The following is a 56,284-nucleotide window of genomic DNA, read 5'->3' on the forward strand; positions in this document are numbered from 1 at the left end:
TCGACCTGCGAGACGATTGGCCGGCGGCGCTCGCGGATGCCGGATTCGACGCCGCACAACCGACCGCCTGGAGCGCCGAGGGCCTGCTCGTCTACTTGCCGCCCGAGGCGCAAGACCGCCTGTTCGACAACATCGCCGCCGCGTCGGCGACCGGCAGCCGGATCGCCACAGAACACTTGGACCTGCGCAAGATTCCGTCGGATTGGGCACAGAAGCTGACCGAGCGGTCACGGCGCATCGGGTCCAGCATCAATCTGGCCGAGCTTTTCTACACCGGCGAGCGCAACACCGCGGCCGAATACCTCGCCGCGCGCGGGTGGCAGACCGACATCTGGACCACCGAGCAGGCCTTCGCCGCCCAGGGGTTCGGCGTGCCCAACGATGAGCTGGCCTCGTTCGGCGACGCGTCGGGCTACCTGACCGCGACACTTCGGTAGCGGCCACCACGGGCATCGCCGGGCCGATCCCCGCTATATCAACTTTGTTGACACATATCAGGTTGGTTGATATCAATGGTGGTATGACTCAGCCAACGCAAGAGATGTTCGAAGCTGCTTACCGGGGCGAGGCCCCCGAGATGGGCGAGGGCAACCGGCCGCCATGGAGCATCGGTGAGCCGCAGCCCGAGATCGCGGCCCTCATCGAGGCCGGCAAGTTCCACGGCGACGTGCTCGACGCCGGTTGCGGTGAGGCGGCGGTGTCGCTGTACCTCGCCGAACGCGGTTTCACCACGGTGGGCCTGGACCAGTCGCCCACCGCCATCGAGTTGGCGCGCGAGAAGGCCGCCCGGCGCGGCCTGACCAGCGCCAGCTTCGACGTCGCGGACATCAGTGCCTTCACCGGGTACGACGGCCGCTTCGGAACCATCGTCGACAGCACCCTGTTCCACTCGATGCCCGTCGAGCTGCGCGACGGCTATCAGCAGTCGATCGTGCGGGCCGCCGCGCCCGGAGCGTCGTACTTCGTGCTGGTCTTTGACCGCGCCGCCATGCCGGCCGATGGCCCGGTCAACGCGGTCACCGAAGACGAACTGCGCGACGCGGTCTCCAAGTACTGGGTGATCGACGAGATCCGCCCGGCACGTATCCACGCCAACGTGCCGGAGAGCTTTCTGGAAGGCTTCCAGGCCTTCGCCGGTGCCGACATCCGTGACGAGGGCAACGGCCGCAAGTCCGTAGGGGCCTGGTTACTGTCCGCGCATCTCGGTTAGCGGCGCGACCTACGGGCCGTCCCAGCTCTCCGGCAGCATCGGCAGACGGGCGCCGTCGCCGGGCTGATCGCCGGCCAACGTGATCAGGCCTCCCGCCCGCACGCCGGGCTTGGGCAGCGTCCCGGTGAAACCCTCGATCGCACCAGGGGAGTCCGACGCCAGGGCGCGGACGGGCTGGGACGGGCTCACCGCGCCGGAATCGTCGTCGGCCTCGATGAATTCGTACCGGTAGCCGGGGTCGATGACCGAACGCGGGCGGCGCCGCGACCGTGCCTGCTCCCGTTCCGGTGCGCTCACGCGCGCCGGCGCCGCGGCGCCCTGCGCGGCCGGTAGCTCGGTTCTGGTGCGGCTCTGCGCTTTCGAACCCATGCCGAGGCCGAGGCCGCCCACCATGTAGCCGAAGCCCTCGGCGCCGGTCACCGGAGCGGGGGGCGTGGGGGGCGCCGCGGGCGGCGCGACGGTGGAGACCGTGGTCGCCGGGGCCGACGCCACCGACGTGACCGGCGCCGCCGGTGAGGCCGGGGCCATCGGAGCCATCGCCGGCGCAACCGACACCAGCGGCGGCTGCATCCCCACCACGGCGGGTTGCGGGGCGGCGACGGGCGCCGGGGCCGGCGCAGCCACCCCGGCCAGCCCCGCCAGACCCGCCAGTCCGGCGAGTCCTCCCAGGCTGGTGATGGACAGGCTCAAGCCGACCTGCAACAGCAGCGGCAGCTCCTGGAGGATGAACCGCAGCGTCCTGATCGTCCAGTTGATGATCCGGAAGGTCTGCCAGGCGATGAAATAATTCATCAGCGCCGGGAATGTGGACGGGTTGAGCAGACCTGACGCGTTCTGCTGAAGCCACGCCAGCGCCTGGGCGTTTCCGTTGAAGAAGTTCCCCAGATTCTGCAGATACTCCGACGGGCTCCAGTTCGGCTGTCCCTGGCCGGGGATCTTTTCGCCGTCGGGCCCGAAGAGCATCTCCCAGATCTCTTCGGGTGTGGGCAATTGGAACGACCCCTGCCCGCCGCCGCCGCCTGACCCAGTTCCGGTCCCGCCGCCCGCCCCAGTTCCGGTCCCGGTGCCGGTCCCCGCGCCGGCCCCGGTTCCAGTGCCGGTCCCCTTGCCACCGCCCGACCCGGCGCCGCTGGTCAATTGCACGGCTTCGGTCGTGACCTGATAGGTGCTCATCGTGGTGGCCGCCTGGGTCCACATCCGCGCGTAGTCGGCCTCGTTGAGCGCAATCGGAATCGTATTGACCCCAAAGAAATTCGTTGCCACCAAGGCGGCGTGCATGGCATGGTTGGCGGCCAACTCGGGCAGCGTCGGCATCGCGGCCAGGGCGGCCGTGTAAGCGGTGGCCACCCCCTGATGTTGGGCGGCCGCCTCGGCGCTCAGCGTGCCGGCCAGCTCCAGCCAGGCCAGGTACGGCATGTGCGCGGCGACATACGTTTCCGCGGTCGGGCCATCCCACACCCCGGCCGATCCGGTCAGTACCGCCGTCAATTCCGTTGCCGCCGACTGGTATTGGGAGCTCAGGGCGGCCCAGGTGCCCGCCGCGGCGAGCAGCGGGCCCGGCCCGGGACCACTGCTCAGCAACGTCGAATGCACCTCGGGGGGCAGCGCCATCCATACCGGAGCGGTCATCGTCAGCCGCCTGCCCCCAGGTACGTCGCCGCGTCCGCCGCGTCCTGGGCGGCGTAACCGACGCCCGCGAGGCTCACACCCAGCCCGGCCCGGCCCAACACCTCGACGCCCTTGGCCGCCGCGGCCGTATGCTGGCTGCCCCTGCCGCTGAAAACCGCGGCGGCTCCGAGCGATACCGGATCGGCCGCCGGTGGAACCACCGCCGAGACCACCGGGGCGGCGGCCGCGTGTGCGGCCGCGAGCTGGGCGGTGATGGCCTCCACCGCCGCGCTCGTCGCGGCCAGGCCCTCGGGAAGGACTCGTAGCGTCATAGCGGCCACTCCTCACATCGGTTTCTGCCCATGAACATCGCCGCCACCCAGGCGAGCAGACCGGCTGACAATCCGAAAACCAGATGCCAGCCGGCCTTTTCGAGCAGCCCGCTCGACACCCAGGTCGACACATGACCGCCGGCGCGCAGGCCGAACACCGAACTGGCCAGTGCGACAAGATGAATCGGGGCGGCGGCTGGCGCCAACAACCATCGCCGCACCCGCACCGCCGGCAGCGCGGCGGCGGTGTACAGCAACGCCGCCGCGGCCACATAGCGACTACTCCACAACGGGTCGCCCCACCCGTGCATCGGCAACGTCGCCACCGTGGAGGCCGCCCCGACCACGAGTACCGTCTCGCGCCGGACGGTTACCAGCGCCACCGCCACCAAGAGGGTCAGCCAGACCAATCCACGGTGCCCGGGCAGGCCCAGCGGGATCCGGACATCGGTGGAGGCGACGATCGTGGCGGCGGCAAGCAGGGGGAACACCGCCTCGCGGGCGGCCATGAAGCCGGCCGCGGGGCGTTGCATCACGGTCATCCGGAAAGCATAAATTGCGAGCAGCTACCCTGACCCTCATTTGCGGCGTATTCACAGGATAGGATCCGAAAATGCGCAGCTATACGCCGTCGCTTCGGGCAGTCGCGGTCCTGGCCGTCAGCGCTGGGATCGCGGCGTGCGGCCCCTCCGGGACCGACAACCGGCTCGTCGTCCAGGACAACCACCGCGTCCTCGACCAGTTCACCATCGCGCAGCTGCAGCAGCTCCCCCAGGTGGAGATCACCACGCCGCAATCGCACGGAGCACAGGCCCAGAAGGGGCCCAGCGTGCGCTCGATTCTCAACGCGGCGGGCGCGGCCGACGCCACCCGGGTCCGGGTCGAGGGGCGTGACCCGGCCCAGACGCTGATCGCCGCCGCGCTCGACGATCAGACCATCCTCAGCTTCACCAAACGCAACACGCTCAAGCTGACGGGCGCGCGGCTCAGCCGCGATCAATGGGTTCGCGATGTCACCGCCCTGGTGGTCAACCCATGACCGAAGCTGTCGCGCTCGCCGGTGTGGACCTGCTCGTCGGCATCGACGACACCGACAACGCCTACACACCCGGCACCGGTCGGCGCGCCCGCGCGCTGCTTCGCGAGTTGGCGGCGGCGGGCCTCGGCGCCCCCGCCGGCGCCACCCGTCACCAGCTGCTCGTCGACGACCGGATCCCCTATACGTCCCACAATTCGAGCGCCTGCCTGGCCTGGCGCAGCGCCGACGGCGACCCCCACGGGGCACGAGGCGAAATCATCGAACTCGCCGGGCGATTCCTGGAACGGGTCTGCCCACCCGACGCCGACCCCGGCCTCGCCGTCGTCATTCCGGGGGATCTCGACGACGCAGCGCCACTCATCGAGTTCGGTCGCCGCGCCAAACGAGAGGTGTTGCATCCCAGCGAAGCCCGCGAACTCGGCCCGGCGCTCGGGGTGCATCTGTCGGGACACGGCGGCACCCATGAGGGCATGACCGGCGCGCTGGCGGCGATCGGACTGCACCTGTCCGGCAACGACGGCCTGTTCATCACCCTGCCCGGCATCCGCAAGCTGCCCCATCACGCCACGCTCGACACCGTCCGCACCCTGACACCGATCGATCTCGCCCGCGACGACCTGCACCGCCAGCCGACACCCGGCGAGGTGATCGAACTGGGCGACTGGGTGCGCCCGGTGCTGCTCGACGGACTGGCCGTCCTGCTTCTCGAGCCGCCGCGCGGTCGGGACGGGGGCGGCAGAACCTGGCGAACCGCCCCGCGCGCCGTGGTCAAACGGTATTGAGTGTTTCGACGCGTGCGATTCGGGCGACCCTGACAGGAGCCATCGCAGACGTTCGGAGGAGATCCCGGTGGATCAGGAAGTCAACGCCGACTCGCCCGCTGCGCCCCAGGACGCGCGGAAGACAACCGAGGAACAACGCAAACTGCAGGAACAGCTCGAGCACCAGCACGAAGACCCCAACGCGCCGGGTTTGCACCAGTCGCGGCATGACACCCCCGACGAGAGCACGCGATAGGCTCACCGACAACTGTTGATTACCAAGCGTTTTCGGATCCCGATTATTGTCGATCAGCCTTCGCTGTGCTCGATGCGGGCTCGACGATCGTGGGCGAGCGCCGCGGCCGCCACCCAGGTCAGGGTCAGGCCCCCGAGGGCGGCCGCGGGGATCGCCCACGCGCGCCGGGCCATCAGCGCGTTATTGCACTGGCGCACGTAGTTGTTGCCCGCCGCGTGCGGCGCACCGGCGCTTGCCTTTTGGCCGGGCGGCTTCTTCTCCGCATTGGAGGCCTGGGTCAGATCGGTGGTAAAACCGCTGCCGCATTTGACTTGCCAACCGAACTGGTCGTAGGCCTCGATGAAAACCGGGAACCGGAGCGCGAAAAGTCCGCCGGCCAAGAACACCACCGCCGCGAAGACAATGAGCGGTCCGCGGGTGACCATCCCCCTGAGCCCCTAGGTCATGCACACGTTGGCGAAAAGCAGCACCGGCCAGGACACGATCGAGCCGAGGAACGACACCACCAAATCGACGCCGTGCATGTCGTGCAGATGCGCCGTGTGGGTGCTCGACCAGATCACGCCGACGATCAGGTACGGCGTACCCAGCAGGATGCCCAGTCCCAGCAGTTCGGCGATGCTCAACTGATACTCGAGGAGCTTGCGGAGTCTGGCGAGCATGAGCGTCCCTTTCGCGCGGGCGCCGCCGGAATTGCCGCCGGCCCACACCAAGCGATGAGGACCACCACATTCCGGCGCGCGGACTAGACGCTGAATATGTTAATCCCTATTCGCACGTTTTGGTAGTGCAGGGGAACGGCCGGCGGTGATCGGCATGGCGACTTTACGCGGAGATATGCTGCTGCAACAGCACGTTCAGTACCACCGACTCGTCGGTCGCTGCGCACGCATCACAGCAAGTGCAGCGCGGTTCTTCGGAGTGAATTGTCTTTCAGCGACGTTGTCGGATCTCGCCGACCGCGTCGGGCGACGCGGCCGGCCGCCCCAGCACCGTCACTTCCATCAGGCGACGAACCGTGAGTGTGGCGGACTGACTGGTGTCGGGGTACACGAGTCGCCCGATGTCCACCGCGAGCGCGAACGCGGCGTGCACGGCGTACCGCGCGCGTCCCAGGGTGAGTTCCGGTCTTGCCGCGACGGCCAACCGGGCCCAGGATTCGACGGTCGAGCGCTGAATGTTGTAGAGCAGCACCGCATCTGACTCGGGCAGGTTGTGACGCTCGGTGTAATAGACGCACGCGAGCTCGGGGTTGGCGAAGGACCGGGTCACATAGGCGTCGATGAGCCGGGCGAGTGCCTGCTCCGGATCGTCGCTGGTGGCCAGGATGCTGGACAGGTCGCCGGAGAGTTGGTCGGCGGCGCGCCGGTAGTAGACCGCCAAGATGGCGGCCTTCCCCGGAAAGTATTGGTAGATGCTGGCAACCGGTATGCCCACCGCGGCGGCGATGTCCTCCATCCCGGTCTCGCGGTAACCGCGCTCGTTGAACAGGCGCATCGACTCATGGAGCAGCAGCTCGTAGCTGCCCGCGGCGCTGGTCAGCGTCGACGTCCGCAGCGGTTCGGAGCCGCGTGGGTGCTGCGCCGGCAACTCGGCGTGCAACACCGCGGTCGCGATATCGGTGAGCGCTGCCCGGATCTCCGCGTTGCCGAGGCGGGACCGATGGTCGGTGATACTGCCGATGACGCTCAACGTGGCCGCCGACAGCAACCAGCGTTGCCGCGATGTGAGTTTGGGGCGCAGCCTGACCAACGGCCGCTGCAGGCGCCGGTTGATCCGCTTGATCTGCTCCGCCGAAGCGCGTTGGTCGTCCCCGCGCAGATAGCGGCCTTCCCACCGATACAGCCCGCCGGTGGTGCGGTTGACGATGGTGGTGTCGATCAGCGCACGGGTGAGCGCGCTGAGGACCTTTTCGGGATCGGCGTCGGCGGGCACGTCGTCGGCGAACGCCGTCGCGTCGACCAGTTGCTGGCCCAGCGCCAAGACGACATCGCGGAACAGGTCGTATTTGCCTTGCGAATGCCGGTACAGCGCGGCCGCGGAAATCCCGACCCTCGCCGCGATGTTCTCCATGCTGACGGCGTGGTAGCCGAGCTCGCTGAAGGCATCGGTGGCGGCGCGGGCGATCTGGATCTTGCGGTCCTTCGGGCGCCGCTTGACGTGATCCGCAGACGAGCGGCTAGCCGATGGCATACAGATCACCGTAGCCGCAGCGGCGGCTGATCGGGCGATCGGTGGACCGGGGGTTTTGTGGGGACGGCAAGGTGGGGCCGCCCGGCCGGGCGCAGCGTCGTACGCGAGGTCATTGGACGTCTAACCCCGTTACGCCCCGCCGAATTCCGGCCGCAGCACCGGGCTGAGCGCGCTGAGCGGGATGTGTGGCTCAACGGTGCCTCCGTCCATAAACCATTGCTGGGACTGCCCGTACTGGATCGGGGAGTCGTGCCCGACCGGGTAGTCCGGCATGTAGAGAATCAGCTCGTCGGGCGTGAGCGCCCACGCCTTGTAGCCCCCGGAGAACACGTTGTCCGGTGTCCAGCGGTCGACGGTGAACGGATATGTCCCCGGGGTGTGTTGCCACGCGGCGCGGTCGAGCGCCTCCTGAATGAAGGGTTCGGCCAACGGAGGGATAGCGGTCAGCGGGGCGACACCGGGTTTGGTGATGTCAGCCAGCTGCAGCGGCCGTCCGGACGCCATGTCGAAGGTGAACGTGCGATAGGCGTTGTTGAACGACGGCCCGTCGGCGTGGTAGTCCTCGTGGAAGGCCACGCTGAGCGCGCGCCCATGCGAGAAGACTTGGAAGTTCTCCTCGCCCCAGCTGTCTTGGACCATCGAGGCGCCCTTCGCGCGCCAGTTGTTCATCAGGGTGTGCAGGTACTCGCGGATCGCGGGGCCGCTGGTCGGGTTTTCGACCAGATCGCCCGGCAGGGCCATCTTGATGTCGCGCACGGCTTTTCGCTCGGATGTCACCGAGGCGTGGCAGTACTGTCCGTCCCAGTCGCCGCCGAGGTCGCCGCAAAACGACTGCGCCGACGCCGACGCCGGCGGCGCGGTCAACACCGCCGTGGCCACCGCCGCGGCCACCGCCGCGACACTGGCCGAGAGCCGGATAATCCGCATGACCGAAACGCCCTAGGGGAGTTCGACTTTGCTGGCCAGCCAATGGCCGCCGACATTGTCCATCGTGATCTTCATCCGACTCCGGTCGACGCGGCCGTCGGGACGCACGGCATTGCTGACCGTCTGGTCGACCATCAACAACACCACCACCCTGGTTTTGCTCAGGGATTCGATCGCGGAGTCGACGACCGTGCCGTGCGCGGTGGCCTTGTTGTCGACCAGCAGCTGCCGAAGCTGCACGCTGGCCTTGGTGTAGGTGTCCTTGAATTCCCCTGTGGCGCCGTCGAGTACGGCGGAGAAGTTCTGGTCGACCTGGTTGGAGTCGATGCTGGTCAGCACCTGGGCATAATCGATCGCGGTTCGCTGGGCCGCCTGCCCGGCCTGAGTCACCGTGTGCTCATCCCACAGCTTCCAGCCCAGCCCGCCCGCAAGGCCGAATGCGCCCAGGTAGACGGCGGCCACCACGGCGACGCCGGCGTACCTTTTCCACTGGCGCGCCGCGGTTTTCGGGCCCTTCTCCCCGGCATCCGACGCGTCTTCGCCGTCGTCGGGCGGCTTCTCGATGTCCTCGGTGGTGTCGCATTCTTGGTCGGCGGTCACGGTCACGGTTTCTCCTCGAGGTCTGGGCGTCGGTAGGTCAGTGGGGTGGTTCGATCGGCAGCACCGGTCCGCCGTACGGCGTGGGAATGGTGAACCGGCCCTTGGGCGTTGGATCCGCGGTTTGGCCGAGGTCGGCGCCGGCCGGGGGGCCCGCGGTGTCGTCGCCGCCCGGCCGGGGGGCGTTCTTGGCGCCGCGGATCAACACCTGGGGATCGTCGTCGCGGCAATAGGTGTACAGGAACGGTTCGGGGTAGTCCGCCGACGACGACGGCCGGCGCGGGGTGCCGTAGTCACAGGTGTAGCGCGGGTAGATGTCGGCGGTCGCCCACAGCCCGTGCTCGTGCATGGTCGTCATCAGGGCCTCGAGCGTGGACCCCCGGTAGTTCGGGAAGACCGCGTTCAAGGCAGGAACCCGGACATAGATGATCCGCGCGGTGGTCACCAGGTTGGCCAGCAGCCCGACCATGGTGTCGGAGTTGTCGTCGAACAGGTTGTCCACCGACGACATCGCGTGCGGTGTCTGGTCGACGAATTTGCGATAGCCGCGGTCCATTTTGTTCACACCGGTCATGAGGTCGCCGACATTGCGTGCGGCGACCGCGAGCCCGGCATTCTTGTCGGAGAGGGTGGTCAGGACGACGCGACTGGTCTTGAGCATGCTGACGGTCTGCGGCAGCACCGGGTCCATCGTGGAGAGCAGGAACGTCGAACCGTCGATGATGTCGGTGAGCTTTTGCGGGCCCTCCTTGCTCAAACTCAGTTCGCGCTTCACGATTTCGAGCTTCTTCGGGTCGGCTTGGGCGAGCATCCCATCGGCGTCGGCCAGCACCTGGGACAGCGGGATGGGAGTCGTGGTCCGCTGTGGGCCGATCACGCTGCCGTTCGACAGGAACGGTCCGCTGTTGGAGGCGGGCTCGAAATCGATGTACTGTTCGCCGGCGGGCGAGAGTCCGGACACCCGCACCGGGCTGACAGCGGGAATCTTGGTGTTCGCGTTGATGTTTGCGATCACCTCGACACCGGTGGGTGTGGGTCGCAGCGACTGAATCCGCCCGACCCGGATCCCGCGGACGGAGACGTCCTGGTTGGCCAGCAACCCGCCGGATTCGGGCAGCCGGATCGTGACCTGGAAGGTGGAGTCCAGCGGATTGATGCGCAGTGCGCCGATCGCCAGGTAGGCCAGGCCGACCACGAGGGTGAGCACCAAGGCGAGGCCGGACAGCCAGGCGCGCTGGCGGTGGCCGGCTCGGACCGCGGCGACGATGATTCGAGCGAGGGTGTCGATCATCGCGGTGGCTCCGGGTTGATGGGATCGGGCGGCGCTTCTCCCCCGGGCGCCGGGGGGAGGGGCGGACCGCTCGGCGTCCACGGGGTCTGGCCCATCGGCGTTTGCGGCCCGCGACCCACGACGCGTTCCTGCAGGCGCCACAGCACGTACTTGATGGAGCCGATCATGTAGTTCCAGTCGCGGCGCATGGGTCCGTGAAATGCCGGGTCGCCCTTGAACCCCCCGGTCTCCGCCCCGGTACCGGGTCGCGATCCCATGACCAGCCGGTCGAAGCTTCCGCGTACCGAAATGGCGTCGCTGGACGTGGTTTTCACGAACGGCGGGATCAGCCGGTTCAGCGCGGCGAGGCTGGTATCGGGGCTCAGCACCACGTCGTTCCAGGCGGCGGCGATGGTGTTGGCGTCCTTGATGACGCTGCGGCCTGTCTTGTCGGTGCCGGCGATGGAGGGGAATTTGGAGAGCTGCCGGGTCGTGGCGCCGAGTTCGTCGACCACGTCGGCGATTTCATCGGCGTTGCTGGACAACACGTTCGTGGCCGGGCCGACGGCCTGCAAGACCTCGGTGATCGCCTGGTTCTTCTCATCCAGGCGATCGGCCAGGCCCGCCGTCTCGGTCACCGCCGCGTCGATCTGCTCCGATCGGGCGTTGAGCTTGCCCAGCAATAGATTGGTCCGGTTGATCAGGTCGCCGAACGCGCGTCCCTGGTCGCCTGTCGCCTTCCCGGCGCCGTTGACGATGTTGGTGAAGTTGCGGACCGCACCGCCGTTGACGAGCAGCGCGGCCGAGCTGAGCACGCTCTCGACGGTGGCGGCGGCGCGGGTGGCCGGCAGCCCGATGGTTTCGCCGCCCTTGAGCAGCGGCGCATTCGGGTCCACCGGGGTCGGTGGCTTGATGGCGACGAACACGTCGCCGAGCGGTGTCGCGGATCGCAGCTCCGCGGTGCTGCCGACGGGGATGCGCACGCCGTCCATGATGCGCAGGGTGGTCACCGCGGTGTAGTTGCGCGCGACCATCTTCTCGAGTTGCCCGACGTCGGCTCCGGCGAGTTTGACCTTGGCATGGGCGGGCAGATTCAGGGCGTTGGAGAACACGGCGTTGAGCAAATATCCACCGCCGCCGATTCCCGGTGCCGGCAGCGGCAAACTGGCCAGGCCGTTGGTGGCACAGCCCGCACTGACCATCACCGCGCTCAGCGCCGCCGCCGCTGCCTTGTGCTTGCCCCAGGTCATCGCTACTGCCCCATCGCCGAGAGGCCGTCGAGGATGTAGGTCAGCCCGAAGTCCGGGCCGTAATCCTGGAGCGTCCCTGTGCTGCAGCCCAATTGGCGCAGGTGCATCAGATTGCACAGCTCCTTGGCCGACTGGCTGTCGGTGAGCGCCTTGTCGAGCAGGCCGTGCACACGGATCGCGCCATTGGTGCGGTCGACGGTGTTGTACAGGTTTTCCAGTGTCAGCGGGAGCACGTCCAGCATCTCGGCCACGACGCGCTGATCCGCGACAACCGTCTTGGCGACCGTGTCCCCGTTGCGGACGGCCTGCTTGAGGTTGTCGCGATTGTTCTCGATCAGCGTGGTGACTTCTTCGAGTATCCGGTTGATGGTCCGCCCGGTGGCGCCGGTGCCGAACTTCTCGTCCGCCAGGATCTGGCTGAGCTGCCGTGTGGTGGAACCGAACTCGCGTACCTTGGCGTCGTTGCGCGCGGCCGCCTCGGTGATCGAGCTGAGGTCGGTGATGATGGTGGTCAGTTGCTCGCGGGTGGTGACGCCACGCTCGGAGCTGAGGCGCAGCGCTTTGGAAAGCTCGTCGAGGGCGGCCAGGATCTTCTTGCCGTTCCCATCGGTGATGGCGACCGCCGCGTCGCTCAGGTCGGCGACCGGGCCGCCGCCTTTCCCGTCGCCCTTGAGCGATTTGGAGACTTTGTCGAGCATGTCGAGCACGCGGTCGAACGCCACGGGCGTCTTCGTCCTGGTCAGTCCGATGGTGTCGTGGTTCTTGAGCACCGGTCCGCTCCGGTATGGCGGGGTCAATTCAACCTGGCGGTCGGTGAGTATCGAGGTGGTGATCGTGACGGCACGGACCGCGGCGGGGATCTTGACCTTCTTGTCCAGCGTCAGCTCGGCCTCGACGTAACTGCCTTTGGACGTGACCTTGCTGACCTTCCCCACCGGCATGCCGAGCACCGCTACCACGTTTCCCTCGTAAAGGCCGGCGGCGCTGTCGAATTGAGCGATCACGGTCATCGTGTCTAGTCGGGATTTGACATAGTGCCCTACCAAGCCGATGGCGACGGCCGCCGCCGCGGCTGCCACGGCCGCGACGGCGATGAGCCTGCGCCGACCTGAAATCATTTGCAGTCCTTGAAGTACTGGATCATCTTGAATTCCTTCGCGCGCCCACTGATGGCGCACATCCACGAGTCGATGGCGAGCCCGTTGGGCAGGTTGAATTCGACGACCGGACCGTAGCCGGTGGCGTTCGTCAAGCCCCGCAGCGCCACCGGGGCGACCTGCAGCGTGTTGCGCACCAAGTCGTCGTGCTGGCCGATCATGTTCGTCAGGTCATGCAGGTTGACGAACAATTCGTCGAGCATGGGGCGGTTGGTGACGACGACCTTGTCGAGCTGATCGACCAGCTCGGTCAGCGCCGCGAACATGGCGTGGAAGGTGGCCTGGCGGGCCACCAGGTGGCCGAGCAGGTCCTGCCCTTGATCCATCAGATGCCCGATGTTGGTCTGCTGGCGCCGCAGCGTATTGACCACTCGCTGAGTGCTTTTCAGCAGCGTGCCGAGCTGTCCCCGGCGGTCGGCGGTGATCGTCGACAACGTCTGCAGGTTCGCGACCGCCTGCGGAACCAGCGGGGGCACCCCGCCCAGTTGCTTGCCCAGCACGGCGAGCGACTGCGCGAACTGGTCGGAATCGACCTGCTCGAATGTGGTGGTGGCGTCTTCGAGCAGAGACTGCAGGTCGTAGGGCACCGCCGTGTGGGACAGGGTGATCGTCTTGCCCGGAATCGATCCCGGGCCGTCGGGCACCAGCTCCAGATAGCGCGATCCAAGGATGGTCATCACCTTGATGACCGCCCGGGTGTCCTTGCCCAGCGCGACGTTGTCCCGCACGCTCAAGCCCGCTTCGACGTGATCGCCGTCGAGTTTCATGCTGGTGACGTGCCCGACCTCGATCCCGGCGATGGTGATGGGGTTTCCGGGCCGCAGCGTGGCGGCTTGCAGGAATTCGGCGGTGTAATGGGTGTAACCGACGCCGAGAAGCTTGATCCCCAGCGACACCGCGACGAGGACCGCGACCACCGCCAGCCCGCCCAGCCCGAGCCAGGTCCTGTTGTAGGACTCGAGCGGTCGCCAGCGCAGCCATCGGGTTCTCAGTGCGTCAGCCATTGGCCATGTTCCTGCATCGCGGGGTGTGCCACCCCATGTTCTTCGTGGTGATCGGATACGCGTTTCCGGGCGTGGCCGCGTTGACGATGAACGTGGTGATGTCGTTGAGCCCGGGGAAGAAGCCCGTCGCGTTCAGGTCACACGCGTAGGCGTTGCCGTAGGAACCCTCGCTGAGCGCCCGCGCGAAACCCTTGAGCAATAGGGGGAGGTTGTCACCGGTGAACGCCAGCTGGGGCTCGATTCCGGCCAGGTGCTTGCTGAATCCCGGCTCCCGGGTGATCAGCTGGTTCAATGACGGGTCGACGTCATCGGCGATCGCCGCGAGGCGGCGGGTCACGCGGGCGATCGAACCCACCGAGTCCTGCAGCGCCGGGCGGCGGGCATCGAAATTGGCTACCGCGGAGCGGGTTTGATCGAGGGCGTGGTCGAGGTCGTCGTTTTGCCGCGCGACGGTGTCGGTGACCTTGGTGAGATTGCTGATGAGGTCGCCCAACGACTGGTCGCGCGCCGACAGCGTCCGCGTGATCGTCGAGGTCTGCTGCACCAGCAGCGGAATGGACGCCTGGTCGCCTTGCAGCGACTGCAGGACCCCCTTGGTCAGGTCGTCGGCGTCTTTGGGGTTGAGCAGGGTGAACAGCGGCTCGAAACCGTTGAGCAGCTTGCCGACGTCAAAGGAGGGGTCGGTCTGCTGCACCGGTATCACGCTGCCCGCCGAAAGCATTCCCCTGCTGCCGGTTTCGCCGAGCGACAATCCCAGATAGCGCTGCCCGATGATGTTCTGGTAGGTCACCGATGCGACCGTGTTGCCGTACAGGTGCTGGTCGTTCTCGACGATGAACGAGACCTTCGCCAATTTGCCGGCCAATTCGATGTTTTCGACGCGGCCCACCCGCACGCCGGCCATACGGACGTCGTCGCCGATGCGTAGTCCATACACGTCGGTGAACATCGCCGCGTACGGCGTGGTCGGCCCGGCCACGTCGCGCCGCAGGGTGGCGTACACCATCCACGTCACGGCGATGGCGATCGCCATGAACAGCGACAGCCCGATCAGCGGTCCGCGTACCTTCATTTCGGCTCACCACCCGGCGCGGGCTGCGGTTGCTGTGGTTTCAGGGAGACCGTGGCGCCGCGCGCCACCGGGCCCAGCAGCAGTTGCGTCGCTACCGACGCCGGACGGCCCTGGCCGGTGATCGCGCCGAGTTGGTCACGTTCGTGTTGGCTGCCCACCGGGCCGACGTTGCCGCCGTAGGTCGCCGGCGCGGCCGCGTCGGGCGGGCCCGGACTCGGGGGAGGCGGTCCCGGCGCCGGTGCCGGCGGCGCGTCGTCGGGGACGGCGGTCCCCGGGACGCGGGGTGTCGGGCCGATCTGCCACGGCCACCACGGCAACGGCGGGTTGGGGTCTTCCAGGCTGGGATTCGGGTTGAACAGGGGCGGGCCCACCGCGGTGAGGTTGCCATCGGGTCCGATCTGCGTGCCCGGGGGCGGCGCCAAATCCGCTGGCGCGTGGTAGTTCTGCGGCAACAACACCTCGGGCAGGTCCGGGCGCACCGCGATGGTCGGGGCGGTGTAGCAGCTCGGCCCGAGCAACTGACCATACCGCGGGCAATCGGCGCGGGTGTAGGTGTAGGTCGGGGTGAGCGCCAGATTGACTCGCATGTTCCCGGTGTCCATTTCCGGGTCCCACACCTCTTCGAAGAACTTGTCGGACAGCCGGTTCAGCCGAGTGAAGATGGGGACGAATTTGTCGCTGTTCAGGGCGAACACGCCGAGGGCGGGCGTGAGGTTCTGGCTCATCTCGATCAGCTGGTCGGTGTGGTTGTCGAACGCTTGCCGGTTCACGCCGAAGGTGTGGCGCGAGCCGCTGACCAGAGACCGGAATTGCTCGCGCTTTTCGGCCAGGGTTTGCATCGGTTTGACCGCGTCGTGCAAGACGTCGACGAGGTCGGGCGCGGTGGCCTGCAGGCCGCGGGTGGCGTCCAGCAGCGCGGAGACCGTGGACGGGCCGGGGTCGGTGGTCACGATGGCATTGAGCTCGTCGAGCACCCGGGTCAGCTGCGCGCCGGCGTTGAGCAAGGTGCCGCGCCGGTTGTTGGTGGCGGCCGCGACGGCGGCCAGGATGCCGACACTGTGGTCTTCGCGGCCCCGGCCGGTCGCGGCCAGGATGTCGCGTAGCTTGCTGATCGTGGTCTGGAAGATCACCGTCGACAGCTGCAGGTCCTCGGGGATGCGCGTCCCGTTGCGGATGCTCGGGCTCGGGGCGCCGTCGACGAGTTGCACCGACGAGACCGCGAACACGTTGCTGGGCACCACGCGCGCGGTCACCGCGCTCGGGATGTCCTTGGCGTATTCGGGTTTGAGGTTGATGTGCACGTAGTTCGGCTTGCCGTAGGCCGCCGGGACGACGTTGTCGACGGCGCCGACGAGCAGCCCGTGGTATTTGACATCGGACCGCGCCGGCAGCCCATCGCCCACGTTCGTCAGCTCGGCGACCACGCGGATGTAGTCGTTGAGCCGGCCGGTGGACTTCAGCAGCAGGCTTCCCGTGATCAGTCCCGCGATCAGCAGCACCGCCGCGCCCAGGGCCACCAGCTGTTGGTCGGTGGGGCCCCGCCCGTCGAAATCTAGCGAATTGGCCATTCAGCCACCGAATCTCGCGCCGGCGTCGATGCTCCACAGCGCCATCGTGAGCAACATGTTGACCATGATCACGACGGTGATGCTCGCCCGCATGGCATGGCCGGCCGCGACGCCCACGCCCTCGGGTCCGCCCGCGGCGTAGAACCCGTAGTAACACTGCACAGTGGAGGAAAGCCACACGAAGACAACGCATTTGAGTACCGAGTAGGCTATGTCCTTGGCGCTGAGCATCATGGTGAAGTAGTGCAGGTACGGGCCGATCGATCCGCCGCTGATGATGTTGGCGACCACCTGGCACGTGAGGTAGGTGACGGCGAGGCAGGCGATGTAGAGCGGGATGACGGCGATGACGGAGGCCATCAGCCTCGTCGTGACCAGGAACGGGATGGGGCGTATCGCCAGGGATTCCAGGGCGTCGATCTCTTCGGCGATGCGCATGGCGCCGAGTTGGGCGGTGAACCGGCAGCCGGCCTGCATCGCGAACGCCAGGGAGGCCATGATGGGCGCCAGTTCGCGGGTGTTGACCAGTGACGAGATGATCCCGGTGGCGGGGCCGAGGCCGAGCAGGTTGAGAAAGTTGTATCCCTCCACGGCCACCAGTGCGCCGGCGGTGAAGCCGAGGACCACCGCGACGCCGGCGGTGCCGCCGCCGACCACGATCGAGCCGTTGCCCCATGCGATGTTCGACAGCAATCGTAGGAATTCCGTGCGGTATTGCCGAAGGACGATCGGCACCGCGAGCACGGCACGGACGAAGAAGACCAGCATGTGTCCCAGCCGCATGGTAGGTGCGGCCGCGACCCGGTACGCGCCGATGAACGGTCGTGCGAGTCCGGGAACGTATGCGGAGGCCGTCATTTCACAGTCCCGTCCTGGGGAACAGTGTGTTGTACAACTGGCTGATCCCGACGTTGACGATCATCAGCACCAAAATCGACTCCACCACGGCCGCGTTCACCGAGTTGGCCACGCCCGCCGGCCCGCCCTTGGTGAAAAGCCCTTTTTGGCAGGCGATTACCGCCACGATGGCTCCGTAGATCACGGCCTTGAGCAGCGCGACGATCATGTCCTCCGTGGTGGCGAACGACGAAAACGTCGCCACGAAACTTCCCGGTGCGCCGCGTTGGAAGTAGACGTTGAACAGATAACTGGCCAAAAAGCCGACGAAGCAGGTGATTCCGGTCAGCGCCACGCCGACCATGATGGCGGCGGCGAAGCGAGGGACGACCAGGCGGCGGATTACCGAGACCCCCATGACCTCCATGGCGTCGGTTTCTTCGCGCATGGTCCGAGACCCGAGGTCCGCGGTGATGGCGGACCCGACGGCCGATGCCATCAGCACCGCGGCCACCAGCGAGGCGGCCTGACGGATCACGGCGAGCCCACTGGCGGCGCCCGCCAGCGAGGTCGCGCCGACCTGGTTGGCCAACAGGGCGAACTGGATGGACAGCGTCACCCCGATGGGCAGCGCCACCAGGACCGTGGGCAGCACGGCGGTCGCCGCCATGAAGGCCCCCTGCCGCACGAACTCCGCCCACTGGAAGCGGCCGGTGAACAGGTCGACCATGCAGTACTCGACCGTGCGGACCGCGAGGATGTACTGCTCGCCCAGTGTGTTCAGCGAGGCGAGGGGGTGCCGCACCACATAGCCCGCGGACCACTCCTGGATGGTGGCCACACTGTCGGGCGCCCGGTCCTCGGTGAGCGGGCGATCGTCCTGGGCGGTCATCGCCGGATGCGCCTCAGCGCGGCCACTCGCCGGTACGGCTGTTCATCGGTGAACCTTTGCTGTGCCCCCACGGGCGGCTATGTTAACCGCTATTCAGGCTATGCGAAAGATCTCACTTTGCACTTTGTGCAGATTTGGCGCTCAATTGCCCCGCCTGGTGCCGCTATGACCCGTGGTCACTTTGCATCTTCGCCTGCCAGCGGGCCCTTGACGCGACGCCGACTTCGCGAGAAGATCCCGTTCCGGGCCACAGATGTTACTGGACATTTGTCGACTAAATGGTTGGTTAGAGCGGTCGCGAGTTATCGTGTTCTCGGGGAAGGCGCGGATGATTCTGGCGAGGTTGCGACAGGCGGGCGGAGGCATCGTGTGTGCCGGCCCGGCGCTGCTCGCGACCGCCGTCGTGCTTTCCGGCACCGCCTACGCCGATCCGGGTGAACCTCCCCCACCACAGCCGGCGTTCACGCCCGCGCCCAGCGATTGGTCACCGAACTTCGACGTCTGGCCCTACAACACGTTCACCTCTCGGGTGACCCCCGAGATGATCGGCGGAATGTCCGACTCCTGCCAATGGTTCAAGTCCCAATTCGATCCGTTGATGGGCCAGATCAACGACTTCAATCGCTACCTCGGTGACCACCATGACGACTACACGGCCGGCGGCGTGCAGCGGAACGCCGATGCCGTTGTCGCCAACATCGATCGGTCGACGGCCTTTCTGGGCCCGCGGGTGAAGCCGCTGATCATCACCAACGAACCCGACAACTTCGGCCCCTATTCGCCGTTATACGGCGGGGAATCCATGGTCCACTTGGCATTTCAGTTGTCCCGGATCAGCGACAGCATCAAGAGAAAGGATCCGTCGGGCGTCACCCACGCGAATATCGTCTCGGCCATCGGCTGGGCGAACGCGCTGCGTGACTCCGGCGCATGTAACTGATGAACCATCGCCCATCGCTACGAACAGTCGGCAACCCACGGACGTGGTTGGTGAGTCGCTTCCGAATCGCCGCAGAAGGCACAGAAGTTGCCGAAGACACGGAAGCGGCGGAGGCCGAGGACGACGACGTCAGCCGTCCACCGGCCGACGCCTCCCCGGACACGGACCCCGGTGAGGGCTCTGCCGACGGGGAAGACGATCAGCGTCCGAGCAAGCGAAAGGGCCGGCGGGTCAACGTCGCTCGTTGGGCGGCCGCTCTGATTCTGGCGGTCGTACTCGCCGGCGCCGGATACGAGGGCTGGTTGCTGTTCCAGCATCACCAGAAGGACGTGGCGGCGGCCCAAGCACTCACTGCGGCAAAGAAATACATCCTCGCGCTGACCAGCGTGGACACCAACGCGATCGACAAGAACTTCGCCGAAGTCCTCGACGGCTCGACCGGCGAGTTCAAGGACATGTACACGAAATCCAGCGCCCAGCTGCGCCAAACGCTCATCGACAACAAGGCGGCGGCGCACGGCAACGTCGTCGACGCGGCGGTCCAGTCGGCGACCGAGGACAAGGTGGACGTTGTGCTGTTCGTGGATCAGTCGGTGAGCAACGGTGCGGCGCCGGCACCTCAGCTGGACCGCAGCAGGGTAAAGATGACGATGGAAAAGGTGGACGGCCGATGGCTGGCCAGCAAGGTCGAACTGCCGTGAACTGATGCGCCGGTGGCCTGTTCAGGCGCGCCAGGCTTGTTTGGCCACCCGATAGAAGTTGCCACCGAGGACCGCGTGGATGTCACGACCGTTCCATCCCCTTCCCCGCAGGTGCTCACCGAGTGTCACAAAGGTTTCCGGCGGCACCCACTGGATCGGGCCCCAGCGGGTGTAGCTGGCGTCGAACAGGTGGGGATTGCGGCGCAGTTCGTTGGTGAAATCGGCGGCGTCGAAACAGAAGTCGGTGCTGATACCGACGTGTTCGATGCCGACGAGGTCGACGGCGTATTCGAGGTGCCGTGTCATCGCTTCCAGCGTGGGCGTGTTGGGTCCGAGGAAGATGCCGACGCCGGTGATGCCGATGACACCGCCCGTCTGCGCGCAGGCCCGGGCCTGATCGTCGGTGATGTTGCGGGGATGGTCCCACAACGCGCTCATGCATGAGTGGCTGTAAATGACCGGGCCGGTCGATACCTCGCACATGTCGAGACCGGTGCGCGCACTGCAGTGAGACCCGTCGGGAACGATGCCGACCGTGTTCAGTTCCGCGACGATCGCACGGCCCCAGGCGGTGAGGCCGCCGTCGGTGCGGTCGAGGCAGCCGCTGCCCGCGCGGTTGGCGTTGTTATAGGTCGGCAACAGGGTGCGCACTCCCAGGTTCGCCAGCCTCCGCAGATTCTCCAGGTCGTCGTCAAGCGGGCGTGAATCTTCCAGGTCGAAGACGACCGCGATGCGCCCGGCTTGGGTCGCCGCGTCTACCTCACCGAGGGTGGCCGCCAATTCCAGGCCGGGGTGGTCGTCGATCGCGGCACGATAGTGATCCAGCAGCGCCACGGCGTCGCTGAAGCTGTGTGGTGAATATCCCGCGTTGACCGAAAGCACCGTGCCACCGGCGAATTGGTAACGATTCAACGGTTCGATGTCGGCGTCGGTGGCGAGCGGCAGGCACGTGTGCTGGTCCCACAACAGGGCGGTCATGGTGGTGAACTCTCCTGAGGCGAGCCGTTACCCTCGAGCGCGGAGTCGACGGCCCGATCGGCCAGTTCGGGCCAGGGCCTCGGTTCGCGCGGGGACGCGGGCGGGTCGGCCAAGCGACGATGCCACCAGCCGACATCCCACCATCTTTGTCGCTTGAAGCCCACGTCGCGAAAGACGCCGACCGGGGTGAAGCCCAAGGCTTCGTGCAGACCGACACTGGCAGCGTTGGGAAGCGTGATGCCGGCATAGGCATTGATGTGCCCCTGTGCGGCAAGCACATTCAGCAGCGCCGTGTAAATTCGGCGGCCATGTCCCCGGCCCTGAACGGATGTGTCGAGGTACACCGAAACATCGACGCACCAACGGTAGGCGTCCCGTGCCCGGTGTGGGCTTGCGTAGGCGTATCCCTTGGGGCCTCGACTGTCCGCGACGACCAGCCAGGGCAGCGTTGCCAGCGTGGTGGTCATCCTCGACCGCATCTCCTGAACGCTCGGGGCGACCGTCTCGAAGGACACGGCCGTGTCCCGCACATACGGCAGATAGATGTCCACGATGGCGCCCGCGTCCTCGGGCGTGGCCATTCTTAGCCTCACGACCACAGAAGGCTAGCCGCACGACGGCCGATGGTCGCGGCCTTCAGGAAAAGAACCTGGCCATAAGGGCTTCTGCGAACGGGCGATGCGTGGTGTTTTGCGAAGACGCGAGCAACCAGCGCCCGTCGGTCCGCACGGCGACACTGGTGTTCACCCGGGCATTGCGCCGGTTGCGTCGCCGCCTCACCACCGTCGCGTTCGCGTGAATCAGCGCCACGTCGGGTGTGAGAAACCGGAGCTGGGCGACGTCGATCCGTAGCCGGGTGCCCTTGAGGAGCTTGCGGAACAGCGGGGCGTACGACGCCGCAATCGCGTCGCGGCCCGTATGGTGGGCGCCCAGAAAGGTGACGTAGTCCGCATCCGCGGTGAAGACACTGGCGTAGGCGTCGGGATCGCCTGCCGCCCAACCCCTTACCTGCTGATCGATCAGCCCGCGGATCGCGTCTTCGTCGGCCCGCCGCTCACCGGTCGTCACAATGCCTCCCGCAATCGATGGTGTCGATGCTGCTGCGCCCGTCGGAATCGTTGCCGCAAGTTGGCTCGAAGGACGCGAGACAACAACGTGGGGTCCTGCAGCCGCACCGGTGGGTCGACGAGGTGAGTGACCCGCAGCAGGCGTTCGGTGACCGCGGTGTCGTCGCCGGCGGCGTTCAGCATCGCCCCGACCAGACGGCCCCGCAGCCGCCGTTGCAGGGAAGGCTTGCGGTTCGACGACCGGTTGCGGTCGTTGGCCTGATTCATCGCCCATGTCGGCCGGATGCCGCGTGCCGCCATGAGGAAGAAGCGCTGGGCCAAGTCGGCGTCGCCGCCGCGTAGGCAGTCACGCAGTGCCAGCGCTTGCTGCGCCGCCATTGTCATGCCTTGCCCGTACACCGGGTTAGGGCTGCAGAGCGCATCGCCGATGACGAGCAGTCCGCGGGGGAGTCTCGTCATGTGGTCGTAGCGCCGCCAAACCGCCGCGGGATTGCGGAAGGTGGCAATGTCCGCGAGCGGGTGCGCGCGGCGTAGCCCGTCCATGATTTCCGGGGGCAATGCACCCTCGGCCAGCGCAAGCATGGTGGCGAAATCGGGTGGCGCCCCGCCCGTGTCGATGGTGCGGGCGACCGCGAACATCCAGGTGTCGTTCTCGCAGGCCAGCAGCAGCCCGCCGGGCTTGCCACGGAGCCCGAGGTTGAACACGACCATCTGCTCGTTGATGCATCCGTTAGGGATGCTCAGCAGTTGGCTGGAATAGCCCAGCATGGCGGTGGAGCGCGTCTCGGGCGGGCGTCCGTAGCCCATCCCCTCTAAAAACGCCGGGGTGCGGGCGGACCGGCCCATCGCGTCGACGAGCAGATCGGCGGCCAGGTCCCCCGGCGTGCCGTTGTCGTGCTGCACTATTCGCACGCCGGCAATGGCATTTGCCTCGGTGAGCGGCTCGATCACCTCATGGCCCTCGAGAAACCGCACGTTGGGCAGATTCGCGACGCGTCGATGCACATGGGACTCCACAAAAGGTCGCGTCGCCAGGCACAACGTCACCGCCGTGGGATCAGTCAACGTGCCCGCACGTTGGAGCTCGTAGCGGCCCGCCCGCACATAAAGCCGCGACAAGTCGCCGTCGTCGATGACAACCGCACCGGCGGCGCCCAGCTCGTCAATCAGCCCGGGAAACAGTTCGGCGAGCACCTGCGTGCCGCGGCTCAGGAAATTGTGGATGTGACGCCCTTGTGGCACACCCTTCCGGTGAATGGGAAGGCCGAGAGTCTTGTCACGCTCGATGACGCACACCGAGTCGTAGGCATCCGAAAGTACCCGCGCGGCAAGCAGACCCGCGATGCCCGCACCTAGCACAACGGCGTGCTCACGCGAGGCGTTCACGGCACAGGCCTGTGAACAGAGGAGCCCACACGGTTTGTGGTGTGACCCATGCCGCAGCAGCATACCGCAAATCTAAGGTTATGGTAAGAATATTAAGGCGATGATAATACGGCTTCCGCCACGGCCGACCGGCGGGATCCGTGGAGATCGCAGTCCCTCCCGGACAACGGCACGCACCTCAACACGGTGAAAGTTGGATCTATGCACAGCTTTTGGGACATGGGTGGCCCTCCTGGCGTCCATTCCGATGATTCGCTGCCACCCACAGGGCCGCCGTGGATGCGCGAGCATGCTTTCGAAATTGTTCCGCTGCAGTTAAAGTGGGGCGTCGGCGCGGCTGACCTGCATCACGAATAGGGAGGGTCAAACTGTTCTCCCGTTCGCGCCAGCTACCCGTTACACCGGCGTGGTTCACTTCCGCACTCGATCAACAGCCCGAGCACGGCGAGGTCGATGTCGACGGCTGCCGTATCCACCTACGCATTTGGGGTGCCGCCGACCAGCCGCCGGTGGTGCTGATCCACGGCGGCGGAGCCCACTCCGGTTGGTGGGACCACATCGCGCCGTTCATTTCCCGTACCCACCGGGTGATTGCGCTGGATCTGTCCGGCCATGGCGACAGCGGGTCGCGCGCCAACTATGACCTGCGGATCTGGGCGAGCGAAGTGATGGCCGCCGCGTCCGCCGCGGGCCCCGCCGGGAGGCCGACCATCGTCGGCCACAGCATGGGCGGTTGGGTCGCATCCACAACGGCGATGCACCACAGCCGGCAGATCAACAGCATGTTGGTGATCGATTCGCCGCTGTGGGAGCGTGCGCCGGAGGAAGAACGCCTACGCCGGCACAAACACACCGAATATCGGACGAAAGACGAGATCCTGGCCCGGTTTACGGCCGTGCCGTCGCAGGAGTTGATCCTCCCCTATGTCCGCCGGCATATCGCGGCGGAGTCGGTACGCAAGTCCGACGGGGGCTGGGTTTGGAAATTCGATCCGGCGATTTACGGCGGTGAGTATCTCGATCCGACGCCCGCCGACGAGGAATCGCTGGAGAGCATGCTCGCCGCGATGCGCTGCCGCGTGGGGTATTTGCGTTGCGAGGCCGGATTGGTGCCGCCCGCCATGGCCGAACGGATCCGCTCCCTCCTGCAGCTGAGGGGCCCGTTTGTCGAGCTGGCCGAAGCCGGTCATCACCCGATGCTGGATCAGCCGCTTCCCCTGGTCGCGACGCTACGGACGCTGCTGGAATTCTGGTCGATCACCTAGGCCCGTGCGCGGCGGGCCAGCTTCGCGGGCTGGTCGATGATCAGGGCCTTGCCCTGCTGCCGGATCCAGCCGCGCTGGGTGAAATCCGATAGCGCCTTGTTGACCGTTTCGCGCGAGGAACCGACGAGTTGAGCGAGCTCTTTTTGCGTGAGGTGATGCTCGACGCGCACCGGTCCCCCGCTGTTGGTACCGAAACGCATTGCCAGATCGAGGATTTGCTTGGCGACCCGGGCGGGCACATCGGTGAAGATCAAGTCGCACAGCGTGTTGTTGGTGTGCCGGAGCCGACGCGCCAGCACCCGTAGCAGCTGCTCCGCGATTTCGGGGCGTTCGGCCATCCATGTTCGCAGGGCGTGGCGGTCCATCCTGACGGTCTCCACCTCGGTCAGCGTGATCACCGTCGAGGTTCGCGGGCCCGGATCGAACAGTGCGAGCTCGCCGAACACGTCGCCGGGGCCCAGCACCGCGAAGACGGTTTCACGGCCGTCGGCGGTCTGATGACGGATCTTCACCGAACCCGCCAAGATCACGAAGAGGTCGTCGCCCGCCTCGCCCTCGACGAAGACGGTGCGCCTGCGCGGGAAGGAGACGTGCTGCAGGTGGCGGGCCAACGCGGCGACCGCGTCGGGTGCAATTCCCTGGAAGATGCCGGCTCGCGCCAAAATGTCGTCCACGCCGCCCCTTTCAACGCGTTCCGCACGGCGTTTGCGCGCACTAGGCGCTACTCCGGGTTGGGGGCGTCTTGGCTCGCGTCCTCGACTTTACACGAGGGTTAAATTCCGTAACGCAGCAGGTCGGGCGGCTAGGCGGCCGGCGTCGTGGCGGTCGACGCGGTGGTGACTTCGGAGTAGACGTTGCCGCACGCATCGCAACGGACCTGATACTCGAGCTTGTCGTCGCGCTCTAGAAAGCTGTACTGCGCCCATGCCATGCATCGCGGGCACCGTGCGCGACCGTGTTCCACTGCCATTCACCAAACCCCTCATTCGCACAGATGCAGTGGAAGTACCCCGTGCAAAGCTGGTCTAATCACCGACTTGCGGGCCCTGCCCGCCGCCTAGTAATTCAGCCCGGAGAACATCACCCGGCCGGGATCATACTTTTGCCGCACCGCGCTCAGCCGAGACAGGTTCGGGCCGAAATAGCGCGCCGGCGACTGGCCGGCCTCGATGTAGTTCACGTAGCCGCCGACCGAATACTGTTGCACCGCTTGGTGTGCCGTGCCGAGCCAATTCGTCGCGGCCGCAGGATCGCCGGTTTCGACGTACCACTGCACCAGCGCCGACTGCCGGCGCCAGGGAAAGGCCGTCGCCCCCGGCGCCACGGTGGCAAGGGCGCCGTCGAGCGCGTGCATGATCGCCAACATGCGCCCGGCGCCGCGGGGAAAGGCGTTGACCGCCGCGGCGATCCCCTGCGCGACGCCCGCGTTGACGGTGGCGAAGACGTCGGATCCGCCGACGTAGCCGAGCGGTGACGGGTTGAGGTTCCCGACCGCCAGGTAGTTCACCAGGTCCATGTAGTTGAAGGTGTGGTTCTCGGTGCCGGAGGGCTGCATTCCGACCGCCTGGGTGATGGCCGCCGCCGTGCTGTTGCCGGATCCGGCCGGGGAGGTCGCCATGATTCGGCAATGCGTGCCCGTCGCGTCGACGGTGGCGTCGGCCAGCGCCCAGCTGTTTCGGTCCGCGGTGCGCAGCCAGTTCTGCCATCCGACGAGGACCTGGGCGAACGACTCCGGCGGGAAGTTGAGGTTGACGACGTCGACGTCCTTGGTGGGGAACGTCGCGAAGGTCAGCGAGGTCGTCACACCGAAGTTGCCGCCACCGCCGCCGCGCAGCGCCCAGAACAGGTCGGGGTTGCTGGCCGCGGATGCGGTGACCGCCTGGCCGTTGGGCAGCACGACCGACGCCGATGTCAGCTGGTCGCAGAGCAGACCCGCGTGCCGGGACTGGGCACCCAGGCCGCCGCCCAGCGCGTGCCCCGCGGCGCCGACCGATGGGCAGGTGCCCGTCGGGACGCCCCGGCCGGCCGCGGCAAGCGTCCGGTGCATCGTGTAGAGGCTGGTGGCCGGCGTCACCGTGACCTGCCCCGTGGCCGCGTCGTAGTTGGCGTCCCCGGGCAGTTGGCGCAGATCGAGCACCATGGTCCCGTTGGCGGTCGACGCTCCGATGTAGGAGTGCCCGCCACTGCGCGGAGCGACCTTGAGGTTGTGGGCGGCGGCGAACGCCATCGCCTTCTGCACGTCGGCCGCCGACGTGGGGGTGACGACGGCCGCCGGCGTGGACCCGTTGTAGTTGGTGTTGAAAACCTGTTTGGCACTGGCGAATTGGGGGCTGTCCGGGAGCAGCACCTTGCCGCCGAGCGCGGTGGAAAGGCCTTCCCACCCGGACGGCCTGGGATCGGCGAAAGCACGGGGTGAGCCGAGCACCGCCCCCGCGGCTAGCGCCCCGACGGCGCCCCGCAGAAACGTCTGCCGTGAGATCTCACGCGCCAACGTCGGGCTCCCGCGACTGCCTCATGTCCCGAATTGTCGGCCACGAGAACCGTGGCGGCGCATGACATGTCGACGGTTGACCGAAACGTGCCCCAACCGTTATCCGGCGCCCTTGCCGTTGTCGACGCGATAGACGGCGCCGTGGATGGCCGCGGCGGCGTCGCTGGCAAGGAAGGCGATCACGTTGGCGACGTCGAGCGGCTGCATCATGCCGCGTGGGGAGGCCGTGCGCATGATCAGGTCGTAGTTCGGATTGTCCGGGGCGCTGAACTGTTCGATTTGGGGTGTGAGCATCCCGCCCGGGCACACGGCGTTGACGCGCAGGCGATCCGCCGTGTATTCGACGGCCAGCGCGCGGGTAAGGCCAATCAGCCCATGCTTGGCGGCGCAGTAGCCGGCCGAGTACGCCTGGCCCTCGACACCGGCGATCGAGCTGACGTTGACGATGTTTCCGCCTCGCTCCAGCAGGTGGGGCAGCGCGGCCCGGCAGAGAAAGAAGGGGCCGTTCAGGTTGACGGCGACATCCTGCTCCCAGTCGGCGTCGGACATCGACTCCGTGCGGCGCATCTGGTGTTTGCCGGCGACGTTGACGAGAATGTCTAAGCCGCCGAATTCGTTGACGCACTGCTCGACCGCGTCCCTGCAGGCCCGGGGCGAAGCGATGTCCACCGATGCGTGGCGGCCGCGTTCCACGTCGGCGAAGACGCCGGCCAGGCGTCCGGCGTCGCGACCGATGCCGAAAACCGTTGCGCCCTGCCGCGAGAACAGTTTGGCGGTTTCCGCGCCCAGTCCCGACGACGCGCCCGTCACCAATGCCACCTTGTCCTGCAGCGCAGCCATGCCAGCTCTCTTCCTTCGTCGCGGCGAGTTCGATGCGGCGTGCATGCTTCGGGCAGGCTAGTAGGACCGCATCCGCACGACGCTACCCCGCAGAAGGTCAAGTGGGGCAACCGGTCTCGATCTTCGCCCACTCGCGAACATCCGCTCGAGCTGCAGGCTCTGCCGAAGTCGGCGTGCCGTGACCACCGCGACCAGGTTGATCGCCAGCTTGCCCAGCGCGATCCTGCTGGTGCGCTTCTTCCAGCTCGGCCGCGTGGGACGCGCACGGCGGCCGACGTAGTAGCCGATGCACGTCGCTGTCGTGAGCGCGCAGATCGCCGCGATTACCGTCACGTGATGAGCGTCCTTCGTCACGGTCGCGGGAGGGTCACGCGCCGGCCACACTCCGGCCAACAAGTCTCAGGCCAGGTCGTGAGGCACGGAACCTGCCGATTCAAACAAGCTGGACCTCAACGCAATGCGATATCAGTCGATGTCGGCGCCGCCCGACATCGAGATCAGGACGCGGCGGTCACCACCGAGATGGGGATATTCGTCGTCGGGCAGGGGTACCGACAGTTGCTGTTCTGCCCAGTCGGCGGGGTCGGCCTCCACTGGCAAAAAGCTGTCCCGCGCACCGAAGTATCTGCGCGCACGGCTGTTGAGCATGGCTGGTTCGATCACGGTTACCCTCCTTCGCGACTGATGAATAACCCCGACTGTCAACATGTTTGGCTTTGTGAGGGTGGGCCGCCCGCCCCCGGACGAGTCGCCTGGCTATGGCAGTGGCCGAACCTCATCCGTGCAGGATCGAGGTAGTGCCCACGGAGTTGCCCGGGCGCGGCGGACTGGCCCATTCATCCTCGTTGTGATCTCATCACCTGCCTTTCTCCATCCTGGTGTTACCGGGCTTGGCCGACGGTCGCCGCGGAGGGCTGCGCTGCACGGCGCGCACATTGGGCGCGGGCGCGCGCCATGGCGGTGCGCATACCTCCCAGGACCGACCAGGTGACCGGGGCCCAAGCAGGGCGCACCCGGCCACTGGTGGCGCCGGTGGCCGACGAAGCAGGGTGACTGACGCCGCGCACAAGATGGCGTCGACCTCGGCAATCAGGACCGCCACCTCCGGATCATCGGCCAGCAAGAGCCCCGTCTGCCGGCCTGCTGATCCCTCGGCGTCGGTGCCGGGCGCCGCTGTCCCGGTGCCGCAGTGCGTCATCACCAACTCACGTTCTGTCAGCATGGCACCGGCCCATCAGGCGCTGATTGCGGTCTGCTGCCTATCCCCGCGGTTGACCGCGATCTTGCGTGGCTTGGCCTTCTCGGCCACAGGGATACGTAACCGCAGTACCCCGGCGTCGTAACACGCGTCGATATGTTCGGTGTCGAGATTGTCGCCGAGCACCAGTTGCCGACTGAACACCCCACGCGCCCGTTCGGTTGCCAGCATCTCCCGGCTTGGATCGACGTCGGGGCGCTCGGCGCGCACCGTCACCACATTGCGCTCGATGTCGAGGTCCAGCGACTGCTCATCGATTCCCGGCAGATCGAATTCGACCACGAACTGCTCGCCGTCGCGCCAGGCATCCATCGGCATCGCGGCAGGACGTGCCGCGGTGCCCGATAGCTGCTGAGTGAAGCGGTCGAGGTCACGAAACGGATCGCTACGAACCAACATGGTCGTCACCTCCAACACTCCCATCTGGTGTCTGTTCGCATCGGTTATCTATGCCTTGCGGCATAGTTTTTATATAGCTCGGGTCGGCGATCTTGGCAAGGGTCTGGCGAAGATTTTCGGGGCCAGTTGCCGAGAGATGTTGCCGGCCACCGCATGCAGCGGGAGATCGGGTTGACGTGACCGGGCGACGGCGCCCCCCTTCGGCGCAAGACCCCCGCGCCGCAATCGCAGAATCGCCCGGCACTGTACGCCTGTACAGCGTGCCACCGGTGTCACAATACAACGAACCGGCTGAACGAGGAGAACATGGCAGCATCCGCGCGGCGTGTGGGCGCCGAGACGTCCAAGACCCGGGACACCCTGCTCGACCATGTCGAGAAAATGATGCTCGACGAGGGATACGCGAGCGTGACCTACCGCGCCCTGGCCTCGGCCGCCGGGGTCACGCCCAGCCTGGTCCAGTACTACTTCCCGACACTCGACGACATTTTTCTCTCGGCGATCCGCCGCTATTCCGAACGCAGCCGACGGCTCCTCGACAAAGTGCTCGAATCGCGCCCCGATGATCCACTCCGCGCATTGTGGGAGTTCAGCCGTACCGAGGCGTCGGGCGCGTTGATGACGGAGTTCATGGCTCTGGGCAACCACCGCAAGTCCATCCAGGCCGAGATCGCCGCGGTGACCCAGGCCAACCGCAAGCGTCAGGTCGATGCGCTGGTCGCCAGGTTCGGCAAGAGCGCACGCCCGGGTGGACACTTCTCGCTACCCGCCCTGCAACTGCTGATCTCCGGGCTGCCCAAGTTCCTCAACCTCGAAGAGGGCATCGGCGTCAAGACCGCCCACAAGGAAGTCACCAACGCCTTCGAGAAGTACCTGGACTCGATCGAACCGGCCCCAGCGCCGAAACGTAAGACCGCCCAACGGCGTTCACCGTAGCGTTCAGGGCGGACTTCTCCAGGGAAGCCGGATCGAACCAGGGCGCAGCCAACTGCATAGCGACACCGCGGTGCCGCTCGGCTAGCGCATCACATGGGCGCACTGGGTGTGCGGATGGACGTCAAACAGGTCGCGGTAGGAGGGTGGTTGCCGGCCGTCTTCATCGTGGATGCCGTACTTGACGGCCAGTTCCGCGCCGATGAGCGTCTGGCCGCTGAGTTCGATGCATTGGTGGTCGTTGTAGAGCGCCCAGATCACATGTCCGGTGAGCTCGGGTGTTTCGGCGCTGTCGAGGATGTGCCCGAATTTCTCGGGGTTGCTGGCGATGATGGCGCGGACGCGGTCGGTGAGCAGCGATCCCATCCAGATCGATACCGCCGTGATCCCAGTGTCTTTGAAGTCGACGGCCATGTCGGCGGCCATCTTGTCGACGGCGGCTTTCGGCACTCCGTAGGCGGGTCCGAAGGCATAGTGCACCGAGCCCGACGAGGAGGTGAAGGCCACCAGGCCGCGTCGCTGCGGGAGCATCAGGGGTGCGGCATAGACGGTGGCGACGTAGCTGCTGCGCACGCCGACATCCAGGGTGTCGATGACATTGAGCGGCTCTTCCCAGAACTTGGTGCGCCCCATCATTTCGTCGCGGATGAGGGCGGCGTTGTTCACCAGGATGTCGATGCGGCCCTGTTCCTGCTCGATCCGGGTGAACAGCGCCTTGACCTGTTCGTCGTCGCCGTGATCGACACGCACGGCGATGCCCTGTCCCCCTGCGGCGCTGACCATTTCGGCCGTCCGGTGGATCGTGCCGGGCAGGGCGGCGTCACCGGCGTTCTCGCTGCGGCCGGTGACGTACACGGTGGCGCCGTGCTGTCCGAGGGCGTGGGCTATGCCGGCTCCGGCGCCGCGGCTGGCTCCGGTCACGACGGCCACGCACGGTGCGGACGACATGAGAGTTCTCCTGTCTGTCGGGTCAGCCGACGATCGCGGGCATGGAGTCCCAGCCCCGGACGGTCGAAGTGCGCGAACGACGCGCGTTGTCCATGTCGATGGTCCACTCGGGAAATCGCTTGAGCACCTCCTCGAGCGCGACGCGGCCCTCGAGGCGGGCCAGTGGTGAGCCGACGCAGAAGTGGGCGCCGCGACCGAAGGTGAGGTGTCCGCCAGGCTTACGGCGGATGTCGAACCGGTCGGGGTCCTCGAAGTGCCGTTCGTCGCGATTTGCCGAGGCGAGCATCAGCAGTATCGCGCTGCCGGCCGGCACCATCTGCTCCTGGAACGCGACATCCTCGGTCGCGACGTAGCGCGCGACGTGCGGCCCGGGCGGCTCGAAGCGCAGCAGTTCCTCGATCGCCGTCGGGATCAGGGAGTGGTCTTCGGCGAGTTCCTTGCGTTGGTCGGGGTGTTCGGCCAGGACCTTGCCCATCCACCCGAACAGCCGACCGGTGGTCTCGACGCCGGCGCCGGCGACGACGGCGAGGAAGATGACCAGCTCTTGCTTGGTCAACTTGCGCGTAGTTCCGGTTTCGTCGTCGAATTCGACGTTCAGCAGCTCGGTGATCAGGTCCTCGGACGGGTGCTTCTCGCGCCACTCGACGTATTCGCCGAACATCTCGCCGGTGAAGTAGTGCTCCTTGTCGACGTGCATAGGCTTGCCGGCTTCGTTGCGCAGCACCGCGTTGGCGTGGGCGCGCACCGCGGGCTGCTCGGAATCCGGGATGCCGGCGAGCATCCCGATCGTTTTCATCGGGAGTTCTGCCCCGAGGTCCTGGACGAAGTCGAAGCGTTCACCGCCAACCAGCGGATCGAGGCAGGCGGTGCAGAACGCGCGCACCTTGTCCTCGATGGCGCGCATCTTCTTCGGTGTGAATGCGCGCGACACGATGGCGCGGTGGATGGTGTGCACCGGGGGATCTTCATTGATGAAGACGCCTGCCGGGATCATCGGATCTGTGAGCACGACTTCGAGGATGTCGCCCTTGGCCGAGCTCAGGCGAGTGGTGTCCTTGAGCGCCGCGTCGACGTCGGCGTAGCGGCTGATGCCCCAGAAGTTGTGCCGCTCGTTGTAATAGAGCGGGGATTCGTCGCGAAGCCGGCGATACGTCGGGTAGGGGTCGAGGTCGATCTCGACATCCCAGGGATCGTAGTACAGGTCGTCCATCTGCTGCCTCCAAAGTTATTGCCGAGCGGCGCGATTCGTTTGGCATTCGGCCTAGATGACGGCACCGCCGTTGACGCCGATCACCTGGCCGGTGATGTAGCCCGCGGCGTCGGTGCACAGGTAGGAGCACAATCCGGCGACGTCCTCGGGCGAGCCCAGGTGGCCGGCGGGAATCGCCCGCGTCAGGTACTCGGTCGGCGGCAGCTTTTCCAGCCGCTGTTGTTCGCGCAGCATCGGGGTGTCGATCGCGAATGGCGGAATGGTGTTGGCGGTGACGCCTTTTCCGGCGTAGTCCCGCGCGACGGTCTTCGTCAACGCGATCACCCCGCCCTTGGTGGCCGAGTAATGGCCCTGACGTGGCGCGCCCTGTTGGCCGGCCGCCGACGAGATGGTGACGATGCGCCCCCATCCGGCGGGGACCATGTCCGCGAGGCCGGCCTGCAGGCTCAGGAAGGTGCCGGTCAGGTTCACCGCGAGGAACCGATTCCACTCTGCCAGGGTGATCTGGTCGAACCGCGTGAACCCGCCGATGGCCGCGCTGGTCACCAGGATCTCGACGGGGCCGAACTGTGCTCGCACCGTGTCGAACGCGGCGTGAACCGACGCTTCCTCCGATACGTCGACACCGGCCGCGACGGCTTTGCCTCCCGCCTCGTGGATTTCGGCGACGACCTGGGTGGCTGCCTCCTCGTTCAGATCAAGGACGGCCACCCGGTGCCCGTCGGCAGCGAGCATCGTGCAGATCGACCGACCCAAGCCCGATCCGCCGCCGGTCACCACCGCCACTCGGCTCATCTCAGACACGCTCCTTGCCGCACCGACATTGGGTGGGTGCTGTACGAATGTACAGCGATACGTACGCCGTAGACAAGGCGGCCGCATTTCGCTGATGTTGTACAGTCGTATTGCGTCTGTTGCCGGTCGCGACGATGGGAAGTGGTGTTGTGGACGACAGGTTCTCGATGCAGGGGCGGGTTGCCGTCATCACCGGCGGCGGCACTGGGATCGGCCGGGCTTCGGCACTGGTCCTGGCCGAATACGGCGCCGACGTCGTGCTCGCCGGACGGCGGGAGGAGCCGCTGAAGGCCACGGCCGCCGAGATCGAGGTACTGGGACGGCGGGCACTGGCCGTGCCGACCGACGTGACCGATGCCGCGGCGTGCCAGTCCCTCGTCGATACGACGCTGGCCGAATTTGGCCACCTGGATGTGCTTTTGAACAATGCCGGTGGCGGTGAGACCAAATCCCTGATGAAGTGGACCGACGACGAGTGGCATCGGGTGCTGGACCTGAACCTGTCCAGTGCGTGGTATCTGTCGCGCGCGGCCGCCAAGCCGATGATCGCCGCGGGCAAGGGCGCCATCGTCAACATCTCGTCCGGCGCCGGCCTGTTGGCCATGCCCCAGGCGCCGGTGTATGCCGCCGCGAAGGCCGGGCTGAACAACCTCACCGGCTCGATGGCCGCGGCCTGGACCCGCAAGGGCGTGCGGGTCAACTGCATCGCCTGCGGCGCCATCCGCACGCCCGGCCTAGAAGCCGACGCAGAGCGTCAGGGCTTCGACGTCAACGTGATCGGACAGACCAACGCCTCGGGTCGCGTTGCCGAGCCGGATGAGATTGGTTACGGGGTACTGTTTTTCGCCTCTGATGCGTCCAGTTACTGCTCGGGTCAGACGCTGTACATGCACGGCGGGCCCGGCCCCGCAGGTGTCTGAGACACAGGCGAGACGCGAGGTCTGCTGGGGTTGTAACCACAGATCGGATTCCAACCGAGGCGATCTACCTCGTCGCTGAGGTTCACCACCGTTCGGCGGGGACGTCTTCGATCGTCAGCGGACGGGCGTAGGAGGGATCGGTGCGGTCCCACTTGCCCTTGATGAAGCCCTTGACGGCGCCCGATGCCATCACCGAGGAATCGCCGCTCATCATCCACTCGAGGGTGCAGCGGCGCAGCGCGATCTTCCAGACCCCGTCGCGGCGCTCGAGGCGATCGAGGTAACGGCCGCCCATCAGCGACACGATCTTGCCGCCCTTGGCCCGCATCGCCCCGATGACATAGCTCTCCGCATGGGCTTCGTCGCCATTGATCTCACAGGTGTGGGTGGTGATGTTGTGCAGGTGGTCCTCGAAGACCATGCTGTGCGCGTTGTTGGCCCAATCCCCGTATTCGGGGCCGAGTTTCACGGTCGGGCCGTGTTCGTCCACGCCGTCCTCGAAATAGACGCTGCCCATCAGTTCCGTGTCGTGGCGGTCATGCCCACGGGACTGGTTCATCACGCAGTCGAGGATGGCGGTGCGATCCTCGAGGTACTGCACCCGCTGCTGCAGTTGCTTGAGCTCGTCGCCGTTGGTCATGACGGTCCTTCCGCTGAAGTAATGGCTTCGCTGTACATCTGTATAGCACACCGTGGGGTCGACCTCATCAAGGCGGGCGTGTTCGTTCAGGACGGCTGGCCTCGTTGTGATCAACCTGCGAGAGGCCGCGTGTTCGACTACGCATGCCGGGACACGGACTACGCACTTTCAAGGGCGCGAAGGACTGCCTGGACACGCGAAGCTCATGCCGTGCGACCCGGACCGGCATGAATTTTCCACCATTCCTCGCCGGCCCGTTCGGGTCCGCCCTTCAACTATCGAGGAGACGAAGATGAGCCTGGCGCACGCCTCAGACGCCCGGATGGCCCCGGCGGACGAGTTGGTGCCGTCGCGCTACGCGGTGCGGGTCGGCGAGATTGACGTGCTGGTGATCAGCGATGGGGTGCTACCGATAACCACCTCGACGTTGGCCACCAACGCCGACCCCGCCGCGCTGGCAGGCTGGCTGGGCGATAACTTCCTGCCGCCTGAGGTGGTCGACTGGCCGCTGAACGTGGTCGTGGTGCGTAGTGGTGACCGGACCATCCTGGTCGACGCCGGGCTGGGGCTGGAGTTCCCGGACTTCCCGCGGGCGGGGCAAACGGCGAAGCGACTGGAGGCCGCGGGTGTCGATCTGGCATCCGTGACCGACGTGGTGCTCACCCACCTGCACATGGATCACGTGGGCGGGCTGCTCACCGAAGGGCTGAAGGACCGGCTGCGTCCGGACCTGCGGATCCACGTGGCGGCCGCAGAAGCCGATTTCTGGGAGGCGCCCGACTTCTCCCACACCACCATGCCGGAGCCGATACCGGACGTGCTTCGCTCGGTCGCCTCGCGATTCCTGGACGAGTACCGCGACCGGCTCCAGACGTTCGAGACGGACTACGAGGTGGCGGCGGGCGTGTTCGTCACCCGCACCGGCGGTCACACCCCCGGGCACAGTGTGGTCCGCCTGGCTTCGGGCGGCGACCGGCTGACATTCGCCGGTGACGCCGTGTTCCAGGTCGGATTCGAAAACCCCGAGTGGCACAACGGATTCGAGCACGACCCCGAGGAGGCGGCCCGCGTTCGGGTGCGTCTCCTGCGGGAGTTGGCCTCGACAGGCGAGTCGCTGGTGGCCACCCACTTGCCGTTCCCGTCAGTGTGCCGGGTCGCGGTCGCCGGCAACGTCTTTCGGTGCGTACCGACCGTCTGGGATTACTGACCGCTCCCGGGTGGTCGCGCCATTGTCGCTGCCGGACTAGGCTATCGCGGTAGCGTCGGCCGACACACGAAGGAGGCGCTCGCATTGACCGACATCATCAACGACGCTTTCTCCCGCCGGGTGTTCATGCGGGGCGCCGCGTTATCGGTGCCCGTCGTGGGCGCCGCGCTCGTCGTACCCGCCGCGTTGGCCGAGCCTTCGGAGTGCAGCGATCCATCCGGCATGGTCGGCAACTGCGCGGTGCAGCTACCCCAGGAATTCACCTCGACGAGTTTCAGCACAACGGCCATCGCCGGAGGTACGAACTACTCGATTCTGTTCAGCACCAAGATCCCGAGAGGCCCGCTCGTACCTTCGGGCGCCACCGGTTACCGCATCCGCAGCGGCAGTGTGTCGGGCACGAAGCAGGACGGAACCCCGTTCCGCCTGACACCAGGGATCGGCGAGGTGGGACCACGGGTCCTCGGAGCACGTTCGGCGTCATCCCTCGGCTTCGCGCTGGATGTGCCGTGGAATGCCGACCAGCTCGTGCGTTCGTTCCTGTACGCCTACGAAGTCGAGTTCTTGACCGGGCTGACCGGAATTCAGACCTGCCCGTACACGACCACCATGACGCTCGCGGACAACGGGATGACCCTCGGTGGTGTCGGCTCGGTGACGTTTTCCCAGCCGAGGCTTACCGATTGCGGCGAGGCACCACCGCCTCCAGAGTGAACCAGTCGCACAGCTTCCGTCGCTATCCCGCTGCTCGGGTTTCGGAACCAGGGATGGTCCTACCCTTGACGAACTTCCACCGCTCAACCAGTGCGTCGCCGAAAACATCGTTCTGCCAATAGAATTCGATGGACATTAGTACTTCGAGTATGATATGACCCGGCTGTTCGCGATTGAGGCCAGGATTGGGGCCGGCACCTATGGGGTGCAATTGGTCGGCGCGCCCCACCGCGGCATGGGCCGCAAATACGTCGCGCAGCTTCTCGACCGAGCCGCGGGGCCCGCGGCACCGGCCGTAAACGATCTGTGGGCCGACAAGGGTAATCCCTTGCCGGCCCACAGATTACGTAAAGATCAGACCGCGGTCACTCCGGTGGCCTGGGGGCCCTTGGCGCCCTGTCCTACCTCGAACTGAACCCGCTGATTCTCCTCCAGTGAGCGGTAGCCACCGCCCTGGATCTCGGAGTAGTGGACGAAGACGTCCGCACTGCCGTCATCGGGGGCGATGAAGCCGAAGCCCTTTTCGCCGTTGAACCATTTCACGGTTCCTTGCGTCATATCTCTTGTACTTCTTTCGTTTACTTTCGCGAATGCAGAACACATTCACCCTTCAGCCTACCCCACAATTGGAGTCCCTGAATCCGTCTTCTACGGCGGCGCCGCGCCGGGGGCCCCCACCGGACGAGATTTACGCGTCGATCATCACCGTAGGTTGCCAACCTGCGTGGCGGTGGACGACTCCTTTACGCGCCGCTCGACGCGATGCCAATCGACCGGCTACGGCGTGAAGGCCATGCGATCACGGCTCCGTTGCGCACACAGCTCGCCACCCCGTCAACGCCCCCCGGGTCGGTTGGCGTGGTTGACGCGACGGTGTTAGCGTAGCCACCGTCGCTGACTCGGAACCCGAGTTTCGCTTCGGTTGGCAGCCATCTTCTCGCGTCAACCGGGCTGTCCGGCGTCTGACTGAACGCAACGAAAGCTGGGGGAACGCACGCGGTGTTTCGAGTGTTGAGACGGTTCTGGATCCCGCTGCTGCTGGTGGTGGTCGTGGCACTAGGCGCGTACGCGATCACCCGCATCCGGGAGTCCACCGGGCATCACGGCCCGAATCTGGCGGAGGGATCCGGAATTACCGCGAACTTCAATCCGAAGCACATCCGGTATGAGGTCACCGGGGCGGGTGGGACCGCGAATCTCAACTACCTCGATGAGAACGGACAACCCCATCTCATCGAAAACGCCCCGCTGCCCTGGTCTTTCACGATCGTGACGACGCTGCCGTCGATGTCGGCCAACATCCTGGCCCAGGGCGATCGGGGCACCCACGATCTTCGGTGTCAGGTGACCGTCGACGGTCAGGTGCGTGACAGCAGGACGAGCACCGACGCCATCAAACCGTTCATCTACTGCTTGGTGAAATCCGTATGAGCAACTTGCACACGAAGCCGCACCGCCCGTTCGTTGGTCGGATGGTCCGGATCTTCTCGTTGCCGATCATCGTGTTCTGGGTGCTCGTCGCGGTGGGCCTGGGCGTCTTGACCCCGTCGCTCGATGCCGTCGCGGCGACGCGTTCAGTGCCTATCAGCCCCACCAATTCGGATTCGTATCGGGCGATGCTGCACATCGGCAAGGTGTTTCAGCAGTACGATTCCGACTCCACAGCGATGGTCGTGCTGGAGGGCAAGGACAAGCTCGGCGACGCGGCGCACAAGTTCTACGACAAGATCGTCGCCAAGCTGGAAGCCGATCATCAGCACGTGCAGAACGTCCAGGACTTCTGGAGTGATCCGCTGACCGCGGCGGGCTCTCAGAGCGTGGACGGCAAATCCGCCTACGTGCAGATCTTCCTCAATGGCCCCCAGGGCACGACGCCCAGCCACGAGTCGGTGGCAGCGGTGCGTGACATCGTTGCGTCGGTACCAGCGCCGCCGGGTATCAAGGCCCATGTCGCCGGTAATACCGTGCTCAATGCCGACACCAGCGTGGCAGGGCACCAAAGCATGGCGATCATGGAGCTGGTGTCGGTCGGCGTCATCATTGTGATGCTTCTGATCGTCTACCGCTCCGTGGTGACGATGCTGGTGTCCATGGTCATCATCGGCCTGGAACTATTTGCCGCACAGGGCATTACGGCCACGGCGGGCAACCTGAACATCATCGGCTTGACCCCGTACGCGGTGAGCATGGTGACCATGCTGGCCTTGGCCGCCGGGACAGATTATGTGATCTTCCTACTCGGGCGATATCACGAGGAGAGATCGAAAGGCCTCGATTCCGAAGAGGCGTTCTATGTCGCCTACAGCGGTGTCTCGCATGTCATCCTGGGTTCCGGGCTGACCATCGTCGGTGCCTGCTTGTGCCTCACCATGACCACGCTGCCCTACTTCCAGACCATGGGTCTGCCCTGCGCGATCGCAGTTGGGGTGATCATCGCCGCAGCCCTGACGCTGGCGCCGGCGATCCTGACGGTGGCATCGAAGTTCGGTCTGCTCGACCCCAAGCACAACGTGGTCTCCTCGCCGGGTTGGCGCAAGGTCGGCACCTCCGTGGTTCGCTGGCCCATCCCGATCGTCCTGGTGACCTGCGTGATCGCCGTCGTGGGTTTCGTCGCCCTGATGACGTATGTGCCGCAGTACAACGACCAGAAGTTCACCCCCGCCGATATGCCCGCCAACCAGGCCATGGGCGTCGCGGACCGGCATTTCTCCCAGGCCCGCATGAACCCCGAGCTGTTGATGCTCGAGGCCGACCACGATCTGCGTACCCCCGCGGACATGCTCGTGATCGAAAAGGTCGCCAAGAATGTCTTTCGCATGCGGGGCATCGATCGGGTGCAGACCATCACCCGCCCGCTGGGCGCGCCGATCGAGCACAGCTCGATCCCCTTCCTGCTTGGTGCGCAAAACGCCGGCACTCTGCAGGCCGCGAAGTTCAACAACGACAACTCGGCGCAGATGCTCGAACAGGCCGACGAGATGAGCCGGACCATCGCCAACATGCAACGCATGTACACCATCACCAAGGAGATGACCGAAACCACGCACAGCATGGTTGGCAGGACCCACGAGATGGTGGACACCACCAACGAATTGCGGCAAAGCCTCGCCGATTTCGAGGATTTCTTCAGACCCATTCGCAGCTACTTCTACTGGGAAAAGCACTGCTACGACATCCCGATCTGCTTTTCACTGCGGTCAGTCTTCGACACCCTGGACGGAATCGACGCCCTCGCCGACCAAATACAAGGCCTCACCACCGATTTGGATCGGTTGGATCATTTGCTGCCGCAGATGTTGCCGGTGCTGCAGAACACCATCACCTCGATGACAAAGATGCGCGACTTCATGATCGCGACCCATAGCACCCAGGCCGGCACCCAGGCCCAGCAGCAGGAGCTGGCCAAAGGCGCGACGGAGATCGGCCTGTACTTCGACCAGGCCAAGAATGACGACTTGTTCTATCTGCCACCGGACGTGTTCGACAATCCCGACTTCAAACGTGGCATGAAGATGTTCATGTCGCCCGATGGCAAGGCAGTCCGGATGATCATCACCCACCAGGGCGACCCGGCCTCGGTGGAGGGTATCGACCATGTGCGGGGCCTCAAAGGTGTTGTCGCAGATGCCCTCAAGGGCACCCCGCTGAGTAATGCCAAGGTCTCACTCGCCGGCACGGCATCGCTGTATGCCGACATGCAGGACGGCGTCGTCACCGACCTCATGATTGCGATCATCGCGGCGATGATCCTGATTTTCGCGATCATGCTGTTGATCACGCGCAGTGTGGTGGCCGCCCTGGTGATCGTCTGCACCGTCGCCGCATCCTTGGGTACCGCGTGTGGTTTGTCGGTGCTGCTCTGGCAGGACATCCTGGGGCTGGGCGTGCAGTGGATCGTGATCCCGTTGTCGATGGTGATCCTGCTGGCAGTGGGTTCGGACTACAATCTCCTCGTGGTCTCGCGCTTCAGGGAAGAGATACACGCCGGGCTCAACACGGGCATCATCCGTGGCATCGGGGCGACCGGACGCGTCGTCACCGCGGCCGGCCTGGTGTTCGCCTTCACCATGATGGCGATGATCGTGTCCGACCTGCGCGTGGTCGGTCAGCTCGGCATGACCATCGGCATCGGCCTGGTGGTCGATACGTTGATCGTGCGGGCGTTCATGACCCCCTCGATTGCCGCCGCGCTGGGCCGCTGGTTCTGGTGGCCGCTCAACACCTTTGAGATCACCAGGCATGGCCGTGGCGGACCCGAGCCAACTCCGGTCGACGACGACAACACTGCGCCCCTTGCGACAGCGAGGGCGTGAGAGCCGTGACCGAGTCTGGCAAGCTGGCGGCGGGGTTGGTCGCCGCGGCGGAATGCTTGTCAGACACGGAATCAAAACTGCGCCAACGCACCCAAGGCCGGCTCGATCGATCCCGCGATCCCGCGATCCTCGACGCCGCGCTGGCCGCATTAGCCGAAAACGGTTACAACGACACCAATATGAACGATATCGCCGCGCGAGCGGGTGTTGGTAAAGCGGCGATATACCGCCGCTGGGCGTCGAAGGCCGCGTTGATGACCGATGCGCTTGTGTATTGGCGGCCCGACCTCATCGACGACGATGCCCCGGACACAGGCAGCCTTGCCGGTGACTTCGACGCGGTGGTTGAACGTGTAGCGCGCGCCGATGACGACCTGATCTCCAGCGATCTGGTGCTGCGAGTGGCGATGGAGGCGATGCACGATCAGCAGCTCGCATCGGCCCTCGACGAGTTGATGCTGCTCAAGGGCAGGCGCGTGGTGACGGCCATCCTCCGACAGGCCGCCGCCCGCGGCGAGGTCGCACCCGACGGGGACTGGACCCTTATCGCCGACACCTTGACGGGAATGGGGCTGATGCGGGTCATCAGCGGTCAAACCGTCGACGCGAAGTTCGTCCGCAGAGTCATCGACACGCTCATCCTGCCTGCCGTCTGCGCGGCGAGCACCAAGGATGGTGGCGGGAGCGCAAAGTAGCGCCTGTTCGACCAACGACTGTAGGTTCTCAAACTCCGTGGCGGGCGGCGGTGCCTCTACCGGCAAGTTTGAAGAGTTCTCAACAAAATGGCGGACCCGGTTTTCTCATCTTCATGGCGGATCCGAGAACCAGACGGTGGTGCCGAAACTAGGCAACTTCGTCTATCTAGGAATCGCGCCGCCGTCATGCGGCAACCGGCGCCACGACATGCCGTGAGTGCAATAAGGGCGTCAGCTCCGGTGAACTCTTACAGGAGCGGTACACCGACGAACCACGCTAGTCGCCCATGGCGAGGTCAGGCCATATGTGGTGAGTATGCCGAAATCTGCTGTTCAGCCTGGTATCTGCGTGCGATCGCCCAGTGTGGGGTCGCCAAGCGTTAGGTAAAGCGCTTGATCAGCGGCAGCGGCAGTACCCGCATGAGTTGCACCATCGGCCCCCATGGCCACCAGGGCACAGCCGCCCGTCCCGGCTCGCGCTCGATCGCCGAAACCAACGACTTGACCCCAATCTCGTTGTCCACCATGAACATTGTGGTCTGTGACTTGGCGGTCATCTCCGACTCGATATAACCGGGCTCTATCACCGAAACCTTGATCGGCCCACGCGCATACTCGGCGCGCAACGCTTCGCCCAGCGAACTCAACCCAGCCTTGCTGGCCGCGTAAGACGCTTTCACGCCCGGCACTCCCCTGACGCCGAGCACCGAGGAAATCAACACCAGGTGCCCCGATCCCTGCTCATGAAACATCTGCAGCGCGGTCTCGATCTGCACCAGCGCCGCCACCAAGTTGGTCTCGAGAGTCGCCTTATTCGCCCACAGTTTGCCCGATCCCAGGCGCGCACCCTTGCCGATGCCGGCGTTGACGATCACCCGGTCGATGCCGCCGAGTGCATCCGACAGCTCCTCGAACACCTTCGGCACCTGCTCGTGATCATTGACGTCCAACGCTGCGATGGCAACATTTACATCAGAATGTTGCTGCACGAGCTCAGCTTTGAGATCAGCGAGCCGGTCGGTACGCCGAGCGCACAGTGCCAGGTCGCGCCCTTTGGCCGCAAACGCGCGAGCCATACCGGCACCCAGGCCGGAACTCGCACCGGTGATAAGGATCTTCTGCCGAGTCACGTCCGCAGTATAACCTCTTGAGCGAAAACGACTTTGGCTGGTTCGCTGATAATTTGATTGTCGGCGGCTGCCATTGCAGCTTCAGGCGAGGTCACTCATGAGCTCTTCACCTCGAGAGCCGGACCTGCGGCGTATCGCTTCGCCATTTGGCTTTGCGTCCGTTTGCGGGGCACCACGGGCTTCAATGCCGTTGATCAACATATGCATTGCCGTAGCGGGGGGCAACGTCACCCCGCCACGGCAAAGTTCCAGCATGCCGGCCGAGCCCCTCGCCAGTGGCAGCGGTAGCAGGCGCGGACACCGAGATGAAAACGGCGTCACTTCATCTCCGTTTGGAAGTCGGTTCCGAGCCGGCGACCTCGCGGCCGATGAGCTCCTTCATGATCTCCGTCGTGCCGCCATAGATAGTCTGCGCTCGGGTGTCGACATACGCTCGGGCAACAGGGTATTCAAGCATGTAGCCATATCCGCCGTGGAGTTGCAGACACCGGTCGATGAGGCGGTGTTGAAGCTCGCTGACGTACCACTTGCCTTTTGCCGCATCAACTGGTGAAAGTTCGCCCGCGTTGAACGCTTCTACCGATTTGTCGACGTAGGCTTCCGCGATGTCGAGTTCCGTTGACATCTCAGCCAGTTCGAAGCGGACGTGTTGCTTCGCGGTCAGCGGCTGACCGAATGCCTTGCGCTGTCGGCAATACTCGACCGTGAGGTCGAATATTGCGCGTGTGGTCGCGATAGCCTGTGCCGTAACACCTAATCGCTCGCGCGGCAAATGGCTCATCAAGTATTGGAGGCCGCTGCCTTCCTTGCCGAGCAGATTTTCGACTGGAACGCGGGCGTCGTCGAAGAATAATTCGGCAGTGTCTTGGGCCGGTAGCCCGATCTTGTCCAACTGGCGTCCGTGTCTGAATCCTGGTGTGTCGCGCTCGACTACGAACAAGCTGAAGCCTCGCGAGCCCGCCTCTTGATCGCTGCAAGCGGCTACCACGATGAGGTCGGCCATGATCCCACTGGAGATGAACGTTTTCTGCCCGTTGAGAACCCAGTGGTCACCGTCGCGGCGAGCACTGGTGCGAATCCCTCGGAGGTCGCTGCCGGCACCCGGTTCCGTCATAGCGAGGGCGCCGATCAATTCACCGGAGGCGAAGCCCGGCAACCAACGTTGTTTCTGTTCCTCAGACGTGAGATCGAGGAGGTAGTGCAGCACGAGGTCGTCTTGGAGGCTGATGGTCAAGCCGAACGACAAAGCGTTGATTCGGGCGATCTCCTCGCAGACCACCATTCGGTAGCGGTAGTCGTGTTCACCGGCACCCCCGTACCGTCCGTCCACTTCCAGTGCGTAGATGCCCGCTTTGGCTGCGTGGACGAACACGTCGCGGTCGATCCGGTGAGCTCGGTCCCAATCGTGCTGGTGCGGGACCACTTCTCGGGCTAAGAATTCCTTGACCGTTTCGCGGTAGGCCTCATGGTCAGGGCCGTAGAGCGTTCGGCGCACAGCCTAGAGCCTCTCGATGATCGTGACGTTGGCTTGACCGCCGCCCTCGCACATCGTCTGCAGTCCGTAGCGGCCGCCGGTTCGCTCGAGCTCGTGCAACAGCGAGGTCATCAAGCGGGCGCCGGTGCAGCCGATGGGGTGACCCAACGCGATCGCTCCACCGTTCACATTCACGCGATCCGGGTCGGCCTCGAGTTCTGCCAGCCAGGCGAGCACCACCGGAGCAAACGCCTCGTTGATCTCGACGAGATCGATGTCGTCGATCGAGAGTCCCGTTCGCTTGAGTGCGTGTCGGGTGGCCGGGATCGGAGCCGTCAGCATCATCACCGGGTCGGCGCCACGCACGGACATGTGGTGAATTCGGGCCCGCGGTGTCAGTCCGAACCGCTTGACAGCGCTTTCCGACGCGATCAGCAGTGCCGCCGCCCCGTCGGAAATCTGGCTGGCCACCCCCGCGGTCAGCACTCCGCCCTCAACCAGGGTCGGCAAGGCCGCCATCTTCTCCAGTGAGGTGTTGGCGCGGGGCCCCTCGTCCACCGTGACGCCCGCGTACGGCGTTATTTCCCTTGTGAATCGGCCGTCGGCGATAGCTGCCACGGCGCGCTGGTGGCTGGTTAACGCAAATTTCTCGTTGTCCTCGCGACTCAACTTCCACTGACTGGCGATCATCTCCGCACCGCGGAACTGTGAGATCTCCTGGGTGCCGAACCTGGCCTCCCATCCCCGGCATCCGGTCCATGGATCGCTCGCGCCGAACGGCTCACCTGCGCCGAAAGCGCACAAGATCGGATACTGGCTCATTTTCTGCACGCCGCCCGCGACGATCAGATCAGAAGTTCCGCTCATCACCGCCTGCGCGGCGAAATGCACGGCCTGCTGAGCGGATCCGCACTGGCGGTCGATCGTGACGCCGGGAACCGACTCTGGCAGGCCAGCCGCAAGGGCCGCTGTCCGCGCGATGTCGCCGGCCTGGGAACCGATGTTGTCCAGGCAGCCCAAGATGACGTCATCGATCGACTCGGGGTCGATGTCGTGTCGATCGACGACAGTACGAATCACGTGGGCGGCCATGTCGGCCGGGTGCTCGTCAGCGAATCCACCACCGCGCTTACCCACAGGTGTACGAGCTGCGTCAACGATAAAGGCTTCAGTCACTCCTATAATTTAACATAGACTCAAAAAAAGCTGAACCTGTCCCACTCAGTCCATTCAAGTGGGCGGAGTGGTTCCTCAGCGTGTACCGGGTAGGTCTTGAGCACAGATCTCGTGCGAAAACCGAAACGAGTGACGAACAGCGCCAAGACACTTGGGCTTCTCGCCGGAGTAAGTCCAACACTGGCGCGCGGTGGCGGTCCGGCGGTTTGACCCCGCCACAGCCCAGGTCGAAGCCCCAACGGCGCGGCCGCCTTTCAACCGCATACACGGCGAGACTGGACGACGTCACGCATCACGAGCAGGAACCCTTTTATTGGGCGTAGCACCCGATCACTTCGACAGTGCCGACATCGCCGTTGACCCGTACTTGCGCACCGTCGGGGATGCGGTTGGTGCCGGTTTCGGTACCGCACACGCATGGTATGCCGATCTCGCGGGCGACGATCGGGCCGTGGCTGAGCATGCCGCCGTGATCGGTTACCACCGCCCCTGCCACCAGGAACAGTGACACCCAGGATGGGTCGGTGGTTTCGCACACGAGAATGTCACCGTCGTCGATGTCTACGTCGCCGGGGTCACGCACCACCCGCGCCCGCCCCTCGGCAATGCCGCCGCTGGCGGCCACGCCGGCCACTATCCCTCCGACGTCGAGCAGTTCGCCGGTAGCCGTTGCGAGTTTGGTGATATCCGGGCTGCCGGACCATGCCTTGGGCAACCGAATGCCTTGACGTTCGGCGTACTGCGCCACCCGATCGGCGACCGCAGCACGCTGATCGCCGGAGATTCCAGCCACCAGGTCGTGATACGAGAGGTGAAAAACGTCCTCAGAGTCGGCGATGATGTCGCGTTCGACGAGCAACGCACCGAGCCTCCGAGCCGTCGCACGGGCCACGTCGTAGGTGAGCAGGTAACCGGCTTTACCCTGTTCCCGCAGAGCCAGGAAACGGGCCGCCAGTTTGACGATCATCGCAATAAGGCGACGCTTGAATCTAGGAGTCGCGGCCAACAGTTCGGCGAGCGCCCGCTGGCGGGCGGCCGCTTGCGCGGCGCTGCGGTTGCGTGGTGCACGCGGGCTTCCGGCGTCAATTGCCCGATAGTCGTCAAGGCGCGCCAGGACGGGAGCTGGGTTCTCGCGCCACGTGACGCCGATCAACTGCCCCTCGTTGGGGCCGTGGTAGCCGTGCCGGTCCGTGAATTCACCGACCGTTATCTGGTTGTGCGCCAACGCCCACAGATCGTGTGCGACCTCGTTTTCATCGGAACCGACGCCGGAGAGCAGTTGTGCTTCCAGTCCCGGCTTACCGGCGGCGGCAGCAGCAGCAGCGACCTTCTCAGCGATCGAGGAACTGACCATCGCAACGCCCATGTGAATCTTCATCATGTCCTCGAAGCGGCGGCGCGAGTCGGCAAGCACTGCCATGCAACCGTTTTCGTCGAGGTTGGCGATCCTCGAAAGCTGATCGAGCCGCCATGTTCGGAGCTTGGCGAACATCGTGTTATGCCGCTTGGGGGTGCGCAGCATCCAGCGCGGGGCTTTCACGATGATCGCCGGGTAGCGCTTCCGGCTGTTCTCGTCGACGGTCTCAGGCCGGGCATACCCGAAAAGCTGCTGCTCGACAGCATTTGCAGTAGTCCCCGGCATCACATTGGCGATTTCGCGGAATTTGTCGATATTCCCCGCGCCCCAACCGGAGAACACCGTGAGGAAGCAGTCCTCAACATCCTCGGGCACCCGCAGCTCGTTACGGGCGAAGACCCCCAGGTCGACGAAAAGACGCCGGAATGACATCTCCATCGGCTCAAACGCGAACGTCATGCCGAACAAGGTGAACACGCCGGGAAAAGCCTCGGCAATGTTGCCGGTGGTCCACCGCACCCCCGGACGCGGATCAACCGTGTCCAGCGTCTTGAGCATGTCGCTTACCCGCGTCACCTGGCAATCCCCCGCGCAGCGTGCTGCTGAATATTTCGGAACGTCAACATACATTTCTCGGCGACGAAACCTGCTGCGGTAGAAGGCATCACCTCAGTCATCCGGGCGGGCAACGGCGGGGATTTTCGATCGAAGGCGCTCATGGTCATTGCCTTTTCGTCAGGCCGCTGGCGAGCGCAGCGTTGATTGAAGTGCCGACGGGCGCGGTTCCTAATCGAGCGTTGTTGCTGATTTCGAAATCGCAGATCCCCCAACGGTCGGCGCCGGGCAATCGGACGTCGCAGATGGAGTCGACGTAGTAGGCGTTGTGCAGATGGGCCACGACGGCGTCGACGGGTTCGGCCCGAAGCTCGAAGACATCTCCGTCGGGCATCCACCAGCGGACTTCGCCGCCTCGGTGCGTTAATCCATCGGGCTCAAGAAACGTCACGGCGTCAACGTCAGCCGCGTAGTTGACCTCTCCGTCGCGGACGAGGTAGCCGACCCTGACCATCGACTCGTCGGCGGCATGCCAGATGATTGAACCGAAAGACAGGTCCGGGCCAAAGGTTCCAGAGATCCACCGGTGGCTCTTCAGGGTCATCGTCTTGCGTAAACCCCACGAGTGGTCGCGATGGTACATCCCGTCAACGTCGAAACTCCGGCCATCGATACGGGCGCTACCGCGGATACGTCCCGACGTCTCGTAGTGGTCCTTGGCGAAATCCTCAGTCATGCTCCCCTTGGGTGGGAAGAAGTCGGTCAACGGATAGAAGTTGTCCATGCGCAAGTCGACGTGCACGCCGGGTTCATTGATCACCAGCCTGGGTGCTCCCGCGTCGACATGCCACTCCGAGCCGCCGGAGCGAAATCCACGTGGTGATGCGGCCGGCTCGAAGGGAAGTTGAAAATCGTTGCGACGAAAGCGGATGCCCTCGGTGGTCGCCACGAAACAGTGCAGCGCCGACCGGCCACCGTCCGGTCGGTTCGGTTCGTGGCCGATCCGGCTGACTCCGCCGATCCCGGCGGCGCGGTCATACCAGTGCACGAACACACTTTCCTGCCAGTCGGGGTCGTCGCTGACGGGCTCGTGGCTGCCCTCGTCGTCGTAGGAATACTGCTTGCTCATCCTCCGCGTCATCCGTGTTTCTTCAAACGGGCGCAGACTTCGAGGTTCCTGTGCTGTCCGAGTTGTGTGTCCGCGGGGTCGAGGATGAGGGGCAGGATGTCGCAGACACTGACCCAGGTGGCCCCAGCCTCCACGTATTGCGCCACCTGATCCGCGACGGAGGCCGGGGTGCCGTATACGAATGATTTCTGAGCCATCTCATGTGTTGTGCGGTTGAGCACACCGTCGATCTCGGCGTCGGTCCATTGAACCGGGAGCAGTTTGATGGCGTAATGCCAGCCCCTCGGCAACGGCGGTTCGATTCCCTCTGCGTCCCATGCGCTTTGGTCGACACGACCGAAGACTCCTGCCATCCAGCGCATCAGCGGATTGTCTAATGCCTGTTCGAGGAGTTGCTCATCTTCATGGATCAATGACATGAACCAGATGCCGAATTCGAAGGCTTCCGGGTCACGTCCTTTTCGCTCCAAGTCGGTCTTCAGCGTGGTAACCGTTTGAGCCCACGTATCCACGCTCGGGGCGACGCAGGGCACGATGGCAGAAAATCCGTCGGCGTACGTGGTGGCGAGGTCGAGAAGCTTTGGGCCTCCGCCCAACGCCCAGACGGTAGGTCGGTGACCACGCGCTTCACCCAGCCAGGCGTTTTTGAAAGTCCAGTGATTGCCTGCCAAGTTGACCGGTCCGTCGGTATTCCAGAACGCGTCGAAGGCCTTGAACTGATCTTCGAGACGTTCTAGACCCTCTGACCTCCGCCACCCAAAGGGTGTTATCTGTTTGGCCTCGCCCGCTCCGATCATGATCTTCGCGCGACCTTCAGTGAGGTTGGCCAGAGTCATCATGGTTTGTGTCAACTCCGCAGGCCCGCGCCGGATGGCGTCGGTGCTGATCGTCATGCCAAGGCCGGGAGCCTTCGCCGCGAGGTAGGCGCTCATCGCGAACGCGTCGCAGTACGAGTCCAGGTCGGGCACGACCGACGCCATGGGGGTATTGCCGGGGCACCACAGCTGTCGCGGCCAGAAATTGGTCATCTGGTCCCAGACGAGCAGTTCGTCGACGGCGCCGCTGTCCAAAGCGGCCCCGGCGGCCTGCCCGAAAACCGCTGGGGGCGTGTAGCGATCACACGAGAATGCCAGCGCAGTGGTCACAGGTCGGCGGCTCATTTCAGCAGCTCCATCGAGTCCAGGTCGCGAACTTGGTGGGCGTATGCGGCGAACATGCCGGCGAACAGCGCATCGCCACGGTCGGATCGCTCGAGTTGGACGGCCATAGGTATCGAGAGCATGAAGCCGTAGAAGGCACACCAGCGATAGCTCGCCCACGCGTCGTCGAAGGAGAAGTCCGTGACACCGCCAGACACCAGCCCGTCCTGGTATCGCTGTAGCAGTTCACGCTCGTGCCCTCGCCGATCCTCCAGCGAAAGACAACCGCCCAGGTAGACGGCCACATCTATCAGCGGCGGACCCAGCTGGGCGGCCTGCCAATCGATCACAGCGGCCGGCTGGTCGGGCACCGTCGGGAAGAACACATTGTCCATGCGGTAGTCACCGTGAAGAACCGTCTTGCGCCCCTGATCCGTTCGCTCAGCCCATGAGTTGGCGTGGGGTGCCACCTGCTCGGCGAGAGCCACATCGCGAGAGTCGAGGCGGTCGCCGAAGCGCTCGAGAAAGCTTGGCAGCATCGGCTCGACGCCGGCGAAGAAGTTCTGCAGGCGTTGCGGCTTGGCCAGCCACGTCAGTGCGGCCAGGCTCGGGTCGGCCCACCTCGGCGCGTGCAGCGTCGTCACCGCGTCCAGCGCCTGCGCGGCTTGCTCCACGGTGCCGCCGGCGATCATATCTCCGGGCGCAGCGATCGAGCTGAGATCTTCCAGCAGCAGCGTGAAGCGCCCGGTCTCGGGCTCGATGTCAGCCTGGTAAACCAGCGGAACTCGGACGCCGACGGTAGGCGCTATCTGTTGGTAGAACCCCACTTCAACTTCGTAGAAGCCAAGGGTCACGCCGAGGCCTCGACTCCCGGCATCAGTTGATGGCAATTTCAACATGACGCAGGAAGGTGCGTCCGATTCCCTGCTGTCGTAGGCCAGATTCAAACGCGCGACCAGTCCCAGTTGACCGACATTCATGAGTTCGCTGGTCACTTCCGTGACCTCGCCCTGGTACAGCACGCCGGCAGCCTGCAGGGTGCCGGTGAGCCAGGCGGGCGTTGCCTGATCAATAGAATCAATGATGGCCGTGCGTCGGCGTTGCGCATCGACGGTTGACATTGGGTTGACCATGGTGGCAGCTCTCCCGGCTTCGGCGACGTGAGTTGATTGGCTTATTGAATCTATATTCAAGTAAAAAGTCTTGCACAAGATTCGGGGCGAATTTGGTGTCCTGATGCTTCGCGGCTCAGGTTGGACGATGCGAACCGTGGGCCCGGGTCCGGTCTTGCCGGGCTCCGATGACGCACGGCATTCCCGGTCACGTCTCGACCCTGCGGCCCCCAAGTAGGCTCCGAAAGTGGGTTGTGCTCTGGATCGCATTGAGCATACAGTGTGTATGGTGCATCAGAATCGTGGCGATGGCCACGGTGCCGACGGCCCTTGTTCGAGTGTTCGGGCAGGCACGCACTTGAGCGGGATTCATAGGGCAGCAAACCTTTCGGCCGCGACCGTGGGCCCGCGATAGCACTATTTAATATTGGTTAGATTTAGAGCGCTGAGCGAGTCTCGCTCTCGGACGATCGAAGGACTGGTGATGAAGGACGCTCTCCCGCCGCGCGAAGCCGACATTGTGGTTGTGGGATCGGGGCACAACGGGTTGGTCGCCGCGGCATATCTCGCGAAGGCCGGGCTGGATGTTCTCGTCGTTGAGGCGTCCCCGACCGCCGGCGGTATGACGTCGACGAATTCCTTCGCCCCAGAAGCGCCTGAGTACACGATCAACGAGGCGTCGATCCAGGCGTCGTTGTTCCGCACCACAACGATCGACCGCGATCTTGGGCTGTCCCGTTATTACGGTCTGCGGCAGACGGTTATCGACCCCGCACACTTTCAACTCTCGGCTGACGGCGCGTCGCTGGGGTTGTGGCGTGACCCCCGCAAGACCGCCGCAGAACTGGAGTACTTCTCGAAGAAGGACGCGCGCGCGCTACTCGAGCTCTACGAGGTAATCGACGCTGCCGTCGAAATCGGGCTGCCCATGATGCAGACCAACGTCCGTGAGCCGGAGATCAAGAACATCTTGAAATCGGCACGCGCGGTGCTGAAGAACCGGAAACAGCTCGCAGCGCTCGGCCGGTGGATGTCGAGCTCTCAAATGGAGGCGGTCGAGGAGAGCTTCGAGCACGACATGATCCGTGCACCGATGCTGAGCAGTCTCCCGTTCATGCCTTTCGACGCTGATATGTCTGGCTGGTCGCTGATCTACCTGGGGGTGCTGAGCAAGTACGGCGTGGCCATGTTCCACGGCGGCACCGGATCGCTGCCGAAAGCGCTGATCAGCGTGATCAAGGACAATCATGGTGACGTGATCACCAGCTCCCCTGTCGAAGAGCTGATCATCACCAACAACCGCTGCACCGGGGTACGTGTCAAGGGCGGGATTGAAATCCGCGCTCGGCGTGCCGTTCTCACCGCATGCAGTCCGAAGACGACGCTTACGCGGTTGCTCCCACGTGGCGTTCTGGAACCGAAGAAGCAGAACGCCGCCGACCACATCCCGACCCGCAAACGCGGTATCGCCGACGCAAAAGTCAACGTCGCGCTGTCCGGACGCATCGACATGTCCAAGCATGAAAAGTGGCGCGGCGACGGTATCGATATGCGGCAGGCGTGCAACTGCTACCACACGTACGAGCAAGCAGTCGAGGCCGCCCGCGCCTGCGTGCGGGGCAAGGTGCCGGAGGCCATCCCGGGCCTGGCCCAGGTGACGAACTCTTTCGATCCGTCGATGTCGCCTCCCGGTAAGGACCTCTGGTGGTTCTGGACCGGCCTCACCCCGTCTTATCCAGAGGACGGCTGGGACGTGGCCCGCAAGAAGATCACCGACAGCATCATCAAAGACGCCGACGAGTACTACAAAGGCGTCGAAGACCTGCAGGTGGCCGTGCGTCCCTTGGTGTTGCCCGACATCGAAGAGCGGTTCTGGGCGATCGACGGCTCGGTGTACCACGTGGACCCGACCATCAGTCGCTTCGGCCCCAACAAGCCGGTCGCCGGATTCGCCGGGTACAAGACACCGATCGAAGGTCTCTACCTGACCGGATCCGGCACCCACCCGGTCGCCGGTATCAGCGGCATGCCCGGCCAGAACGCTGCGCGAACCATGCTCAAGGATTTCCACCTGCAGAAGAAAGGTGAGCGCATCGCGGGCGTGTTGAAAGAGTTGATGAGCTCACGGAAGGCAGCAGACACCGACCCCTACTCGAGCGGTCAGAACGACCCCTTCCCGGTAGCCCGTTGATGTGAGGCGCCGTCCCGATCGCTGACGGGACGGCGCCGTCCAAGTGCAGCCGAACCTCAGACTCTGCGATGACGCGCGATTTGTGTTCGGGCTTGGCCGAATTCAGCGAAAGATGGCGCTCTAGCTACTTCGACCTGAAAAAGGCTTGATGGTGACTGCGGCTTGGGCGTGGTCGTGGTGTGGATGACCGGGTGGGGACGGGATTTGGCTATCCGGCGGCCAGGGCGCTGATCTTGACCAGGTTATGGGCGAAGACGCCGTGTCCGCACCAGGTGCGTGCTCCGGTGAGGGTGGTCAGTTCGGTGCGGTTCCATCCATAGCTGCGTTTGAGGTGATTGATCCGGCCCTCGCATCCGGTTCGCCATTTGATCTTGGCGCGGAACGCTTTTCGGTGTTCAAACTCCCGCCGGGCAGCTCCTGGTCTGCTGGCTCGTGGGATGGCCACACGGCGCACCCCGAGGTCGTGCAGATCGATCTCTACCGAGGTGTATCCATAGCCACGATCGGCTGTCACCGCAGTGGGCACACGCCCGATCCGCTCAGCGATGCGGGCGATCGCCGGCGCCAGCTGGGGCGCGTCGGCAGGGTTCCCGACGTGCACGGCATGGTCGAGGATGATCCCGTCGGCGTTGTCGATGACCTGAGCTTTGTAGCCGAACTCTACCGGTTTGCCGAGTCGGCCCTTGCGGATTGGGCGGGCATCGACGTCGTGGAAGCTGACGATGCGACTCATCGAATCCGGCATCACCCCAGCCAATCTGCTGCGGGTCTGGCGCACCACCTGCTCAGTGTGTGTCAGCAGGGTGGCCAGATCGTTGATCGCTCGATGCAGTCGCCCACGACTTCGGCCGGTCGCACGAGATAGACCACGGCGGGCGTTGCGCACCACGGCCTGGGCGTCGGTCATGGCGGCCTCGGCGACATCTGCCAGTTGGCCGGTGATCCGCAGCACCGCAGCCTGGCCCTCCTCGCGGGCCGCCGCACCACGTAGCCGCAACTTGGCCGCGATCGAACGGGCCCGCTGGCCTGCCGAACGGCTGCGATCCCGCACCCGGGTGCGGGTGGCCCCACCAGCGGCCTGTATCCGCGCCACCGTCGCGGCGATGCCGCCAACCGCTTTGGCCAACAGGCCTGAATCAGTCGGATAGGCCACCGCGGCCTCCACGACCGTGGTGTCGGCGCGGACCTTGTCGGTGCGGACCAGCTTCGCCGTAGCAGCCTTGGTCAACAACGCCTCATTGAGCCCAGCCACCGCGGCCTCCCCGCAGCGGCTGGTCAGCTTCATCAGCGTGGTCGGATGCGGCACTCGCGTGCCCAAAGGGATACGGCAGAACCGTTGCCAAGAAATGGAATCGCCCACTTCGCGACACAACGACTCGAAACCCAGCCGATAGCGGAACTTCAAGAACATCATCCGTAGATAGGTCTCCATCGGCACCGACGGACGCCGGATCATCCAGCAACACGTCCACCCGAGCCAACTCACCGGGCAACACCAGCAGCTCCGGAGGCAGGATTGCCTCCCATAGCGACAGTTGGTCGTTTACAGTTCTGAACACGATGGCCTCGATCCCTTCTTGCCCAAGGGTTCGAGGCCATCATCGCCTCAAACAAACACCAGATCAGGCACCGCCACACCCCGACTTTTTCAGGTCGAAGTAGCTAGTCGGCTGTGGGTCGACACGCGATGCGTCGTGCAGGATTTCCACGCGACCAGTCGTGCCGTCAACCCGGACTCGCATCCCGTCACGCAGCGTTGTGGTGCCGGTGCGGGTGCCGGCGACGCAGGGCAGCCCCAATTCCCGGCAGACGATGGCGGCGTGGCTCATCGCGCTGCCGACATCGGTGACCACGGCTTCGGCGAGCGCGAACAACGATGCCCAGCTGGGATCGGTCGCGCGGCACACCAGGATGGAGCCCTCGTCTATATCGGCGTCATCGAGATTACGAACGACGCGCACGATTCCTTCGGCGGTACCGGCGCTCACCCCTAGACCTTCCACGACGTCGGGCTGGTGCTCGGGTGCCGGCCCGGTGGCCGCGGCAGCGGCGGCGGCAATCTCGGGCACGCCACGCCATACGTGCGGAAGGTCGATCCGGTCGAACGTTGCGTGGTCGGATCGACGTTGACGGACGAGATCAGGCCAGTCGCCACGATCACCACGCACGATCTCGTCGATCGTCAGGAACATCACGTGCGCGGGATCGTCGAGCACACTCGCCTCGGCAAGATCCCGACCGACGACGCGTGATGCCGCGCGGGCGACGTCGACGGCTTGCAACATGCTGGCCCGCCCGGTTTCGCGCCACGTCGGCGCGTGCGCCGCGAATCGGATGAGTGCGCGTGCCGGGATCGATCGGATCGGGCCGAGCGCCTGCTCCAGCCGGCGGACTGCGGCCACATGCTCGCTCCGCCGTCGCAACACCAGGGCGTCAATGTCTTCACCGCCGCGACGGGAGCGGTAGGCGGCGGCCAGATCCGCGACGGGCCGGGGATTCTCCCGCCATACCGTCGATTCCACCAGCCCCTCGCGGGGGCCGTGGAAGCCGTGCCGGTGCAGGAAATCCTGGAGCGTGATCGTGTCGGCCGACAGGCTCCACAGATCACGGACCAAGTCGAACTCGGCAGTCCCCTCATCGCTCTTGATGAGTTCATGCTGCACTCCGTCGAGCCCGGCCTTGACGGCCAATGCCTCGACGCGGCCCATCAAGCCCTGACACGCCATCGAGAGCACCATGTGGGTGACCAGGATTTCCTCGAACCGCCGGCGCGCCTCGGCCAGTGCCTGCACGGCCGAATTGCCCACCAGCGCATCGGGTTCGAAGACGGTAGCCCGCCACCAGCGGGCTGTATTCTGCGCGCACGGTTCAAGCTCGCGCATCGCGCGACGCAGTGCGCGGGGAAACTTCGCCGCGACGAACGGATAGCGGCGCATCTTGCGTAGTCCACTGGGCTCGGGCTCGCCATCGCGCTCGACCGATCCGAACAACTGAGCTTCCATGGTTGCCGCAGAGCCTCCCGGCACACGCGCCGCCATCTGGCCTAAGAGATCCACGTTGGCGATGGCATGGCCGTAGGCCACGGAGAGGAAGCGACCGTCGACGTCGTCTGGGATCGGGCGCTGCGATTCCGGCAGCACACCGAGATCCACCCAGCAACCGCGCATGGTGGACTCGGTGGGCGGGAAGTACATGGACCAGGTCAGCGGGGTGATCGTGCCGGGCAGGCCTTCATCGACGTTGGCGGTGGTCCATCGCCGCTTGGCTCCCGGATGATGAACCGGGCTTGCGGCCAGTTCTTCCTCGGACAGGAATAGGGAGGAATCCGACTGATTCAGCGACATCCTT

The 56,284-nt window shown here is 65.3% G+C and carries 57 protein-coding genes and 1 pseudogene (2 of these 58 running past the window's edge); 16 read left to right on the forward strand and 42 right to left on the reverse strand.

Features of this window, described 5'->3' with window-relative positions; translation table 11 throughout:
• Both QGN31_RS24870 and QGN31_RS24875 read left to right on the forward strand, forming a co-directional pair.
• Positions 1-437: the end of a class I SAM-dependent methyltransferase gene (locus QGN31_RS24870; protein ID WP_014941114.1), read on the forward strand. 463 nt of this gene lie to the left of the window's left edge; the window shows 437 of its 900 coding nt (coding positions 464-900); the start codon falls outside the window, past its left edge; the stop codon is at positions 435-437.
• Positions 438-520: 83 nt separating this feature from the next.
• A complete protein-coding gene (locus tag QGN31_RS24875) occupies positions 521-1,210 on the forward strand; it encodes a class I SAM-dependent methyltransferase (RefSeq protein ID WP_014378803.1) in 690 nt (229 codons plus the stop codon).
• Between the two features lie 9 nt (positions 1,211-1,219).
• Here QGN31_RS24875 and QGN31_RS24880 read toward each other — a convergent pair whose 3' ends face one another.
• From QGN31_RS24880 to QGN31_RS24890, 3 genes are read right to left on the reverse strand one after another with little or no spacing between them, the layout of a single operon-like run.
• Complete coding sequence (locus tag QGN31_RS24880; protein ID WP_225331989.1) at positions 1,220-2,839, reverse strand: PPE family protein; 1,620 nt, start codon at positions 2,837-2,839, stop codon at positions 1,220-1,222.
• Between the two features lie 2 nt (positions 2,840-2,841).
• Positions 2,842-3,150, reverse strand: a complete 309-nt coding sequence (locus tag QGN31_RS24885) for a PE family protein (RefSeq protein WP_009955621.1) — start codon at positions 3,148-3,150, stop codon at positions 2,842-2,844.
• Positions 3,147-3,692: a hypothetical protein gene (locus QGN31_RS24890; RefSeq protein WP_009955622.1), complete on the reverse strand. Its 546-nt coding sequence runs from the start codon at positions 3,690-3,692 to the stop codon at positions 3,147-3,149. The genes QGN31_RS24885 and QGN31_RS24890 overlap by 4 nt, the downstream gene beginning before the upstream one ends.
• 71 nt (positions 3,693-3,763) lie before the next feature.
• Between QGN31_RS24890 and QGN31_RS24895 the strand changes: the two genes are divergently transcribed.
• The 3 genes from QGN31_RS24895 to QGN31_RS24905 all read left to right on the forward strand — a co-directional run bounded on the left by QGN31_RS24895 (position 3,764) and on the right by QGN31_RS24905 (position 5,206).
• Entirely contained in the window at positions 3,764-4,189 is a 426-nt protein-coding gene (locus QGN31_RS24895) for a hypothetical protein (RefSeq protein ID WP_009955624.1), read from the forward strand.
• Positions 4,186-4,971 (forward strand): hypothetical protein, encoded by a 786-nt coding sequence (locus QGN31_RS24900; protein WP_009955625.1) that lies wholly within the window; start codon positions 4,186-4,188, stop codon positions 4,969-4,971. The genes QGN31_RS24895 and QGN31_RS24900 overlap by 4 nt, the downstream gene beginning before the upstream one ends.
• 67 nt (positions 4,972-5,038) lie before the next feature.
• On the forward strand, positions 5,039-5,206 hold the full coding sequence (locus QGN31_RS24905) for a hypothetical protein (protein WP_009955626.1): 168 nt from the start codon (positions 5,039-5,041) through the stop codon (positions 5,204-5,206).
• A 53-nt stretch (positions 5,207-5,259) separates the two neighbouring features.
• On the opposite strand, the gene QGN31_RS24910 is transcribed toward QGN31_RS24905, so the two are convergent.
• The 13 genes from QGN31_RS24910 to QGN31_RS24970 all read right to left on the reverse strand — a co-directional run bounded on the left by QGN31_RS24910 (position 5,260) and on the right by QGN31_RS24970 (position 17,973).
• Positions 5,260-5,631: a hypothetical protein gene (locus QGN31_RS24910; RefSeq protein ID WP_009955627.1), complete on the reverse strand. Its 372-nt coding sequence runs from the start codon at positions 5,629-5,631 to the stop codon at positions 5,260-5,262.
• 12 nt (positions 5,632-5,643) lie between these two features.
• On the reverse strand, positions 5,644-5,868 hold the full coding sequence (locus QGN31_RS24915; RefSeq protein ID WP_014710781.1) for a hypothetical protein: 225 nt from the start codon (positions 5,866-5,868) through the stop codon (positions 5,644-5,646).
• Between the two features lie 271 nt (positions 5,869-6,139).
• The gene (locus QGN31_RS24920; protein WP_009955629.1) at positions 6,140-7,399 is read right to left on the reverse strand and encodes a TetR/AcrR family transcriptional regulator; all 1,260 of its coding nucleotides are present in this window, start codon (positions 7,397-7,399) and stop codon (positions 6,140-6,142) included.
• 129 nt (positions 7,400-7,528) lie between these two features.
• Complete coding sequence (locus QGN31_RS24925; RefSeq protein ID WP_014378799.1) at positions 7,529-8,326, reverse strand: mannan-binding family protein; 798 nt, start codon at positions 8,324-8,326, stop codon at positions 7,529-7,531.
• A gap of 12 nt (positions 8,327-8,338) precedes the next feature.
• Entirely contained in the window at positions 8,339-8,932 is a 594-nt protein-coding gene (locus QGN31_RS24930; RefSeq protein ID WP_014378798.1) for a hypothetical protein, read from the reverse strand.
• 31 nt (positions 8,933-8,963) lie between these two features.
• A complete protein-coding gene (locus QGN31_RS24935; RefSeq protein WP_014381598.1) occupies positions 8,964-10,214 on the reverse strand; it encodes an MlaD family protein in 1,251 nt (416 codons plus the stop codon).
• The gene (locus tag QGN31_RS24940; RefSeq protein ID WP_014378796.1) at positions 10,211-11,443 is read right to left on the reverse strand and encodes an MlaD family protein; all 1,233 of its coding nucleotides are present in this window, start codon (positions 11,441-11,443) and stop codon (positions 10,211-10,213) included. The genes QGN31_RS24935 and QGN31_RS24940 overlap by 4 nt, the downstream gene beginning before the upstream one ends.
• A 2-nt stretch (positions 11,444-11,445) precedes the next feature.
• Positions 11,446-12,561: an MCE family protein gene (locus QGN31_RS24945; protein WP_014378795.1), complete on the reverse strand. Its 1,116-nt coding sequence runs from the start codon at positions 12,559-12,561 to the stop codon at positions 11,446-11,448.
• The gene (locus tag QGN31_RS24950; protein WP_009955638.1) at positions 12,558-13,604 is read right to left on the reverse strand and encodes an MCE family protein; all 1,047 of its coding nucleotides are present in this window, start codon (positions 13,602-13,604) and stop codon (positions 12,558-12,560) included. Before QGN31_RS24950 ends, QGN31_RS24945 begins: the two co-directional genes overlap by 4 nt.
• The gene (locus QGN31_RS24955; protein WP_014941113.1) at positions 13,597-14,676 is read right to left on the reverse strand and encodes an MlaD family protein; all 1,080 of its coding nucleotides are present in this window, start codon (positions 14,674-14,676) and stop codon (positions 13,597-13,599) included. Before QGN31_RS24955 ends, QGN31_RS24950 begins: the two co-directional genes overlap by 8 nt.
• Positions 14,673-16,244, reverse strand: coding sequence for an MlaD family protein (locus tag QGN31_RS24960; protein WP_014941112.1), 1,572 nt, complete (start codon positions 16,242-16,244; stop codon positions 14,673-14,675). The genes QGN31_RS24955 and QGN31_RS24960 overlap by 4 nt, the downstream gene beginning before the upstream one ends.
• Entirely contained in the window at positions 16,245-17,102 is an 858-nt protein-coding gene (locus QGN31_RS24965; protein ID WP_008262773.1) for an ABC transporter permease, read from the reverse strand.
• 1 nt (position 17,103) lies between these two features.
• The gene (locus QGN31_RS24970) at positions 17,104-17,973 is read right to left on the reverse strand and encodes an MlaE family ABC transporter permease (protein WP_008262772.1); all 870 of its coding nucleotides are present in this window, start codon (positions 17,971-17,973) and stop codon (positions 17,104-17,106) included.
• A gap of 328 nt (positions 17,974-18,301) precedes the next feature.
• Here QGN31_RS24970 and QGN31_RS24975 point away from each other — a divergent pair, with 328 nt between their 5' ends.
• Positions 18,302-18,913: a hypothetical protein gene (locus QGN31_RS24975; protein WP_043955568.1), complete on the forward strand. Its 612-nt coding sequence runs from the start codon at positions 18,302-18,304 to the stop codon at positions 18,911-18,913.
• Positions 18,913-19,614 carry a hypothetical protein gene (locus tag QGN31_RS24980; RefSeq protein WP_026071081.1) on the forward strand — a complete coding sequence of 234 codons (702 nt, stop codon included), beginning with the start codon at positions 18,913-18,915 and terminating at the stop codon, positions 19,612-19,614. Before QGN31_RS24975 ends, QGN31_RS24980 begins: the two co-directional genes overlap by 1 nt.
• Positions 19,615-19,635: 21 nt before the next feature.
• Here the strand turns inward: QGN31_RS24980 and QGN31_RS24985 are convergent, their stop codons facing one another.
• Genes QGN31_RS24985 through QGN31_RS25000 form a run of 4 tightly spaced genes read right to left on the reverse strand, consistent with a single transcriptional unit; the run spans position 19,636 to position 23,045 of the window.
• Positions 19,636-20,592 (reverse strand): dipeptidase, encoded by a 957-nt coding sequence (locus tag QGN31_RS24985; RefSeq protein WP_014941108.1) that lies wholly within the window; start codon positions 20,590-20,592, stop codon positions 19,636-19,638.
• The gene (locus QGN31_RS24990) at positions 20,589-21,173 is read right to left on the reverse strand and encodes an arsinothricin resistance N-acetyltransferase ArsN1 family B (protein ID WP_014378790.1); all 585 of its coding nucleotides are present in this window, start codon (positions 21,171-21,173) and stop codon (positions 20,589-20,591) included. The genes QGN31_RS24985 and QGN31_RS24990 overlap by 4 nt, the downstream gene beginning before the upstream one ends.
• 55 nt (positions 21,174-21,228) lie before the next feature.
• Positions 21,229-21,660, reverse strand: coding sequence for an SgcJ/EcaC family oxidoreductase (locus tag QGN31_RS24995; RefSeq protein WP_009952089.1), 432 nt, complete (start codon positions 21,658-21,660; stop codon positions 21,229-21,231).
• Positions 21,657-23,045 (reverse strand): FAD-dependent oxidoreductase, encoded by a 1,389-nt coding sequence (locus QGN31_RS25000; protein ID WP_014941107.1) that lies wholly within the window; start codon positions 23,043-23,045, stop codon positions 21,657-21,659. Before QGN31_RS25000 ends, QGN31_RS24995 begins: the two co-directional genes overlap by 4 nt.
• 368 nt (positions 23,046-23,413) lie before the next feature.
• Between QGN31_RS25000 and QGN31_RS25005 the strand changes: the two genes are divergently transcribed.
• Complete coding sequence (locus tag QGN31_RS25005) at positions 23,414-24,310, forward strand: alpha/beta fold hydrolase (protein ID WP_167324043.1); 897 nt, start codon at positions 23,414-23,416, stop codon at positions 24,308-24,310.
• On the opposite strand, the gene QGN31_RS25010 is transcribed toward QGN31_RS25005, so the two are convergent.
• The 7 genes from QGN31_RS25010 to QGN31_RS25040 all read right to left on the reverse strand — a co-directional run bounded on the left by QGN31_RS25010 (position 24,307) and on the right by QGN31_RS25040 (position 29,298).
• Complete coding sequence (locus tag QGN31_RS25010; protein ID WP_009952093.1) at positions 24,307-24,984, reverse strand: Crp/Fnr family transcriptional regulator; 678 nt, start codon at positions 24,982-24,984, stop codon at positions 24,307-24,309. The two genes, QGN31_RS25005 and QGN31_RS25010, sit on opposite strands and share 4 nt — an antisense overlap.
• 128 nt (positions 24,985-25,112) lie before the next feature.
• Positions 25,113-25,241, reverse strand: coding sequence for a hypothetical protein (locus QGN31_RS25015; protein WP_008262754.1), 129 nt, complete (start codon positions 25,239-25,241; stop codon positions 25,113-25,115).
• Between the two features lie 126 nt (positions 25,242-25,367).
• On the reverse strand, positions 25,368-26,801 hold the full coding sequence (locus QGN31_RS25020; RefSeq protein ID WP_009952095.1) for an FAD-binding oxidoreductase: 1,434 nt from the start codon (positions 26,799-26,801) through the stop codon (positions 25,368-25,370).
• A gap of 99 nt (positions 26,802-26,900) precedes the next feature.
• Positions 26,901-27,641, reverse strand: coding sequence for an SDR family NAD(P)-dependent oxidoreductase (locus QGN31_RS25025; RefSeq protein WP_009952096.1), 741 nt, complete (start codon positions 27,639-27,641; stop codon positions 26,901-26,903).
• Between the two features lie 57 nt (positions 27,642-27,698).
• Complete coding sequence (locus QGN31_RS25030; RefSeq protein WP_014383609.1) at positions 27,699-27,974, reverse strand: hypothetical protein; 276 nt, start codon at positions 27,972-27,974, stop codon at positions 27,699-27,701.
• A 132-nt stretch (positions 27,975-28,106) separates the two neighbouring features.
• Positions 28,107-28,304, reverse strand: coding sequence for a hypothetical protein (locus tag QGN31_RS25035; RefSeq protein WP_014710772.1), 198 nt, complete (start codon positions 28,302-28,304; stop codon positions 28,107-28,109).
• A gap of 571 nt (positions 28,305-28,875) precedes the next feature.
• Positions 28,876-29,298 (reverse strand): Hsp20/alpha crystallin family protein, encoded by a 423-nt coding sequence (locus QGN31_RS25040; protein ID WP_008262748.1) that lies wholly within the window; start codon positions 29,296-29,298, stop codon positions 28,876-28,878.
• 306 nt (positions 29,299-29,604) lie between these two features.
• Here QGN31_RS25040 and QGN31_RS25045 point away from each other — a divergent pair, with 306 nt between their 5' ends.
• Positions 29,605-30,234, forward strand: coding sequence for a TetR/AcrR family transcriptional regulator (locus QGN31_RS25045; protein ID WP_043954293.1), 630 nt, complete (start codon positions 29,605-29,607; stop codon positions 30,232-30,234).
• A gap of 81 nt (positions 30,235-30,315) precedes the next feature.
• Here QGN31_RS25045 and QGN31_RS25050 read toward each other — a convergent pair whose 3' ends face one another.
• Genes QGN31_RS25050 through QGN31_RS25060 form a run of 3 tightly spaced genes read right to left on the reverse strand, consistent with a single transcriptional unit; the run spans position 30,316 to position 33,184 of the window.
• Positions 30,316-31,179: an SDR family NAD(P)-dependent oxidoreductase gene (locus tag QGN31_RS25050; RefSeq protein WP_014710769.1), complete on the reverse strand. Its 864-nt coding sequence runs from the start codon at positions 31,177-31,179 to the stop codon at positions 30,316-30,318.
• A gap of 22 nt (positions 31,180-31,201) precedes the next feature.
• Positions 31,202-32,389 (reverse strand): cytochrome P450, encoded by a 1,188-nt coding sequence (locus QGN31_RS25055; RefSeq protein WP_014383606.1) that lies wholly within the window; start codon positions 32,387-32,389, stop codon positions 31,202-31,204.
• Positions 32,390-32,440: 51 nt separating this feature from the next.
• The gene (locus QGN31_RS25060; protein ID WP_009952105.1) at positions 32,441-33,184 is read right to left on the reverse strand and encodes an SDR family NAD(P)-dependent oxidoreductase; all 744 of its coding nucleotides are present in this window, start codon (positions 33,182-33,184) and stop codon (positions 32,441-32,443) included.
• A gap of 149 nt (positions 33,185-33,333) precedes the next feature.
• On the opposite strand from QGN31_RS25060, the gene QGN31_RS25065 reads away from it, so the two are divergent.
• On the forward strand, positions 33,334-34,104 hold the full coding sequence (locus QGN31_RS25065) for an SDR family NAD(P)-dependent oxidoreductase (RefSeq protein WP_014383605.1): 771 nt from the start codon (positions 33,334-33,336) through the stop codon (positions 34,102-34,104).
• Positions 34,105-34,186: 82 nt separating this feature from the next.
• On the opposite strand, the gene QGN31_RS25070 is transcribed toward QGN31_RS25065, so the two are convergent.
• A complete protein-coding gene (locus tag QGN31_RS25070; protein ID WP_014383604.1) occupies positions 34,187-34,744 on the reverse strand; it encodes a nuclear transport factor 2 family protein in 558 nt (185 codons plus the stop codon).
• A 292-nt stretch (positions 34,745-35,036) separates the two neighbouring features.
• Between QGN31_RS25070 and QGN31_RS25075 the strand changes: the two genes are divergently transcribed.
• A complete protein-coding gene (locus QGN31_RS25075) occupies positions 35,037-35,951 on the forward strand; it encodes an MBL fold metallo-hydrolase (protein WP_014941104.1) in 915 nt (304 codons plus the stop codon).
• An 84-nt stretch (positions 35,952-36,035) separates the two neighbouring features.
• Positions 36,036-36,665 carry a hypothetical protein gene (locus tag QGN31_RS25080; RefSeq protein ID WP_008262709.1) on the forward strand — a complete coding sequence of 210 codons (630 nt, stop codon included), beginning with the start codon at positions 36,036-36,038 and terminating at the stop codon, positions 36,663-36,665.
• Positions 36,666-37,019: 354 nt separating this feature from the next.
• Here QGN31_RS25080 and QGN31_RS25085 read toward each other — a convergent pair whose 3' ends face one another.
• Entirely contained in the window at positions 37,020-37,223 is a 204-nt protein-coding gene (locus QGN31_RS25085; protein WP_009952110.1) for a cold-shock protein, read from the reverse strand.
• A 450-nt stretch (positions 37,224-37,673) separates the two neighbouring features.
• Here QGN31_RS25085 and QGN31_RS25090 point away from each other — a divergent pair, with 450 nt between their 5' ends.
• From QGN31_RS25090 to QGN31_RS25100, 3 genes are read left to right on the forward strand one after another with little or no spacing between them, the layout of a single operon-like run.
• Complete coding sequence (locus QGN31_RS25090) at positions 37,674-38,096, forward strand: MmpS family transport accessory protein (protein ID WP_014383602.1); 423 nt, start codon at positions 37,674-37,676, stop codon at positions 38,094-38,096.
• Positions 38,093-40,978: an MMPL/RND family transporter gene (locus tag QGN31_RS25095; protein WP_043954287.1), complete on the forward strand. Its 2,886-nt coding sequence runs from the start codon at positions 38,093-38,095 to the stop codon at positions 40,976-40,978. Before QGN31_RS25090 ends, QGN31_RS25095 begins: the two co-directional genes overlap by 4 nt.
• Before the next feature lie 5 nt (positions 40,979-40,983).
• The gene (locus tag QGN31_RS25100; RefSeq protein ID WP_014381579.1) at positions 40,984-41,673 is read left to right on the forward strand and encodes a TetR/AcrR family transcriptional regulator; all 690 of its coding nucleotides are present in this window, start codon (positions 40,984-40,986) and stop codon (positions 41,671-41,673) included.
• A 380-nt stretch (positions 41,674-42,053) separates the two neighbouring features.
• Here the strand turns inward: QGN31_RS25100 and QGN31_RS25105 are convergent, their stop codons facing one another.
• The 7 genes from QGN31_RS25105 to QGN31_RS25135 all read right to left on the reverse strand — a co-directional run bounded on the left by QGN31_RS25105 (position 42,054) and on the right by QGN31_RS25135 (position 50,754).
• Positions 42,054-42,803: an SDR family oxidoreductase gene (locus tag QGN31_RS25105; protein WP_014941098.1), complete on the reverse strand. Its 750-nt coding sequence runs from the start codon at positions 42,801-42,803 to the stop codon at positions 42,054-42,056.
• Positions 42,804-43,125: 322 nt separating this feature from the next.
• Complete coding sequence (locus tag QGN31_RS25110; protein WP_014941097.1) at positions 43,126-44,298, reverse strand: acyl-CoA dehydrogenase family protein; 1,173 nt, start codon at positions 44,296-44,298, stop codon at positions 43,126-43,128.
• 3 nt (positions 44,299-44,301) lie between these two features.
• On the reverse strand, positions 44,302-45,453 hold the full coding sequence (locus QGN31_RS25115) for an acetyl-CoA C-acetyltransferase (protein WP_043954285.1): 1,152 nt from the start codon (positions 45,451-45,453) through the stop codon (positions 44,302-44,304).
• A gap of 310 nt (positions 45,454-45,763) precedes the next feature.
• Complete coding sequence (locus QGN31_RS25120) at positions 45,764-47,368, reverse strand: PEP-utilizing enzyme (protein WP_014941095.1); 1,605 nt, start codon at positions 47,366-47,368, stop codon at positions 45,764-45,766.
• Positions 47,369-47,531: 163 nt separating this feature from the next.
• The gene (locus tag QGN31_RS25125; RefSeq protein WP_014941094.1) at positions 47,532-48,494 is read right to left on the reverse strand and encodes a DUF7065 domain-containing protein; all 963 of its coding nucleotides are present in this window, start codon (positions 48,492-48,494) and stop codon (positions 47,532-47,534) included.
• A gap of 8 nt (positions 48,495-48,502) precedes the next feature.
• On the reverse strand, positions 48,503-49,639 hold the full coding sequence (locus QGN31_RS25130) for an LLM class flavin-dependent oxidoreductase (protein WP_014941093.1): 1,137 nt from the start codon (positions 49,637-49,639) through the stop codon (positions 48,503-48,505).
• Between the two features lie 11 nt (positions 49,640-49,650).
• Positions 49,651-50,754 (reverse strand): phosphotransferase family protein, encoded by a 1,104-nt coding sequence (locus tag QGN31_RS25135; protein WP_233425315.1) that lies wholly within the window; start codon positions 50,752-50,754, stop codon positions 49,651-49,653.
• A 475-nt stretch (positions 50,755-51,229) separates the two neighbouring features.
• Between QGN31_RS25135 and QGN31_RS25140 the strand changes: the two genes are divergently transcribed.
• Complete coding sequence (locus tag QGN31_RS25140; RefSeq protein ID WP_014941091.1) at positions 51,230-52,936, forward strand: phytoene desaturase family protein; 1,707 nt, start codon at positions 51,230-51,232, stop codon at positions 52,934-52,936.
• Between the two features lie 208 nt (positions 52,937-53,144).
• On the opposite strand, the pseudogene QGN31_RS25145 reads toward QGN31_RS25140, so the two are convergent.
• The 3 genes and pseudogenes from QGN31_RS25145 to QGN31_RS25155 all read right to left on the reverse strand — a co-directional run.
• A pseudogene (locus tag QGN31_RS25145) lies at positions 53,145-54,495 on the reverse strand (ISNCY family transposase).
• 63 nt (positions 54,496-54,558) lie between these two features.
• Entirely contained in the window at positions 54,559-56,280 is a 1,722-nt protein-coding gene (locus QGN31_RS25150; protein ID WP_014941089.1) for a PEP-utilizing enzyme, read from the reverse strand.
• Positions 56,281-56,282: 2 nt separating this feature from the next.
• Positions 56,283-56,284, reverse strand: partial view of a hypothetical protein gene (locus tag QGN31_RS25155; RefSeq protein ID WP_233425314.1) — a 2-nt sliver only. It continues 682 nt past the right edge of the window; a 2-nt sliver of its 684-nt coding sequence is all that appears in the window; its start codon lies beyond the right edge, outside the window; only part of the stop codon is in view: it crosses the right edge, with 2 bases visible at positions 56,283-56,284.

The organism is Mycobacterium sp. 2-64, from assembly GCF_035918375.1.
Lineage (GTDB): Bacteria > Actinomycetota > Actinomycetes > Mycobacteriales > Mycobacteriaceae > Mycobacterium > Mycobacterium intracellulare.

Excerpts from the sequence above, each read along its gene's own strand:
- QGN31_RS24875 (WP_014378803.1), top strand. The coding sequence starts at position 521 with ATGACTCAGCCAACGCAAGAGATGTTCGAAGCTGCTTACCGGGGCGAG.
- QGN31_RS24880 (WP_225331989.1), bottom strand. The coding sequence starts at position 2,839 with ATGACCGCTCCGGTATGGATGGCGCTGCCCCCCGAGGTGCATTCGACG.
- QGN31_RS24885 (WP_009955621.1), bottom strand. The coding sequence starts at position 3,150 with ATGACGCTACGAGTCCTTCCCGAGGGCCTGGCCGCGACGAGCGCGGCG.
- QGN31_RS24890 (WP_009955622.1), bottom strand. The coding sequence starts at position 3,692 with ATGACCGTGATGCAACGCCCCGCGGCCGGCTTCATGGCCGCCCGCGAG.
- QGN31_RS24895 (WP_009955624.1), top strand. The coding sequence starts at position 3,764 with ATGCGCAGCTATACGCCGTCGCTTCGGGCAGTCGCGGTCCTGGCCGTC.
- QGN31_RS24900 (WP_009955625.1), top strand. The coding sequence starts at position 4,186 with ATGACCGAAGCTGTCGCGCTCGCCGGTGTGGACCTGCTCGTCGGCATC.
- QGN31_RS24910 (WP_009955627.1), bottom strand. The coding sequence starts at position 5,631 with ATGGTCACCCGCGGACCGCTCATTGTCTTCGCGGCGGTGGTGTTCTTG.
- QGN31_RS24915 (WP_014710781.1), bottom strand. The coding sequence starts at position 5,868 with ATGCTCGCCAGACTCCGCAAGCTCCTCGAGTATCAGTTGAGCATCGCC.
- QGN31_RS24920 (WP_009955629.1), bottom strand. The coding sequence starts at position 7,399 with ATGCCATCGGCTAGCCGCTCGTCTGCGGATCACGTCAAGCGGCGCCCG.
- QGN31_RS24925 (WP_014378799.1), bottom strand. The coding sequence starts at position 8,326 with ATGCGGATTATCCGGCTCTCGGCCAGTGTCGCGGCGGTGGCCGCGGCG.
- QGN31_RS24935 (WP_014381598.1), bottom strand. The coding sequence starts at position 10,214 with ATGATCGACACCCTCGCTCGAATCATCGTCGCCGCGGTCCGAGCCGGC.
- QGN31_RS24940 (WP_014378796.1), bottom strand. The coding sequence starts at position 11,443 with ATGACCTGGGGCAAGCACAAGGCAGCGGCGGCGGCGCTGAGCGCGGTG.
- QGN31_RS24945 (WP_014378795.1), bottom strand. The coding sequence starts at position 12,561 with ATGATTTCAGGTCGGCGCAGGCTCATCGCCGTCGCGGCCGTGGCAGCC.
- QGN31_RS24950 (WP_009955638.1), bottom strand. The coding sequence starts at position 13,604 with ATGGCTGACGCACTGAGAACCCGATGGCTGCGCTGGCGACCGCTCGAG.
- QGN31_RS24955 (WP_014941113.1), bottom strand. The coding sequence starts at position 14,676 with ATGAAGGTACGCGGACCGCTGATCGGGCTGTCGCTGTTCATGGCGATC.
- QGN31_RS24960 (WP_014941112.1), bottom strand. The coding sequence starts at position 16,244 with ATGGCCAATTCGCTAGATTTCGACGGGCGGGGCCCCACCGACCAACAG.
- QGN31_RS24965 (WP_008262773.1), bottom strand. The coding sequence starts at position 17,102 with ATGACGGCCTCCGCATACGTTCCCGGACTCGCACGACCGTTCATCGGC.
- QGN31_RS24970 (WP_008262772.1), bottom strand. The coding sequence starts at position 17,973 with ATGACCGCCCAGGACGATCGCCCGCTCACCGAGGACCGGGCGCCCGAC.
- QGN31_RS24975 (WP_043955568.1), top strand. The coding sequence starts at position 18,302 with ATGATTCTGGCGAGGTTGCGACAGGCGGGCGGAGGCATCGTGTGTGCC.
- QGN31_RS24980 (WP_026071081.1), top strand. The coding sequence starts at position 18,913 with ATGAACCATCGCCCATCGCTACGAACAGTCGGCAACCCACGGACGTGG.
- QGN31_RS24985 (WP_014941108.1), bottom strand. The coding sequence starts at position 20,592 with ATGACCGCCCTGTTGTGGGACCAGCACACGTGCCTGCCGCTCGCCACC.
- QGN31_RS24990 (WP_014378790.1), bottom strand. The coding sequence starts at position 21,173 with ATGGCCACGCCCGAGGACGCGGGCGCCATCGTGGACATCTATCTGCCG.
- QGN31_RS25015 (WP_008262754.1), bottom strand. The coding sequence starts at position 25,241 with ATGGCATGGGCGCAGTACAGCTTTCTAGAGCGCGACGACAAGCTCGAG.
- QGN31_RS25025 (WP_009952096.1), bottom strand. The coding sequence starts at position 27,641 with ATGGCTGCGCTGCAGGACAAGGTGGCATTGGTGACGGGCGCGTCGTCG.
- QGN31_RS25040 (WP_008262748.1), bottom strand. The coding sequence starts at position 29,298 with ATGTTGGTTCGTAGCGATCCGTTTCGTGACCTCGACCGCTTCACTCAG.
- QGN31_RS25045 (WP_043954293.1), top strand. The coding sequence starts at position 29,605 with ATGGCAGCATCCGCGCGGCGTGTGGGCGCCGAGACGTCCAAGACCCGG.
- QGN31_RS25050 (WP_014710769.1), bottom strand. The coding sequence starts at position 31,179 with ATGTCGTCCGCACCGTGCGTGGCCGTCGTGACCGGAGCCAGCCGCGGC.
- QGN31_RS25055 (WP_014383606.1), bottom strand. The coding sequence starts at position 32,389 with ATGGACGACCTGTACTACGATCCCTGGGATGTCGAGATCGACCTCGAC.
- QGN31_RS25060 (WP_009952105.1), bottom strand. The coding sequence starts at position 33,184 with ATGAGCCGAGTGGCGGTGGTGACCGGCGGCGGATCGGGCTTGGGTCGG.
- QGN31_RS25070 (WP_014383604.1), bottom strand. The coding sequence starts at position 34,744 with ATGACCAACGGCGACGAGCTCAAGCAACTGCAGCAGCGGGTGCAGTAC.
- QGN31_RS25075 (WP_014941104.1), top strand. The coding sequence starts at position 35,037 with ATGAGCCTGGCGCACGCCTCAGACGCCCGGATGGCCCCGGCGGACGAG.
- QGN31_RS25085 (WP_009952110.1), bottom strand. The coding sequence starts at position 37,223 with ATGACGCAAGGAACCGTGAAATGGTTCAACGGCGAAAAGGGCTTCGGC.
- QGN31_RS25095 (WP_043954287.1), top strand. The coding sequence starts at position 38,093 with ATGAGCAACTTGCACACGAAGCCGCACCGCCCGTTCGTTGGTCGGATG.
- QGN31_RS25120 (WP_014941095.1), bottom strand. The coding sequence starts at position 47,368 with ATGCTCAAGACGCTGGACACGGTTGATCCGCGTCCGGGGGTGCGGTGG.
- QGN31_RS25125 (WP_014941094.1), bottom strand. The coding sequence starts at position 48,494 with ATGAGCAAGCAGTATTCCTACGACGACGAGGGCAGCCACGAGCCCGTC.
- QGN31_RS25135 (WP_233425315.1), bottom strand. The coding sequence starts at position 50,754 with ATGTCAACCGTCGATGCGCAACGCCGACGCACGGCCATCATTGATTCT.
- QGN31_RS25140 (WP_014941091.1), top strand. The coding sequence starts at position 51,230 with ATGAAGGACGCTCTCCCGCCGCGCGAAGCCGACATTGTGGTTGTGGGA.
- QGN31_RS25150 (WP_014941089.1), bottom strand. The coding sequence starts at position 56,280 with ATGTCGCTGAATCAGTCGGATTCCTCCCTATTCCTGTCCGAGGAAGAA.